Genomic DNA, 57,671 nt, shown 5'->3' with positions numbered 1-57,671 from the left:
CCACGGTACGAAGGTCTCGATCGAGGACACGTACGACGCCGCCTTCCTGGGCGGCGGCCCGCTGCGGGCCGTGGACGCCGCACTCGCCTCGATGAGCGCCGACGGCAGGATCCTGATCACCGAGCCCGGCATCGTCACCGTCGAGCGGGCCGAGGCCGTCGACGCGGTGGAGCGCGCGGTCCTGGACGCCGCCGAGAACGTGCCCGACGGCGCGTTGAACACCCTCCGTCACACCGCGGCGCGCTACCCCGCGGTCCAGCGGATCGGCCACGGTCTCGCGGAAAAGGGGCTGATGCTGGCACCGGCTCCGGACCGCCGGCTGATCCACCGGTGGGGTTCGTTCCAGGCTCAGCTGTTCTTCGCGGGCATCCTCGTCTCGATCGCGGTCACCGCGGCCGGCTACCTGGGGGAGTGGAAGGACGTCGACGGCCCGTTCGTCCTCTACACGGGGCCCGGGTTGCTGGTGGGCCTGATCGTGTCCGCCCTGGTGGCGGACAAGGCGAGCGACCGGCTGACCGGCGCCGGGGCGGTGGCGCTCGCCGTCCACCGGAGGAACTTCAAGCACGCGTCGACACCCTCCGGACGGGTCGCCGTCCTGGGGCTCAAAGGCGTCGAGGACACCACGGTACGGAAGTTGATGGCCGCAGCCGCGGGGGTCGCGGTCGTCGGGCTGGTCGCGGTACCGGCCGTCGCCGCCGACCAACAGGCGGCGTCCTGGTGCGGCGCGAACGGCGACGACGGCAAGAGCTGCGGCGGAAGCGTGGACAACCGCGGCGGCGCGAGCTGCGGCGGAGGCGGCAGTGGAGCCGACGGAGGCGGTGACGGCGGCGGTGGTGACGGCGGAGGCTGCGGTGGGTGCGGCGGCTGCGGCTGCGGCTGATGGCACCGTGACCCGATCCGGCCTTCGTGTACCCATCACGTGAACCGGCCCGCCTGAACTGACCTGCGCGGAGGCGGCCCGGAGGGCGATCCCGCCCTCCGGTGGCCCCGCGCACCCGTAGCACCGTACGACCCCGCTCGAACGGCCCCACACCGCCACGCCCCGGCCACCCCACCACCCCCGGGCGCCACCGGCATACCCGGTGACGGCATCACAGCCGACCGAATGAACCTTTTCATCGCATATATCCAGTCAGGAGGTGCCCGTTGTGAGCACCGTGACCGAAGCCCTCCTCATCGACGCGTTCATCCTCACCGCGACGGTGTCGCTGATCGTCGCCGCCTGTGTCGTCCGGCGGCGGGCCACCGATCCGCTGCGGAGCGACCCCGAGCTCTACGAAGTCGCCTTTCTGACCGGTGGTCCGGCCCGGGTCGTGGACACGGCCGTGGCGGAGATGATCGGTGCCGGACAGCTGCGGATCGCCGCCACCGGTTTCGTCACCGCCACGGGGGTCGCCCCGGCCGACCCGATACAGCAGGCCGTCCTCACGGCCCTGCGGAACGCGGAGAGCGGGGCGCTCTCCGAGGTGCGGCGGGAGGTGGCGCTCTCGCCGGTGGTCCAGGAGATCGGTGACCGGCTGGCCCGCGCCGGACTGCTCGTCGGACCCGTCCGGACGCGGCGGAACGTCCGCCGCTGGGCGATCACCCAGATGATCCTGCTCCTGGCGGCGATCCCGGCCGTCGTCCTGAGGACGGTCTTCGGCTACGACGGGGGCATACCGCTGGCGGCCATGGTCGTACCGCTGATCATTCCGAGCGTGCTGGTCACGGCCGTCGTGATGGCCGCGCTCCACCGGCATACGACCACCAAGGGCCGTCAGGCGGTGAACAGTTACATCCGGAACTGCTACCCCTCGCACCACCCCGGCAGCGATGTGGCGCTCGAAGGCCCGCGCAGCGCCTCCGACAACCAGACCCGTGCCGTGCTGCTCGCGGCCGCCGCCGTACCGATCGTCGCGCCCGTGTACTCCGACGGCGGCGTCACGGTCACCGGTGTGTGGTGCGGCAGCTCCGCCGGAGGCGACTCCTCGTACGGCGGGGGCAGCGGCTCCTCCTCCTGCGGAGGCGGAGGCGGAGGCGGCGGGGGCGGGTCGTCCTGCGGAGGCGGCGGGGGTTCGTCGTGCGGCGGAGGGGGTTCGTCGTGCGGGGGCGGCGGGGGCTCCTCCTGCGGGGGCGGGGGCGGCTGCTGACCTCCCCGACCACCTCCCCGTACCGGCGTCATCCCACCTCGCACGGTGCTCCGGCGGGCCCGGACCGGGCCGGCCGGAGTCTTCGGAATCGGTCGACAGGAGACATCCATGGATATCGCCACCCCGGCGGCCATCGCCGCCGCCGTACTCGTCGCCGCCTTCACCGCGGCCCTGCTCATCGCCGCCTCGGTCACCAGCAAGCGGCCCGACCGGGGCCGACGGGCCCCGCTGGACGACCTCTACGAAGCGGCCTTCCTCAGCGGCGGTCCCGGGCGGGTCGCCGACACCGCGATCATCCGGCTCCACACCGACGGGATGATCACCGTCGCCCGACCCGGTGTGATCACCCCGGGCCGCGGCGACAGCACCGTCTCGGGTGAGATCCCGCGTACCGTGCTCGACACCGTCCGGGCCGCCGACAGCGGCGCGCTCGGTGCGCTCCGGAAGGAGATCGCCACCTCCCCCACCGTCCAGCGGCTCGGCGACGACCTCGCCGACCGCGGGCTGTTGATCCGCCCGAGCCCGGCCCGGGACAGGGTGGTCCGCTGGGCCAGGACCCAGCAGCTCATCTTCGCCCTCGGAATCCCGGTCGGCTTCGGTCTCGTCGCCTTCTTCTACGACTCGGCCGCCGCCCTGCCCCTGATCGCCCTCCCCCCGCTGCTCATCATCGGATATCTGCTGGCCAAGCACTCCGGCGTCCGGGCGCGGATGCGGCTGTCCCCGGAGGGGAGCTCCGCGTTGCGGCTGTACCGGGGCCGTCACCACCGAACGGTGAACCCGGTGGTCCTGGTCGCGCTCAAGGGTCCGGCGGTGGTCGAGGACCGTGATGTCAGACGGATCATGATGGGCGCGGCAGGGGTGACGGTATTCACGTCGCCCGGTCCGAGCAGCTACACCGGCTGCAACACCGGTTCGAACACCACCATCGCCTGGTGCGCTTCCGGCTCGGGCGACGGTGGCGGCTGCGGCTCCTCCTCCTGCGGGGGCGGCGGCGGGGGCGGGAGCGGGAGCGGCGGGGGGTGCGGCGGAGGCGGCGGTGGCGGTGGCTGCGGTGGCGGCTGCGGGGGTGGTGTCTGACACCGCGGTGTCCGCGCCCCCCGCCGCCCGAATCCGTCCGTCCACCGCACCCCGGGAGCACTCGTGGTCAGCTTTGTCGTCGGCGCCTACCAGGACGCCCCCTTCGCCGTCCCGGTCGTCCTCACCGTCGCCGCCCTCACCGTGTCGCTGGCGATCGCGTTCGCCGTCACCGGCCGGCTCGGCGTGCGCCGCTACCGGGGCACGGAACGCCGCGTCCGCGACGTCTACGAGGCGGCCTTCCTCAGCGGCGGACCCACCCGCGTCGCGGACACCGCCATCGAAGCCCTGCACAGGAAAGGTGCGATCGCCGTCCGGGGCCCGGGGCTCGTCGAGGTACGGAAGAGGCGGCCGTACGACGCCGTGACGCGGACCGTCGTCGAACTGGCCGAGGAAGACGGGAACTCCGCCCTCGCCGCCCTGCGCGGTGCCGTGGCGGCCTCCCCGAGCGTCCAGGAGATCGGTGACGGCCTCGCCGCCCGGGGCCTGCTGGGCCGGCCGTCCACCGCCCGCCGCGCGGTACACCGATGGGCTTGGATCCAGGGCGGCGTACTGCTGGGATGTCTCCCCGTCTCCTTCGTCCTGACCTTCGTCATCGCGTTCGGGATGGAGAGCATGTCCTTCCCGTTCCTCTTCCTGATGCTGCCCGTCATCGTCCCGGCGGCGATGGTCGCCTTCGGATGCGCCACGACGACCCGCGGCAACGTCTCGCCCGCCGGACGGCGCGCCCTGCGGCGGTACACCCGCCGGCACGGCGACCGCGGGCGGAACCGGGTGGCCCTGGGCGGCCCGGCCCGGGCCGCCTCGGACATCCGGAGTTCGATGATGGCGGCGGCCGCCGTCCCCTTCGCCTCGGTCCCGGCCTTCTCCGGTGACGGTGGCTGCGACGGAAGCGGTGCCACCTGGTGCGGCGGGGGCGGTTCGTCCTGCGGAGGAGGCGGCGGGGGCTCCTCCTGCGGAGGCGGCGGGGGCGGTTCGTCGTGCGGCGGCGGAGGTGGGGGTTCCTCCTGCGGCGGCGGTTCGTCCTGCGGGGGCGGCGGAGGCGGGTCGTCCTGCGGCGGGGGCGGGGGCGCGATCTGAGCCGCGCCCCGGGAGCCCCGTCCTCCCCGACCGCACCGCCCCGGCGAAAACCCCTGGCGGCCCGGGCCCCTCCTCGCGTACAACACGGCAATGCTCCGCATCCTTCTGCTGGTCGCCGCCTGGGCCGTCGCGGGTACCGCCTGCGCGCGGCTGTGCGCCGCCGCCGTGGCCGCCGCCGGTCCGGCGGCCCGCCGCGCCCGCCGTCCGCTCCGCCGCCCCGAACTCACCCTCCACGAGGCCGCCTTCCTCTCCGGCGGCCCCGGCCGGGTCATGGACGTCACCCTGGTCGGCATGCACCGGCGCCGCGCGCTGCTGCTCGCGCACACCGGCTGGGCCACCGTCGTCGACGCCGACACCGACGACGTGCTGGAGCGTTCGGTGATCCGGGCGATAGGGCCCGCGGGCCACCAGGCCCGTACCGACGCCGTCCGCCGGGCCGCCGGATCCGCCGACGCCGTACGGGCCATCGCCGACCGGCTGACCGGCGCCGGACTCGCCGTGCCCGACGCCGCCCGGATCCGTTCGGCCGCCGCGGTACGCGGGGTCCGCGCCGCCGCCGTCGCCGTACCGGCCCTCACGGTGGCCGCCCTGGCGCTGCCGGGCGGTGAAGGACCGGCCGGATCCGCGATCCTGCCGTGGTTCGGCCTGCCGCTGCTGCTCACCCTCAGCGCCCTGCTGATCGGCAGGATCGAGGTGCGGCCGTATCTCGACTGGGCGTCCCCCGAGGGCCGCCTCGCCCTGTCGGGGCCGATCACCGCCCCGGACGACGCCGAACGGGGGCGGCTCACGGCGCTCGCGGTCGGCGGCCCCGACACCCTCGACGATCCCCTGCTCCGCCGGGCTCTCGACGGCGGACGGCAGGGGCGCGCGATCTACCGCACGGCGCATCGGGGGCATTGACCACGACACTCGACAAAGGTGCTTTACAGCTCGACACATACCCCGAAAAATCCCTTGACCGTATGTCATATACCGTCTGCGGAGAGGGATGCGGAACGTGAGGAATCGAGGGGTGGGATACGGGCTGGCGGCCGCCTTGGGGTCGCTGGTCCTGTCGGCACTGACGGTACCGGCCGCGAACGGTACCGCGATCCGGGGACACGACGAGCCGCCGGACCCGGAGATCCGGGGCACCGCGGTCGCCGCCGCCCGGGCCGCCGCCGAGGGCATCGCGTACGGCCCCTGCCCGGACTCCGAGGGGCTGCCGGAGACCGTCTCCTGCGGATCGGTCGAGGTGCCCCTCGACTACGCGGACCCGGACGGCGCGCGGATCGCCCTGACCGTCAGCCGGATCGCGGCGACCGGCGAACCCTCCGAGCACCAGGGCGCGCTGGTCTACAACCCGGGCGGCCCCGGCGCGTCGGGCATGTTCTTCCCGCTCGTCGGCGGGCTGGACGCCTTCCGGCGCATCGCCGGCGCCTACGACCTCGTCGGCTACGCCCCGCGGGGCGTCGGCCGCTCGGCACCGCTGTCCTGCGAGGAGCCGGAGCGGCACATCAAGGCGCCGTCGGCGTCGGAGACGTACCCCTCCCCCGCGTTCAAGCGCGAACGGGTGGCGGAGGCCCGCGCGTACGCCGACGGCTGCGCCCGGCGCTCGGGCGCGAAGCTGCGCCACTACACGTCCCTGAACAACGCCCGCGACCTCGATGTGCTGCGCGCCGCGCTCGGCCAGGAGAAGCTGACGTTCATGGGCGCCTCCTACGGCACGTACTTCGGCGCCCTGTACGCCACGATGTTCCCCTCGCATGTGCGCCGGATGGTGTTCGACTCGGCGGTGCATCCGGCCCGGGAGAAGATCTGGTACCGCAACAACCTCGACCAGTCCTTCGCGTTCGAACGCCGCTGGGCGGACTTCCGGGCCTGGGTCGCCCGTCACGACGGCGTCTTCGGCCTGGGGACGACACCGGGCGCGGTGGCCCGCCGCTACGACGAGGTGAAGGCCCGGCTGGCGGTGGAGCCCGCGGGCGGCAAGGTCGGCCCGGCGCAGCTCCAGTCGGCCTTCCTGGGCGCCGGTTACTACGACGGCTACTGGCCGGTCCTGGCGAAGGCCCTGTCGGCGTATCTGCGGGGCGATGAGAAACCGCTGGTCCGGCAGGCGTCGCCGCGCGAGGCGTGGGCGGCGGAGTCCGAGAACTCCCGTGCCGTCTACACGGCGATCCTCTGCAACGACGCGCCCTGGCCCACCGAGTGGGCGGTCTGGGACCGCGACAACAGCGCCCTGGCCCGTAAGGCACCGTTCGAGACCTGGGACAACGCCTGGATGAATCTGCCGTGCGCGTTCTGGTCGCCGCCCCGGCAGCGGCCGTTGGAGGTGAGGACCCGCTGGGGCGCGCTGCCGCCGGTGCTGATCCTGGCGGCCGAACGGGACGCGGCGACACCGTACGAGGGGCAGAAGGAGCTGGCACGGCGGCTGAAGGGCGCGGTGCTGATCACCGAGGAGGACGCGGGCACGCACGGCGTCGGCGGCGGTTCGAACGACTGCGTGAACGCCTATATGGAGGAGTATCTGCTGCGCGGCGAGGCGCCGGTGCGGCGCGCGTCGTGCGCGCCGCACCCGGAACCCGACCCGGTGTCGCTGGAGCGGGGGATGCCGCAGCCTGGGCTGCCGCGTCCCGCCGTCTGATCTTCCGGGCCACGGAGGCGGGCCCGCGCGGCCTCGCCTCCGGTTTCCCTGCCGGGGGCGACGCGGCCCCCGGACCTCCTCCGCGGAGAATCTTCTCAGAGAGAAGGCGGTCACCGTGACGGCGACCGCCTTCCCGGACGAAAATCGTCAGGCGAGGTCCGCCACCAGGTCCGCCACGGACTTGAGCCGGCCGGTGTAGAACGGGACTTCCTCACGGACGTGCATCCGCGCCTCGGATGCGCGCAGATGGCGCATCAGGTCGACGATCCGGTGCAGCTCGTCGGCCTCGAAGGCGAGCAGCCACTCGTAGTCGCCGAGGGAGAAGGAGGCGACCGTGTTGGCCCGGACGTCGGGGTAGCCGCGGGCCATCTTGCCGTGGTCGGCGAGCATCCGGCGACGGTCCTCGTCGGGGAGCAGATACCAGTCGTACGACCGTACGAACGGGTAGACGCTGACGTACTCGCGGGCCCGCTCGTCGGCCAGGAAAGCGGGGATGTGCGACTTGTTGAACTCCGCGGGGCGGTGCAGCGCCATGTTGGACCACACCGGCTCCAGCGTCCGGCCGAACCGGGTCCGGCGGAAGAGGTTGTACGCGCTCTGCAGCTCGTCCGCGGTCTCCGCGTGCCACCAGATCATCAGATCGGCGTCGGCGCGGAGGCCGGAGAGGTCGTACGTACCGCGGATCGTGACGTCCTCGGACGCGAGCTTGTCGAACAGCTCCTGGACCTCGTCGGCCCAGCCGGAGCGGTCCTCGGGCAGCACGTCGCGCAGCTTGAAGACCGACCACAGCGTGTAGCGGATGACCTCGTTGAGGTCCTTGGCCTTCTTGCCCGCGTTCGGGATCTTTTCTGGCGCACTCATGAGGCTATTGTCCCGCGCCCTCTCCGCCGCCCGTCGCCCGGGTCGGCATCGCGATGATCACATCCGCGGCGCGTCGGCCGTCGGCGATACAGGCGGGGATGCCGACGCCGTCGTACGCGGCCCCGCAGACCTCGAGGCCGGGCAGTTTCGCGACCTCGGCGCGGATCCGGGCGGTGCGGGCGAGATGGCCGACCGGGTACTGCGGCAGACCGCCGATCCAGCGGGTCACGGTGCTCGCCACGGGCCGGGCGGCGAGTCCGGTGGCGGCCCCGAGGTCGCGCAGCGACACCTCGACCAGTTCGCCGTCCTCGCGGTGGATGTGGTCCTCGTCGCCGTAGCGGCCCACGGAGGTCCGGAGCAGGAAGAGGCCCTCGTCGGCGGATGCCTCGTCGGCCCAGCGCCATTTGCGGCCGGAGAAGGTGGACGCCTTGATCGTCCGGCCGTCGGCGGCGGGGACCAGGAAGCCGCTGCCGTCGGGGAGAACGCCTTCGAGGTCGGTACGGCGGAACGCGAGGGTGACCAGGGCCATCGAGGCGTACTCGATCCGGCCGATCTCGGCCGCGGCGGCCGGGCACTCGGCGGCCAGCAGTTCGGCGGTCGACCAGGCGGGGGTGGCGATCACCACGGCGTCGGCCGCGAGGACCTCGTCACGGTCGGTACGGACACGCCAGCCGCCGTCGGCTCGGGCCAGGCCGAGGGCGCGGGTGCCGGTCCGCAGCTCGCCGCCGCCCGCGCGTACCGCGTCGGCGACGGCGAGCGGCAGGGTGCCCACACCGCCCGCGATCCCGAGGAAGACGGGTCCGTCCTGCGGCTGGGCCCGGGACTCCTCCAAGGCGGCGCGGACGGCGTCCAGGAGGGACGTGTGGCGGCGGGCGGCCTCGAACAGCCGGGGGACGGCGGCGCGCATCGAGATGCGGTACGCGTCACCGGCGTACACCCCGCCGAGGAGCGGCTCCACCAGCCGGTCGACGACCTCCCGGCCGAGGCGGTCGGCGACGTAGCGCCCGACGGCGACGTCCTCGCCGAGGTCGGCGGGCGGCAGCTCGCGGTCCCGGTCGATCCGGGCCAGACCCTCGGGGGAGAGCAGTCCGGCGAGGGACTCGGCGTCGGCGGGGACGCCCATGACATGGCCCTTGGGCATCGGCCGCAGGGCGCCGCGGGTCCAGACGGCGGCCGATGCGGTGGCGGGCGGCTGGAGGCGGTCGCCGAGGCCCACGGCGCGGGCCAGGTCGGCGGCCTCGGGGCGGCGGGCGAGCAGGGACTCGGCGCCCAGGTCGACGGGGACGCCCGCGATCTCCCCCGCCCGGAGCTTGCCGCCGACCCTGGCGGCGGCCTCCAGCAGGGTCACCCGCCAGCCCGCGGTCGTCAGCCGTTGCGCGGCGGCGAGCCCGGAGATACCGCCGCCGACGACGACGGCGTGGCCCGGGGGCCCCGCCGGGGCGGTGCCGGATGCGGTGCCGGATGCGGCGGCGGAACGTGGGTCGGGGTCGGCGACGGCGCCGGCGTGCGCGGAATCCATGTCCCCACTCTCTCAAACCGTTCCTCATCAGTGAGCAGGAGTGGGTCTTGGACCCGAACCTGGTTGACTGGCGCATCCCGAACGGTTGTGGATGCACTGGTCACCCGCGTTCGCGCCGCGTCCGGTGACACGGATTGTGTCCGTGGTCCGGGGATGCGGGGGCGGGTTTCCTCACGCCCGCGGGTGCCGTGTCCGGCCTGGGCGGTCCGATGCCCCACACGATCGCTCTGGTCGTGTGGGGGCGGTGCCGTCCGTCGCCGGACGCGGTGTCCGAGAGCGCGTCGCCCGATCGCGACGCCGGCGGCGTCGTGGCGGGTGGTCTTGCGGTTCTTGCTGCTGAGGGGCTTCTGCCAGTGCTCGGCGCCCCAGCGGGAGGTGTAGGCGGGGTCGACGACAACGATGGTAATGCCGAGTTCGGCGGCCATGGACACGAGCCGTGCCCGCAGTTTGGCGACGGGCATGCCGGAGATCAGCTTGCGGAACCGCTTCCTGCCGCCGTGCTTCTCCCGCGTCTTCTCCGCGCCGAAGTCCAGGTCCTCGATCGCGATGGAGACGCCTTCGCGCCGTGCCCAGCGAAGGAGGCGGGTGAGGGCGTGCCTCACCTGGGCGTCCCGGTAGGTGGCCGGCCCGTCGAGGTCGTAGAAGAATCGGCGGGGCTCACCCATCGGGTTGCCGTGCTCATCCAGACGCCACGCTGCGAAGTGGTCGGCGTTGGTGTCCACACCGATGAGCCCGTTCGCCCTGGCTACGGTCAGGGGAACGGTCCGGACCGGCGGGATCGTCCACGACGCGGTGAGGTACCAGCGGCCCCGGTCCACGTCCAGGTGGATGCGGTAGGCGACAGCACGGTTCGCCGATACGCGGTCGGCCCACTCTTCGCCGCGGTGCCGGAAGTTGATCCGGCCGTCGAGCACGTACCGGCCGCGCGGGGCGTTGGCCAGGTGCGCCAGCGGAGCCGGGAGCTTGATGCTGACCTCGCCGCCCGAGCTGACGCGGATGGTTTCGTTCCCGAAACGCTTCCCCGACTCCCCGTCCGCCTGGAGGAACCAGCGTTCGGCATGCCAGCGTTGCCGCCACTCGTACTCGGTGAGCTGGGCAGCTTCCAGATTGTGCCGGTTGCGAGCCAGTCGCTTCCCGCCCCGCGCCACGTGCACGACGCCGGCCTCACGGTCGGACCGCTCGCGCTCCAGCCGGTCTTCCAGCACATGCAGGCGCCGGGCCTTCTGGAACCACTCCCCCTTCGTGCGGTAGCCGCCCGGCGCCCGCTTCGTGCCCTTCTCCCCGACCGGCTGGGACAGGCGGTGCGCGATCGTGCGCACCCCGGCCTCAAGGTTGTGGATGTGGGCGAGTTGGGCACGGCGCGAGAGGCCCCACTGGTCGTGGGTGGCCTTCGTCATGCTCCCGGCCCAGCGCGAGGACGACTCCTCGGTCAGGGCACGCTTACGCTCCGCCCACTGGTTGCTGTCGTGATCGGTACCCGCCCGGCAACGTGCCTTGAGGTCGGCGGAAGCCAGCGAACCCAGGTGTGCGCCCACCAGGGGCAGCACCTCACGGTCCCACTGGGACATACCCTTGATGCCGGTGCGGATCGCAATCCCGGACGGGCCCAGCGCAACGAACGGCGCCTCGATCGTGCGCAGTGTGGAGTCAGCCATGTTCGGCGGCCTCCAAAGCCTTGCGGGCCCGGTTCTTCGCCGACCGGCGACCGTACAGGCGAGCGCAGAACGAGGTCAGCACCTCCACCATGTCGCGCACCAGATCGTCTTCGGCCTCGCCGTCATCAAGGACCACGAGGCGGCGCCCGTGTGCGGACAAGGCGGCTTCGACAAGTTCGGTGTTCATCCGGCCCAGCCGGTCCTTGTGCTCGACCACCACCGTGGTCACGTCCGGATCGGCCAGCAGCCGCTTGACTTTGGGGCGGGCACCGTTCATACCTGATGCGATCTCCGCCTCCACCCGCACCACCCGGTGGCCGGCCTGCGCCGCCCACCGGGACAGCCGGGCGACCTGCCGTTCCAGGTCGGTCTTCTGGTCATGGGAGGAGACACGGGCATACAGGCCCAGCCCTCCGATCGCCTCAAGCGCGGCATTGACCCCCACGTTCACGAGGATCGTGCGCGGGCCAACCCGCTGAGCCGGTACCGGCAGCGTCCCCTCACGGAACCAGCGATACGCGGTCTGCGGATGCACGCCCTGCGTCTTCGCCCATTCCGTGAGATTCATGCTCTGACAACGACACTCACTCACACATGGTTACGCTCACTCACCCGACCTTGAAGACCAGCAGTTGAAAACCCCGTTCCGAGTCCCGAACGTGACCGGTTCGGAACCCCTGCGGGCAAACGGCCCCGGCCCCCGCTCCGTCCAAGAGACGACGGACAACCGAAGACGCGGGCGCGGCACCCGAGGACGGGCCGCGCCGATGGGGGTGACGGATATGCGTGCTCGAAGGGCTTGGGTGGCGCTGGCGCTGGCCGGCGGACTGGCGTTGGCGGGGTGCAGCGCGGGCGACGGCGACAAGGCGGATACGGCGGCGCACAAGGGCGCGGCCGCGGAGGACCGGGGCACGGGCGCCGGGCGGGCGGCGGCCGACCAGCAGGGCACCGAGGAGAACGCGCAGAGCGAGCAGGACGGGAAGGCGGCCGGGAAGACGGACGGCCCCGCCGTGAAACCGGGCTCGGGGAGCACCTCCGACGGCGGCCGGAGCAAGCCGCCGCCGCTGAGGCTCCATGTGATCAGAACCGCCGAACTCCAGGTCGAGGTCGCCGATGTGGAGAAGGCGATCGCCCAGGCCCGCCGGATCGCGGAGGCGCGGGGCGGTTTCGTGAGTGAGGAGAACTCGGGCTTCGCCGCCGGTGCCACCGAGGACGACGACGGCGACGGCGATATCGACGCCTCCGTCGCGTCGTCGTCCCTGATCGTGATCCGCGTCCCGCAGGAGCAGTACGACGCGACGCTCACGGCGCTGGCGCGCGGCGGCAAGGTGGTGTCACGCGAGACCGACGCCAAGGACGTCACCGACGAGGTCGTGGACGTGGAGAGCCGGATCGCCAGCCAGCGGGCGAGCGTGGCCCGGGTACGGGCGCTGATGGAGCGGGCAGAGCGGCTGACGGACGTGGTCGCGCTGGAGGGCGAACTGGGCCGCAGGCAGGCCGATCTGGAGTCGCTGCTTGCCCAGCAGTCGTCGCTGAAGAACCGGACCGCCCTGTCGACGATCACCCTCGACTACCGGGAGCCGCGGTCGAACCAGGTGACGGAGAAGAAGGACGACGACCCGAGTGTCGGGGACGCCGTGGCGGGCGGCTGGGACGCGCTGGTCGCGACGGTCCGCTGGACCGCGATCGTGATCGGCGCCGTACTGCCGTTCCTGCTGCCGCTGGCGCTCGGCGGCGCGGTGTGGTGGTCGCTGCGGCGCCGGGCCCTGCGCCGCGGATCCGCACCGGAGGCCGGTACGGGCACGGATACGGGCACGGACGCGGACACGGACACGGATACGGACACCGACGCGGCTTCGGCCGGTCGGGGGGCCGCTCGGGGGCCCGCGTAGCGTGTGGCGCATGACAACGGAGCGACTGGTGGTCATCGGGGGCGACGCGGCGGGGATGTCCGCCGCGTCGCAGGCACGCAGGTTCCGCACGCCGGAGGAGTTGGAGATCGTCGCCTTCGAGCGCGGCCGCTTCGCCTCCTACTCGGCGTGCGGGGTCCCGTACTGGATCGGGGGCCGGGTCGCGAACCGGGACGACCTGATCGCCCGGACACCGGAGGAGCACCGGGCCCGCGCGATCGATCTGCGGATGCGGACCGAGGTCACGGAGATCGACACCGACCGGGGCCGGGTGCGGACCCGGGACCTGGAGAGCGGCGCCGAGTCCTGGACGGGCTGGGACCGGCTGGTGATCGCCACCGGCGCCCGGCCGATCCGGCCGCCGATCCCCGGGATCGGGGCGCCGGGCGTCCACGGGGTGCAGAACCTCGGTGACGGCCAGGCCCTCCTCGACACCCTGCGCGCCCTCGGGCCCGGGGAGGGCGGCAGGTCGCGCCGCGCGGTCGTGGTGGGCGCGGGCTATATCGGGGTCGAGATGGCGGAGGCGATGCTGCTGCGCGGCTTCGACGTCACCGTCCTCAACCGGGGCGAGCAGCCGATGGCCACCCTCGACCCGGACATGGGGCGGCTGGTGCACACCGCCATGGACGGTCTCGGCATCACGACGGTGAACGGGGCCGAGGTGACCGCGGTCCTGACCGGCGCCGACGGCCGGGTGCGGGCGGTGACGACGGCGGACGCCGAGTATCCGGCGGATGTGGTGGTCCTCGGGATCGGGGTGGAGCCGGAGACGGCACTGGCGGCCGCGGCGGGGCTGCCGACGGGGGTGTACGGCGGTCTGCTGACCGATCTGTCGATGCGGGTCCGCGGCCAGGACGCGATCTGGGCGGGCGGCGACTGCGTGGAGGTCCTCGACCTGGTCTCGGGCCGGGAGCGGCACGTCCCCCTCGGCACCCACGCCAACAAGCACGGCCAGATCATCGGCGCCAACGTCGGCGGCGGCTACGGCACGTTCCCGGGCGTCGTGGGCACCGCCGTCAGCAAGGTCTGCGATCTGGAGATCGCCAGGACCGGGCTGCGGGAGAAGGACGCGACGGCGGTCGGACTCCAGTACGTCACCGCGACCGTGGAGTCCACCAGCCGTGCCGGGTACTACCCGGACGCCGCCCCGATGACCGTGAAGATCCTCGCGGAACGCGGTACGGGACGGCTGCTCGGGCTTCAGATCGTCGGCCGCGAGGGCGCGGCGAAACGGGTCGACGTGGCGGCCGTGGCGCTGACCGCCGGGATGACGGTCGAGCGGATGACCCAGCTCGACCTGGGCTACGCCCCGCCCTTCTCCCCCGTCTGGGACCCGGTCCTCGTCGCCGCCCGCAAGGCGGTCGGGGCGCTGACGGCGAAGTAGCCGGTACGGGGGCGTCCGGCGGGCGCCCCCGTGGGGCTCAGCGGGCGGTCTCGGTGTGGACGAACTCGACCAGCCGGGTCAGCGCGTCCGGGTCCATCGTGGGCAGCACTCCGTGGCCCAGGTTGAAGACATGCCCTTCGAGGCCCTTCGCGGCGGAGAGCACCTCCCGGGTCTTCGTCTCGACGGCCTCGCGGGGGGCGAACAGGACGGCGGGGTCCAGATTGCCCTGGAGGGCCTTGCCGGGGCCGACCCGGCGGGCGGCCTCGTCGAGCGGGACGCGCCAGTCGACGCCGACGACATCGGCCCCGGCCTCGCCGAGGAGGCCGAGCAGTTCGCCCGTACCGACGCCGAAGTGGATCCGGGGGACGCCGTATCCGGCGACCGCGTCGAAGACCTTCGTGGAGGCCGGCATGACCGAGCGGCGGTAGTCGGCGGGGGCCAGCGCGCCGACCCAGGAGTCGAAGAGCTGGACGGCGCTCGCGCCCGCCTCGATCTGGACCTTCAGGAACGCGGAGGTGATCTCCGCGAGCCGGTCCAGCAGATCCGCCCACAGCTGCGGGTCGCCGTACATCAGCGCCTTGGTGTGCTCGTGGTTGCGGGAGGGGCCGCCCTCCACGAGATAGCTGGCGAGGGTGAACGGGGCGCCCGCGAAGCCGATCAGCGGGGTGGCGCCGAGTTCGGCGGTGAGCAGACCGATGGCCTCGGTGACGTACCAGACGTCCTCGGGGGTCAGATCGCGCAGCCGGTCGAGATCGGCGCGGGTACGGATCGGCTCGGCGACGACGGGGCCCACACCGGGCTTGATGTCGAGATCGATCCCGATGGCCTTGAGGGGGACGACGATGTCGCTGAAGTAGATCGCCGCGTCGACGCCGTGCCGCCGTACCGGCTGGAGGGTGATCTCCTTGACCAGCTCGGGCCGCATGCACGACTCCAGCATCGGAATGCCCTCGCGCACCTTCAGATACTCGGGCAGCGACCGCCCCGCCTGCCGCATGAACCAGACGGGGGTGTGCTGCACCGGTTCGCGGCGGCAGGTCCTCAGAAAGGTCGAATCGTACGTCTTCGGCGGCTGGCCCGAGGGGCGGTCGTTGGCGCTCACGCCCCAAATCTTCGCACGGCCCGGAAAACCGGCGGCCCCGCCGGGTGTCCTTGCCCCCGAGGAGCCCCGTTCCGCCTAGTCTTCCCCGCATGGCTGCGGCTCAGGGACGTTTTTCCGATCATTCTGAACATTCACAACCGGACGGCACAGGCCCGGGGGACGACGCGGAGGGCGATACCGTCCCGCGGGCCTTCAGGCTGGCCGTCGAGGCACTGAGGGCGGCCCGGCCGCGCCCGGAGATCGAGGTGGACCCCGCCCGGCCCCCGCAGCGGCTGGCCCCGCACGCCTACGCCCTGGAGGCGGCGGTCGTCGACGACGACGAGGACCTGGCGGACGGGCGTCTGGTGCTGCTGCACGATCCGGCCGGGCACGACGCCTGGCAGGGTACGTTCCGCCTGGTGACCCTGGTCAGGGCCGAACTGGAGCCGGAGATGGCGGCGGATCCGCTGCTCCCGGAGGTGTGCTGGTCGTGGCTGACGGGCGCGCTGGAGGCCCGAGGGCTGGCGTACGGGGAGCCGAGCGGGACCGTCACCCGGGCCGGGTCCCACTACTTCGGCGGGCTCTCGCCCCGCCGCCCGGCGACCCAGATCGAGATCCGGGCCTCCTGGACCCCGGAGGAGGGCGCGGGCGGGGTGCCGGACACCCGGGCGCACCTGGCGGCCTGGTGCGATCTGCTCTGCCAGATCGCGGGGCTGCCACCGGTGCCGGTGGGCGGGGCGGAGACGGTGACGGGGGTGGTGACCCTGCCGCAGCGGCGGGGTCCGCAGCACCGCTGACACCGCCGGGCGCCGGGCGCTGGGCGCTGTGCCGTGCGCCGGGCCCATGAGGACGACGGCCGTACGGCCCGGGAGCGGATTCCCGGGCCGCACGGCCGTTTCCGTACGCCCGTCTCCGTACGCCCGTTTCCGCGCGGCGGCTTCCGTTTCCGTACCGCCGCTCCCGTTTCCGTACCTCTGCTTCCGGTTCCGGGTCCGGTTCCGGTTGTGTACGCCGACACCGGTCCCGGACCCGTACAGCCGCCGCTTCCGGATACGGCCCTTTCCCCAGGGGTGTCACGCTCGATCGCCTGTCCGAATTGCGCCTATTTATCACTGGATCGTGATCATTTCCTAAAGGACACCGGACGGCCTGCCGAATAGGTCAATGACCCTAACTTCACGGAACGCCCCGGCTTTATCCCCGAGCCGGCCCCGTCCCCGCACCTTCCCCCCAGGAGGAGCCCGGTGTCCGTCCTTCTCGAGCAGCCCGCCAGCCTGGTCGCCTACCGTCCGAACAAGCCGACCGCCATGGTCGTGGTGGCCGACCCGCGCGTCCGCTCCACCGTCACCCGCCACCTCTGGGCGCTCGGCGTACGGGACGTGATCGAGGCGTCGTCCATCGCGGAGGCCCGTCCCCGCATCGGCAACCCGCGCGACATCTGCGTCGCCGACGTCCACCTCCCCGACGGCTCGGGGCTCACCCTGCTCTCCGAGACCCGCGCCGCCGGCTGGCCCAACGGCCTCGCGCTCTCCGCCGCCGACGACATCGGCGCCGTGCGCAACGCCCTCGCGGGCGGTGTGAAGGGCTATGTCGTCACCGGCACCCGGACCAATATCGGCCACCCCACCCGGCCGGGTGCCGCGCCCATCGGCGCGGCGGCGGCCAGGCTCGGCCACCGCCGCCCGCCGGGCGCCCCCAGCCACCCGGGTGGCTACCGCGAGCTGTCCGGCCGTGAGGTCGAAGTGCTTCGGCTGGTTGCGGAGGGCCAGTCGAACAAGGCCATCGGCGTCTCCATGGGCCTGTCCGCCCTCACCGTGAAGAGCCATCTGGCCCGGATCGCGCGCAAGCTCGGCACCGGCGACCGGGCGGGAATGGTGGCGGTCGCCCTGCGCACGGGCATCATCCACTGACCCCTTCGCTCCCACGCGCGCCTGCCGACGGATCGTTTCCGTCGACAGGCGCGCCGGGTTCACGGATACCCTTGACACGTGACCGACGCCCATAACCCCGCAGCAGAGACCGCACTGCGAACCGCCGGGGGCGCTCCCCCGGACGCCGGCGTCGCAGCCGGGAAGGGGCCCGAAGAGGCCCCCACCCCCCTCTTGGAGCCCCGTGAGGGCATCCCCCCGGTCGTCGCCGACGCCGAAGGGCTCGCGGCCGTCGTGGCCGCGTTCTCGGCCGGCAGCGGCCCGGTGGCCGTCGACGCCGAGCGCGCGTCCGGCTACCGCTACGGCCAGCGCGCCTACCTCGTCCAGCTGCGGCGCGAGGGCGCGGGCAGCGCCCTGATCGACCCCGTGGGCTGCCCCGATCTCTCCGTACTCGGCTCGGCGCTCTCCGGAACCGAGTGGATCCTGCACGCCGCCACCCAGGACCTGCCCTGTCTGCGCGAGATAGGTATGGTCCCCACCCGGCTCTTCGACACCGAGCTGGCCGGGCGGCTGGCCGGATTCCCCCGGGTCGGACTGGGCGCGATGGTCGAGTCCGTCCTCGGGTACGCGCTGGAGAAGGGCCACTCGGCCGTCGACTGGTCGACCCGGCCGCTGCCCGAGCCCTGGCTGCGGTACGCGGCCCTCGACGTCGAGCTGCTGATCGATCTCCGCGACGCGCTGGAGAAGGAGCTGGACCGGCAGGGGAAGCTGGACTGGGCGCACCAGGAGTTCGACGCGATCGCGACGGCACCGCCGCCGCCGCCGCGCAAGGACCCCTGGCGCCGTACGTCCGGTATGCACAAGGTGCGGCGGCGCCGCCAGATGGCGGTGGTCCGGGAGCTGTGGAACACCCGTGACCGGATCGCCCAGCGGCGCGACGTCTCCCCCGGCAAGGTGCTGAGCGACGCGGCGATCGTCGAGGCCGCGCTCGCCCTGCCGCCGAACGCGCACGCGCTGGCGGGGGTCGCGGGCTTCGGCAACCGGATGAGCCGGCGCCAGCTCGAACAGTGGCAGGCGTCCGTGGACCGGGCCCGGGGACTCCCGGACATCGAGCTGCCGCAGCCCGGCCAGCAACTGGCGGGCCCCCCTCCGCCGAGGGCCTGGGCCGACAAGGACCCGGCCGCGGCGGCACGGCTCTCCGCGGCGCGGACGGCGATCACGGCCCTGGCGGAGGAGCTGAACCTCCCCCAGGAGAACCTGATCTCCCCCGACACGGTCCGCCGGGTCTGCTGGGAGCCGCCGCGCGAGATCTCCCCGGAGTCGGTCACGGCGGCGCTCGCGTCCCTCGGCGCCCGCGCCTGGCAGCGGGAGCTGGTGGCCCCGCCCCTCACGGAGGCTCTGACGCGGCGCTAACCCGACGGGGTTCGGTGCGCGCCTCTACAGGTCGTCGGCCGACCGCGGGCCGTCTGTGGTTGTTCGCGCAGTTCCGCGCGCCCTTGAAACCTCCGGCTGCCCCGGTGCGGGGCAGCCGGAGGTTTCAGGGCTGCCGGGGTCGCCCCACACCGCCAGGCGCAGGCGGCGGAACCGCGCGATCGGCCACCGGCCGGGGGAATGTGACGCCGCTCGCAGGGCAGGGGCTGGGCACGTGAGTTACCCGCAAGTAGCATGGGGCCAAGCGCGCGCTCAGCCATCGCGCCCCGCAGCAGTGCCATCCCGCACCTGGAGGAGAGCCATCGTGCCTCGTACCCTCAGGGACGTCGTCTTCGTCGACGGCGTCCGCACCCCGTTCGGCAAGGCGGGCCCGAAGGGCATTTACCACGAGACCCGCGCCGACGACCTGGTCGTGAAGGCGATCCGGGAGCTGCTGCGCCGCAACCCGGCCCTCGACCCGGCGAAGATCGACGAGGTCGCCGTCGCAGCCACCACGCAGATCGGCGACCAGGGCCTGACGATCGGCCGGACCGCCGGGATCCTGGCGGGGCTGCCCTCGTCCGTACCGGGCTACTCGGTGGACCGGATGTGCGCGGGCGCCCTGACCGCCGTGACGACGACCGCCGGGTCGATCGCCTTCGGCGCGTACGACGCCGTGATCGCGGGCGGTGTCGAGCACATGGGCCGCCACCCGATGGGCGAGGGCGTCGACCCGAACCCCCGATTCGTCTCCGAGAAGCTCGTCGACGAGTCCGCCCTGTTCATGGGCATGACGGCGGAGAACCTGCACGACCGCTTCCCCTCCATCACCAAGCGGCGCGCCGACGAGTACGCCGTACGGTCCCAGGAGAAGGCGGCCAAGGCGTACGCCGACGGAAAGATCCAGCAGGATCTGGTGCCGATCGCGATCCGACGCACCAGCCCCGAGGCCGGGGAGACCGGCTGGGGGCTCGCCACCCGGGACGAGCCGATGCGCCCGGGGACCACCCTGGAGAACCTGGCCGGTCTGAAGACCCCGTTCCGCACCCATGGCCGGGTCACCGCGGGCAACGCAGCCGGGCTCAACGACGGCGCCACCGCCGCGATCGTCACCTCCGAGGAGTTCGCCCGTGAGCACGGGCTGCCGGTGCGGATGCGGCTGGTGTCGTACTCCTTCGCCGGGGTGGAGCCCGAGGTGATGGGCTACGGCCCGATCCCCGCCACCGAGAAGGCGCTCGCCCAGGCGGGCCTGACGATCGACGACATCGGTCTGTTCGAGATCAACGAGGCGTTCGCGGTCCAGGTGCTGGCGTTCCTGGAGCACTACGGCATCGCCGACGACGACCCGAGGGTCAACCAGTACGGCGGCGCGATCGCGTTCGGCCACCCGCTGGCCTCCTCCGGCATCCGGCTGATGACCCAGCTGGCCCGGCAGTTCGAGGACCGGCCCGAGGTCCGCTACGGCCTCACCACCATGTGCGTCGGCTTCGGCATGGGCGCCACCGTCGTCTGGGAGAACCCGCACTTCGAGGGGGACAAGTGAGCACCACCACCGCACTGCTCGAAGGGGCGGCCGAGCTGTTCCCCGACGAGGTCGTCACCAGCGCGCACGTACGCCATCTGGATCTGCCGTACGGCGCCGGGCGCTTCGCCCTGATCACGCTGGACAACGGCCTCGACCACACCAAGCCGACCACCTTCGGCCCCCGGTCGCTGGCGAATCTGAACGCGGCGATCGACCAGGTCGAGGCCGAGGCCGCGGCGGGCTCGATCACCGGCGCCGGGCTGACCGGCAAGCCGTTCATCTTCGCCGTGGGCGCCGACCTCAAGGGCGTCGAACTGCTCCGCCGCCACGAGGACGCGCTCGCCATCGGCAGGAGCGGCCACGACGTCTTCAAGCGCCTCTCGGGGCTCGCCGTCCCCACCTTCGCCTACTACAACGGCGCGGCGATGGGCGGCGGCGTCGAGATCGGCCTGCACTGCTCGTACCGTACGGTCTCCCGGGCGATCCCGGCCTTCTCGCTGCCCGAGGTCTTCCTCGGTCTCGTCCCGGGCTGGGGCGGCTGCGCCCTGCTGCCGAACCTGATCGGCGCCGACCGCGCCGTGACGGTGATCATCGAGAACGCCCTCAACCAGAACCGTCAGCTGAAGGGTCCGCAGGTCCTCGATCTGGGCATCGCCGACGCGATCTTCGACGGCGCGGACTTCCTGGAGCAGTCGCTGCTGTGGACCGCCGCGGTCCTCAACGGCGACACCGTGGTGGAGCGCGCCCCGGTCGACCGCGGCGCGGCCTGGGACGCGGCCGTCGCCCGCGGCCGGGCGATCGCCGACGCCAAGGTGCACGGCGCCGCCCCCGCCGCCTACCGCGCGCTCGACATCCTCGCCGCCGCGAAGGACGGCGACGCGCAGGCCGGGTTCGACGCCGAGGACCAGGCGCTGGCCGACCTGATCATGGGCGGTGAGCTGCGCAGCGGTCTCTACGCCTTCAACCTGGTGCAGAAGCGGGGCAAGCGCCCGGTCGGCGCGCCGGACAAGAACCTGGCCCGCCCGGTCACCAAGGTCGGTGTCGTGGGCGCCGGTCTGATGGCCTCGCAGCTCGCGCTGCTGTTCCTGCGCCGTCTGGAGGTGCCGGTCGTGCTGACCGACATCGACCAGGAGCGGATCGACAAGGGTGTCGGATACGTCCACGCCGAGATCGAGAAGCTGCTCGCCAAGGGCCGGATCGACCAGGACCGGGCGAACCGGCTCAAGGCCCTGGTGACGGGTGTCCTGGACAAGGCGGAGGGCTTCGCCGACGCCGACTTCGTGATCGAGGCCGTCTTCGAGGAGATGGGCGTCAAGCAGCAGGTCTTCGCGGAGGTCGAGGCGGTCGCCCCGGCCCACGCGATCCTGGCGACCAACACCTCCTCCCTCTCGGTCTCCGAGATGGCGTCCAAGCTGAAGCACCCGGAGCGGGTCGTCGGCTTCCACTTCTTCAACCCGGTGGCGATCCTGCCGCTGCTGGAGATCGTCCGCGGTGAGCGGACGGACGAGGCGTCCCTGGCGACCGCCTTCGCCGTGGCGAAGAAGCTGAAGAAGACCGCCGTCCTGGTCAAGGACGCCCCGGCGTTCGTGGTGAACCGGATCCTGACCCGCTTCATGGGCGAGATCCAGAACGTGATCGACGAGGGGACACCGGTCGCCGTCGCCGAGAAGGCGGTGGAACCGCTCGGCCTGCCGATGTCACCGCTGGTCCTGCTGGAGCTGGTCGGCCCGGCGATCGGGCTGCATGTCTCCGAGACCCTCAACCGCTCGTTCCCGGACCGCTTCACGGTCTCCCCCAACCTGGCCGCCGTGGTCGCGGCAGGCAAGCGGGGCTTCTATGTCTACGACTCCGGGAAGCCGGAGCTGGACCCGGAGGTCGCGGCGCTGCTGAAGCAGGGCGACACGGTCCTCACCGAGGAGCGGGTACGGGCCCGGGTGCTGGAGGCCGTCGCGCAGGAGATCGGCCTGATGCTCGCCGACGGTGTCGTGGCCGAGGCCCAGGACATCGACCTGTGCCTGATCACGGGCGCCGGCTGGCCGTTCCACCTGGGCGGTATCACCCCGTATCTGGACCGTGAGGGCGTCTCCGAGCGGGTCAACGGCAAGCCGTTCCTCGCCCCGGGGGTGGCCAGCGTCCCCGTGTGACGTGGTGGAGTATCGAGGGGCCGTACGGAACTGTTCCGTACGGCCCCTCCCCCTTTTCCCGTCTCCCCGTCCGATGGGACCCGCATGGTGACTCTGCTGATCGTCGACGGCGCCAATGTCGTGGGCTCGGTGCCCGACGGCTGGTGGCGCGACCGCCGCGCCGCCGCCGAACGCCTGCGGGACCGGCTGGTCCGGTACGCCGCCGACGGCGTACCGGGCCACCCGGGCCCGCTGGAGGTCGTCCTGGTCGTGGAGGGCGCGGCCCGCGGCGTCACCCCGGTACCGGACGTGCGGGTGGCCGACGCGCCCGGCAGCGGTGACGACCTGATCGCCGGTCTGGTGGCCGACGAGTCCGCCCGACGCCCCTGTGTGGTCGTCACGGCCGACCGCGGCCTTCGGGACCGGGTCACCCGCGCGGGCGGCGTCTGCGTGGGCCCACGCACCGTCTACGGGCCTGCCTAGGACTTCTCCGGAGCCCCGGCCTTCTCCTGCTTGCCGAGGCGGCTGTGGCGGCGGCCGTAGGCGTAGTAGACGATCACGCCGAGCAGCATCCAACCGCCGAACCGCAGCCAGGTCTCCGTGGGCAGATTGAGCATCAGCCACACGGACGCGGCCACGGAGGCGATCGGCAGCCAGGGCACCAGCGGGGTGCGGAAGGCGCGGGGCAGGTCGGGCCGGGTGCGGCGGAGGATCAGCACGCCCAGGGCGACGACGACGAAGGCGAAGAGGGTGCCGATGTTCACCAGGACCGCCAGCTCCTCGATATTGGTGAAACCCGCGATGATCGCGATGGCGACACCGAGGAGGATCGTGGCGCGGTAGGGGGTGCGGAAGGTGGGGTGGGTGACGGAGAAGAAGCGCGGCAGCAACCCGTCCCGGCTCATCGCGAAGAACACCCGGGTCTGGCCCAGCAGCAGGATCAGACAGACCGACATCAGGCCGATGACGGCACCGAAGCTGATGACGCCCGCGTACCAGGGGTGCCCGGTGGACTTGAAGGCGTCGGCGAGCGGGGCGTCGACGGAGAGTTCGGAGTAGTGCTGCATACCGGTGACGACGATCGACACGGCGACGTACAGCACGGTGCAGATGACCAGGGAGCCGAGGATCCCGCGCGGCATGTCGCGCTGTGGCAGCCGGGTCTCCTCGGCGGCCGTGGCGACCACGTCGAAGCCGATGAAGGCGAAGAAGACGATGGAGGCGGCGGTGAAGATGCCCATCACGCCGAAGTTGGTCGGGGCATATCCGAACAGCAGCTGGACCAGGGGTTCCTGGAGCCCGGAGCCGCCGGTCTGCGGCTCGGCCGGGGGGATGAACGGGTCGTAGTTGGACGCCTTGACGAAGAACGAGCCCGCGATGATGACGATGAGGACCACCGCGAGCTTGATCGCCACAATCAGTCCGGTGACCCGGGCCGAGAGCTTCATCCCGATGACCAGGACCACCGTCAACGCCAGGACCAGCAGAAAAGCCAGCAGATCGAAGCCGAAGCCGGTGTCGTGATTGGTGCCGGCGAGGGCGTCCGGCAGCTGCCAGCCGACGTTGTCCATCAGGGACCGCAGATAGCCGGACCAGCCGACGGCGACCACCGCCGTACCGAGGGCGAATTCGAGGACGAGGTCCCAGCCGATGATCCAGGCGGGCAGCTCGCCGAGGGACGCGTACGCGAAGGTGTACGCGGAACCGGCGACGGGCACGGTGGACGCGAACTCGGCGTAGCAGAGGGCGGCCAGCGCGCAGACGATCCCGGCGGCGACGAAGGCGAGCGCCGTGGCGGGGCCCGCGTTCTCCTTGGCCACGGCACCGGTCAGGACGAAGATGCCGGTTCCGATGATGACCCCGACGCCGAAGACCGTGAGATCGAGCGCGGAGAGGGACTTCCTGAGGGCGTGCTCCGGCTCCTCGGTGTCCCGGATGGACTGCTCGACGGTCTTCGTACGGAAGGCGCCCGCCCTGGGCGCGGGGCCGGTCTGAGAACTCACCGTGGACCTCCACATCTGTCGTCCCGACATGATCGGGACGACCCGTGGTCCACCGGGGTCCGTACGGGTGGGTTTCACGCGAATGGGCCGGTAGGACCACCCGTCAGGGGTGGTCCTACCGGCCCGGGGTCCGGTCCGGTCCAGTCCGGTCCGGTCCGGGTCAGTCCGGTCCGGGTCAGTCCCGGACGTGCTCCACCGCGGCGGCGGCCTCGGAGTCCGCCGTGTCGGCCGTCTCGGTCCCGCCGTCGACGAACCTGCCGTCGAGCCGGGAGACCAGGCCGGTGACCTGGCGGGCGATATCCGGCGCGGTCAGCCCGATCTCGGTGAGCAGTTCGGCGCGCGACGCGTGGTCGAGGAAGCGCGGCGGGATGCCGAAGTCGCGCAGCGGTACGTCGATCTGCGCGTCCCGCAGGGCCTGGGCGACCGCGGCGCCCACCCCGCCGGTACGGACGCCGTCCTCGACGGTGACGACGACCCGGTGCCGGTCGGCGAGCGGGACGAGCGCCTCGTCGACGGGCTTGACCCAGCGGGGGTCGACGACCGTGGTCGAGATGCCCTGCTGGTCGAGGAGTGCGGCGATCTCCAGACACATCGGGGCGAGGGCGCCGACGGAGACCAGGAGGACGTCCGGGGTGTCCGTACCGGGCTCGCGCAGGACGTCCATCCCGCCGACCCGGCCGACGGCCTTGACCGAGGGCCCGACGGCGCCCTTGGAGAAGCGGACGACGGTGGGCGCGTCGTCGACGGCGACGGCCTCGCGGAGCTGGGCGCGCACCTGGTCGGCGTCGCGCGGCGCGGCGATCCGCAGGCCGGGCACGACCTGGAGGATCGACATGTCCCACATGCCGTTGTGGGAGGGGCCGTCGGTGCCGGTGATCCCGGCCCGGTCGAGCACGAAGGTCACCCCGCAGCGGTGCAGGGCGACATCCATCAGCACCTGGTCGAAGGCCCGGTTCAGGAACGTCGCGTAGACGGCGAAGACGGGGTGCACGCCACCGGTGGCGAGTCCGGCGGCGGACGCGGCGCCGTGCTGCTCGGCGATGCCGACGTCGTAGACCCGGTCGGGGAACGCCTTGGCGAACTTGTCGAGGCCGACGGGCTGGAGCATGGCCGCGGTGATCGCCACCACGTCGGGGCGCTCCTCGCCCAGCTTGACCATCTCCTCGCCGAAGACGGAGGTCCAGTCGAGACCGGAGGAGGCGATGGGCAGCCCGGTGTCGGGGTGGATCTTGCCGACGGCGTGGAAGCGGTCGGCCTCGTCCTGGAGGGCGGGCTGGTAGCCGCGGCCCTTCTCGGTGAGGCAGTGGATGATGACCGGGCCCTTGAAGCGCTTGGCGCGGGCCAGCGCGGACTCCAGCGCCTCGATGTCGTGGCCGTCGATGGGGCCGACGTACTTCAGGCCGAGGTCCTCGAACATGCCCTGCGGGGCGATGAAGTCCTTCAGGCCCTTCTTGGCGCCGTGGAGGGTCTCGTACAGCGGCTTCCCGACGACCGGGGTACGGCCGAGGATGTCCTTGCCGCGGGCGAGGAACCGCTCGTAGCCGTCGGTGGTACGGAGGGTCGCCAGGTGGTTGGCGAGGCCGCCGATCGTCGGCGCGTAGGAGCGCTCGTTGTCGTTGACCACGATCACCAGGGGGCGGTCCTTGGCGGCGGCGATGTTGTTCAGCGCCTCCCAGGCCATACCGCCGGTGAGGGCGCCGTCGCCGATGACGGCCACGACGTGGTCGTCCTTCTTCAGGACCTCGTTCGCCTTGGCCAGACCATCGGCCCAGCCGAGGACGGTGGAGGCGTGCGAGTTCTCGATGACGTCGTGGTCGGACTCGGCCTGGGAGGGGTAGCCGGAGAGGCCGCCCTTCATCTTCAGCCGGGAGAAGTCGTGGCGGCCGGTGAGCAGCTTGTGTACGTAGCTCTGGTGGCCGGTGTCCCACAGGATCCGGTCCCTCGGGGATTCGAAGACCCGGTGCAGGGCGATGGTCAGCTCGACCACGCCCAGATTGGGCCCCAGGTGGCCGCCGGTCTTGGCGACCGCGTCCACGAGGAAGGTGCGGATCTCCGCGGCCAGCTGAACCAGCTGCTCCGGGCTGAGCGAGTCCAGATCGCGCGGTCCCCTGATACGGGTAAGCAGCGTCACCCGTGCCTCCTTGCGTGTTGAGCTGGGCGTATGAGCTGGTCGTTTCGTCGCCGTCGAGCCGGTGATCTGACCGAGTCTAGTGTTTGGGCCGTGCGGCGCGACCGAAGGGGCGGGCTGTCACCGCACGAACAACTGAACGCCCCTGCGGGTGAACGGTGCCACCGGGCCGTTCACCGGATGGTGTGAGGGACGTCTCACGCCCGCCCGGGCGTGGCGGATCCCCCGGGGCGCCCGGTCCCGGGGGATCCGCCGGGAGGACCGGCGGCGTCAGGCCCGGCCCGCCGCCTTCTGCGTACGGCGGGAGACCGAGTCGATCACCACGGCGGCCAGCAGCACCCCGCCGGTGATCATGTATTTGACGGGTTCGTCGATGCTCTCCAGCTGGAGCCCCTTCTGGATGGAGACGATCACCAGTACTCCGAGCAGGGCGGACCAGGTCCGGCCCCGGCCGCCGAAGAGGCTGGTGCCGCCGATCACCGCGGCGGCGATGGAGCTCATCAGCAGATCGCCGGAGCCCGCGCCCTGGTTCGCCGCGTTGATCTTGGAGGCGAGCATCAGTCCGCCCATCGCGGCCAGGGTCCCGGCGACGGCGAAGACCGTGATCCGGACGGCGGCCACGTCGATCCCGGCGCGCCGGGACGCCTCGATGCTGCCGCCCAGCGCGAAGACCTTGCGGCCGAAGCCGGTCCGCCGCAGCACGAAGTCGCTCACGACGACCGCGGTCAGAAAGATCACCAGGGCCAGCGGCAGGCCCTTGTACTGGTTGAGGAGGTAGGCGACCGGATAGCAGACCGCGGCCAGCAGCGCCGTCCGCAGCAGCAGCTCGCTCGCCGGCCGGGACGGCACCCCGGCCGCCTCCCGCCGGCGGGCGCCGAGGAACGCGGCGGCGGCGTATCCGGCGACGGCGGCGGTGGCGAGCCCGTAGGCCGCGGCGATGTCGGAGAAGTAGTAGGTGGTGAGCTTGGCCACCAGACCGGAGTCGTCGAGGTTGATGGTGCCGTTGGCGCCGAGGATCTGGAGCATCAGCCCGTTCCACGCCAGCAGCCCGGCCATGGTGACGACGAAGGCGGGTACCCCGATCCGGGCGAAGAAGACGCCGTGCACCACCCCGGCCGCGGTCCCGGAGAGCACCGCCAGGATCAGCGCGAGCCACTCGGGCACCCCGTGGGTGATGTTCAGTACGCCGAAGGCCGCGCCCGCGAGCCCGCTGACCGAGCCCACGGAGAGGTCGATCTCGCCGAGGAGGAGGACGAAGACCACACCGACCGCGATCAGCCCGGTGCCCGCGATGTCGACGGAGATGTTGGAGACGTTCTGCGCCGACATGAACGCCGGGTTGAGCGTCTGGAAGGTGGCCCAGATGACGATCAGGCCGACCACGACCGGTACGGAGCCCAGCTCACCGGAGCGCATCCGGCGCCGGAACTCGGCGGCGTATCCGGCGAACCCCTCCTCGCGGACGAGCAGCCGGGGGTCGATGGCGGTGATCGCGTCCGGCGCGGCGGCCGGGGCGCCGACCACGGGCGGTTTCCGGCCGGTCCCCTTGTCCGGGGACGTCCGCCCCTTCTCCTTCTCCGTCCCCTTCTCCTGCTCCGGGGATGTCCTTCCCGCGGACCCCTCCGCGGGGGTCTTCGGTCCCGTGCTCATCGGACCGCCTCCTCACCGCGTGCGGCCCGCCGGGTGACCGCGTTGTCCGTGGCGCCGGTGATCGCGGCGACGATGTCCTCCCGGGAGGCGGCGCCGATCTCGAAGACGCCGTTGTTCCGGCCGAGCCGCAGCACCGCGACCCGGTCGGCGACCGCCTGGACGTCCGCCATGTTGTGGCTGATGAGAATGATCGCGAGGCCGCGTTCCCGCAGCCGTTCCACCAGGTCGAGCACCTGGGCGGTCTGCTCGACGCCCAAGGCCGCGGTGGGCTCGTCCAGGATCACCAGACGCGGCTCGCCGAGCAGGGAGCGGGCGATGGCCACGGTCTGGCGCTGACCGCCGGAGAGCGATGCCACCGGGATCCGTACGCTCGGGATCCGGATGGCCAGGGTGGTCAGCAGCTCATGGGAGCGGCGCTCCATCTCTATCTCGTCGAGGACGCCGGAGCGTCTCAGCTCCCGGCCGAGGAAGAGATTGCCGACGACATCGAGGTTGTCGCAGAGCGCGAGGTCCTGGTAGACGGTGGCGATCCCCAGGTCCTGGGCGTCGTGGGGCTTCTCGATCCGTACCGGCCTTCCCCGCCACTCCACGGTCCCGTCGTCGACGGCGTGGACCCCGGCGATCGTTTTGACCAGGGTGGACTTCCCGGCTCCGTTGTCGCCGACGAGGGCGACCACCTCACCGGCGTGGACCTCCAGATCCACCTCGGTCAGGGCCTGTACGGCGCCGAAGCGCTTCGAGACCCCGCGCAACGCCAGTACCGGCGCAGCGGACACATCAACCAACTCCTTCGCCGCCTGACCGGCGGGGGTACGCGTCCGGGCCCGTCCGTTCGAGCGGGAGGGAGGAGGCCGCGGCACGGGTTCTACGGGGGCCGCGGCGCCCCGTGCGGGGGCGCCGCGGGGCGCCGGCTACTTCAGTCCGAGCGCGTCACAGGCGGTGCGGTACTTGTCGGTGCAGATCTCGGCGGCGGTGTAGATGCCGTCCTTGAGGACGGTGTCCCGGACGTTGTCCTTGGTGAGGGAGACGACGTCGACGAGGACGGACGGGACGCCCTTGGTGGTGGGGCTGTCGACCGAGTCCTTCGCCACGGCGCCCGGCTTCTCGCCCCGGGCCAGGGCGACGGCCATCTCGGCGGCGGCGTTCGCCTCGCCCGCGTAGGGCTTGTAGACGCTCTGGTACTGCTCACCGGCGACGATCCGCTGGACGGCGGCGAGTTCCGCGTCCTGTCCCGTGACCGGGGGCAGCTTGTCGTACCCGGCGGCCTTGAGGGCGGTGATGATGCCGCCCGCCATACCGTCGTTGGCGGAGTAGACCCCGATGATCTCGTCCTTGCCGAGGGCGGTGATCGCGCTCTCCATATTGGAGTTGGCGTTCTCCGGCTTCCACTCCTTGGTGTCGTACTCCCTGCCGATGTTCACCTTGCCGTCGAGGACGGCGTGGGAGCCCTTCTTGTACAGGGCGGCGTTGGGGTCGGTGACGGAGCCGTTCATCATCACGATCCGGCCCGACTTGGCCTTGTCCCCGAGGGCGGCGAGCAGCGCCTCGCCCTGGACCCGGCCGACCGCCTCGTTGTCGAACGAGGTGTAGGCGTCGATGGGGCCCTCGGCCAGCCGGTCGTAGGCGACCACCGGGATGCCCGCCTCCTTCGCCTTGCGCACCCCGCCCGCGACGGCCTTGGAGTCCACCGCGTCCAGCACCAGGACGTCCACCTTCTGGGTGATCATCGTGTCGATCTGCTGGGTCTGCAGGCTCGCGTCCTGTTTGGCGTTGGCGTAGACGACCTTGCCCTTGCCCCGGGTCAGCTCGCTGATCCGCTTCTCGATCAGTGGCTTGTCGAACTTCTCGTAGCGCGCGGTCTGGTTCTCCGGGAGGAGCAGGCCGACGGTGATGTCGTCGCCCTTGACGGCCTTCGTCTTCGTGGCGCCGTCGCCGCCCTTGTCCCCGGACTCCTTCGCACTGCCGCAGGCGCTGAGGGTCACGGCCGTCGCGGCGGTGACGGCGGCGACCACGGCACGGCGCAGCTGAGCGTTCATCGTTACCTCCCTGACGGGGCCGCGTCATTGCGGCCGAGGTGACAGGCAGTCAACTCGGCCGTCACAACGAGGTCAAGGAGTAAATCATTAACGAGATGACAACGGTGCCATCCGTTCTCTAAGTGAAGGCTTCTCACGGTTTGGGGGTGCTTCGCCCGACCAGGGCGGAGTCCCCCATCTCGCTCAGGACCAGCGCCAGGGCGCCGAGCACCTCGGCGCGGGCGCCGAGGGCGCCCTTGACCACGGTCAGCCGCTGGACGGCGCTCGGGATGGCGTACCTGGTCAGCGCGGAGCGCAGCGGGGCGAGCAGCACCTCGCCCGCCTCGGCGATCTCCCCGCCCACCACCACGACCCGGGGGTTGAGCAGATTGCAGAGCGCCCCCACCCCGACCGCCAGATGCCGTCCGGTGTCGGCGATCACCCGGGCGCAGCCGGGGTCGCCGCTCCTGGCGAGCCGTACCACCCGGTCCATGGTCAGCCCGGGGCCGTGGGCGGCGTGCAGCAGCGGGAGTACGTACCGTACGGCGGCGAAGGTCTCCAGACAGCCGCGGTTGCCGCAGCGGCAGACCGGGCCCGACTCGTCGAGCGTGAGATGGCCGATCTCGCCCGCGGTGCCGCCGGGCCCCCGGTAGATCCGCCCGCCCATCACCAGACCGGCTCCGACGCCGCCGGCGACCTTGATGTAGGCGAGGTCGCCGACGCCGCGGGCGGCGCCCCAGACCAGCTCCCCCAGGGCCCCCAGATTGGCGTCGTTGTCCACGTGGACCGGGACGCCGAGCCGCTCCGACATCTCCTTGCCGGGGTTGGAGCCCACCCAGCCCGGCAGCATGGAGGTGGGGCCGATGACCCCGGACTCGCCGTCGATGGGCCCCGGCACCCCGAGCCCGACCCCGAGGACCTTGGCCGGGTCGGTGCCGGTCCCGGCGATCAGCCCGGTGACCATCCGTTCGGCCAGGTCGAAGCCGGTCCCGGCGGAGGAGTCCACATCGAGCGGGGCGGAGTCTTCGGCGAGCACCTGGTGGGCGAGGTCGGCGACGGCGACCCGCAGATGGGTATGGCCGAAATCGACTCCGACGACGACCCCGGCGTCCCCGCTGAGGGAGATCGACCGGGCCCTCCGGCCACCGGCCGACGTGGGCGTCACCTCGACGGTGCCGCTCTCCTTCAGCTCCCGGACGATATTGGAGACGGTGGCGGCGGAGAGGCCGGTGCTCCGGGCGATCTCGGCCTGGGTCAGCGAGCCCGCCATCCGGACGGCCCGGACGACCCGCTCCAGATTGGCCCGGTGCAGGGACGTCTGCGAACCCGGAGTCTCCACGACCCACCACTCCCACCGGATGCGTACAACATGTGAACTCCAAGCTGACCCTTCCGGGGGAATCGCGTCAAGAGGTCGAGGGCATACGTCGACGCCCCCGGCGGGACATCAGCCGGGGGCGTCGGGCCTTGAGGCGCCCCCGGGAGGGCGCGGGCGGGCTATTTGAGGGCGCCCGCCGTCAGACCGGCCACCACCTGTCGCTGGAAGACGATGTACGCGGCGAGTACGGGCAGCATCGCCATCACCAGTCCGGCGAAGAGGCCCGAGTAGTCACCCTTGTATCCCTGGCTGACCGCGAGCTGGACCAGCCCCTGGGAGAGCACCTTCCGGTCCGGATCGGTGTTGAGCACCGTGGGCAGCAGATACTGGTTCCATTGCCCGAGGAAGTTGAAGATCCCTACACTGATCAGTCCGGGCTTGGCCATCGGCAGCATGACCTGGAAGAACGTCCGGGTGTGCGAGGCGCCGTCCATGAACGCCGCTTCCGCCACCGAGGTCGGCAGCGTCCGGAAGAACGCCGTCAGGAAGAAGACGGTGAACGGCAGCGAGTAGGCGATGTACACCAGGATCAGTCCGTGCAGGGTGTTCAGCATGGACATGTTCTGGAGGACGTAGAACAGCGGCACCAGCGCCAGGATGACCGGGAAGCTCATTCCTCCGATGAAGAGGAAGTAGATGAACCGGTTCCCGGGGAACTCGAACCGGGCCAGGACGTAGGCGGCCATCGAGCCCAGCAGCAGGGTCCCGATCAGGGAGCCGCCCACCACCAGGATCGTATTGAGGAAGTAGTCGTTCATATGCGCCTCGTTCCAGGCGCGCGACCAGTTCTCGAAGTGGAGCTTGTCCGGCAGCGACCACGGCGTGGTGAAGATCGCCTTGTCGGTCTTGACGGAGGACATCACCGCCCAGAGCAGCGGCAGCACCACCAGGATCGCCCAGATGATCAGCACTCCGTGGGAGAAGACGTTGAGGACGCCGCCCTCGGACTTCTCCTTCGCCGCCCCGGAACCGGAGCCGGTCCGCCGGGGCGCTCCGGCCGTCTTCGTCTCCTCGGGGCCGCCGTCGCCGGCCAGGTCCTCGGCCGTGGTGTCAGTCGTCTTCATCTCAGTACTCCAGCCGCTCGCGCCGACCCAGTCGCATCACCACTGCCGCGAACAACAGGGTGACGAAGAGGAGGGCGACACCGATGGTCGTCGCGTAGGCGGCCTGGCCGTCGCGGAATGCCTTCTGGTACACGTACAGCGGCATGACGATGGTCGAGTAGTCGGGGCCACCACCGCTGGGGCCGACCGTCATGATCTGGACCACCGCGAAGGACTCGGCGCCCAGCGCGAGGATGCCCATATAGATCCACCCGGACTGCACGGTGTCCCAGAGCAGCGGCAGGGTGATCTTGAAAAAGGTGGTGAAGCGGCTGGCGCCGTCCAGCAGGGCGGCCTCGTAGAAGTCCCGGGGGATGGACGCCATGCCCGCGGAGAAGAGGACCACGAAGAAGCCCACGGTCGACCAGACGAGGACGACCATCACACAGAGCAGCGCGAGATCGGGATCCCCCAGCCACTCGGGCTGGACGCTGCCCAGGCCGAAGGCCTTCAGCGCCGAGTTGATGGCTCCGTCCGCGGGGTTGTACGCGAACTTGAAGAGCAGCGCCACGATCGCGATCGACAGGACCTGCGGGAAGAAGTAGACGATCTTGTAGAAGCCCGAGCCCCGGACTCCCGCGATCGCCGCGCCCTTGCGCCGCCGCCCGCCGACATTGATCATGAACGCGAAGAAGAGCGCAAGACCGATCGTCACCAGCGGCAGCGCCACCGCGAAGGTCAGGCTGTGCTGGAGCGACTTCCAGAAGACGTCGTCCTCGAACATCCTGGTGTAGTTGTCGAAGCCGACCATCGTGAACTCGGGACTGAGTCCCGTCCAGTCCGTGAACGAGTAGTAGATGGACTGGATGAACGGCCAGATGACGAAGAGCGCGTAGAGCGCCAGGGGGACCACCAGGAACCCCGCGATGAAACGGTACTTACCGTGCTGCATTTCCTACCGACCCCGATCTTCCCTCGGAAAGCACCGCTGGTGCCGTGTGGAGAGCCGGGGCCCCGTTCCCGGTCGGCCGGACGGGGCCCCGGCAGGGTTCACTGGCGCTTGAACTTCTTGATGGAGGAGTCCTTGGCGGTCTCGTCGGCGTAACCCTGGGCCTTCTTGATGGCCTCGGCCGGGGTGATCCGGCCCGCCATCAGCTCGCCCAGGGCGGCACCGATCTTCTCCTTCTGAAGCGCCGCGTACCAGTCTCCGAGCCGCGGGTTGACCACATTCGTACCCGCCGTCTTGAGCGCGGCGACGACGGACTTCATGCCCGGGGTCAGCTCGATGCCGTCGGTGCCGCCGTCCAGCGCGCTCAGCGACTTCACGGACTGCGTGAAGTTCTTGGATGAGGCCTCGGAGAGCATGATCCGCAGCTGCTCCATACCGCCCTGCGGGTTCTTCGCCTTGGAGGGGACGATGAACGGCTCGCCGCCGGAGGCCCAGAGGGTACCGAAGGGCATCTTGTCGCTGGAGTCGATGCCCGTGGGGGCGCTGACGGCCAGGTTGAAGTCCTTCGGCATCGTGTTGGCGGCCTCGTTCTCCACCCACGAGCCGTTGGGGATGAAGAGCGCCTTGCCCTCGGTCCACTTGGTCTGCGACTGGATGTGGTCCAGGCCCGGGGTGCCGTCGAGGACGTAACCCTTCTTCTTCAGCTCGTAGTACGCCTCGAAACAGTCCTTGACCGCGGCGTGCTTCCAGGCGTTCGGCTCCAGGTTGTCGATCGCCTTGATCACGTCGGGGCCGCCGCGCTTGGCGATCATCGGGTAGAGCGTGAACGGGATGTAGTACGGGTGGACACCCGCGTACGTCCAGGCCGCGATGCCCTTGGCCTTGGCCTTCTTGCAGACCTCCAGCATCTGGTCCCAGGTCTGCGGGTACTCGACCTCGAGCGAGTCGAGGAGCTTCTGCGAGTACCAGACGCCGTAGACGGTGTAGGCGTAGTAGAGCATCCACACCGGGTCGCCCTCGAACTGGCCCATCTCGACGATGCCGGGCCGCAGGGTGTCGCGAACCTTCTTCTTCGGGTCGTCGTAGGACGGGGCGTCGAGCAGCGTCGTGAGGTCGGTGAGCTGCTTCTGGGCGACGAGGACGCCCATGTCCATCTGCTCTTTGCCGGAGTTGTCGATCAGGTCCGGCGGGGTGCCGCCGTTGAAGCGCGGCTGGAGCTCGGTCTGGATCGCCTGGGTGGCGTGGAACTTCACCGTGGCCTTGGGGAAGTTCGTCTCGTAGATCTTGACGGCGTCCCGGGCGTACTTGTCGCCGAAACCGCCGTTGAAGAGCACGAAGTCGAGCTGTGCCGACTCGTTGACCGCGAGGGGGTTCTTCGCGGACTTGGTGCCCTGCTTGGGCTTGTCCTTGTCGCTGTCGCCGCTGGCACAGGAGGACAGAAAGCCCACCGTGGGAACAGTCATCAGGCCGAGCGCCGCGGAACGCTTCATCAGCTTGCGACGGCCGAGACCGCCGTTCTCGTGGACGGAGGTGGATCCCATGCTCAAGTCCTCGCCTTCATCAGGACTCAGGCGGTGAACAAGTCGCCCCGTCCGTCTCGCCTCCCGGCGAAGGGCCCCGCCACCGCGGTGAATTGCTGTGATTTCCCGCAGGGGGAAAACCAGTAAAGCTTGGGTAGTGCACCTTTCTTCGGGAGCCCCGGCGGTGGTCATCGCGTTTTACGGCACACGGCGTCCCACCCGCCCGTTCCCCCTGGCCCGGGCGGTGTCATCGGACACCCGCTCGGACGCCGACAGGTATAGTCCACTTCCCTCAGGGGGAGCAAGATCAAGAGCAAGGTTCGCCTTCAGTCTTTCCCTAGTTGAGACCGTACGGATATCTCCCCCGCCCCATCGGCGGGGTGCCCCGCCGCCCCTCTCCTGACATGCGGCGAAGCGGCGACAGCACGTATGACCTGATCGTTCTTCGCGGAATGGCCGATTCCAAGCACATCGCGCCATGATCGCGCCCGCCACCGCACCGGCCCTCTTGACACATACCGGCAGCCGCCTTCCCGCCGGCGCGCGCCCACTCTTCTGACAACGTTGCCAAGCAGGAGCGGCACCGAGGGAGAGCCCGGTTCCCGGGGGAAGGAGCCCCGTGACGGCCGCACCAGGACACCGGCTCGGGCCGGCCGTCCCCCGCCGCCGCCCCCGCCCCCATCCCGCCGCCGACCCGCCGGTACCGACCGCTTCGACCACCGCGCGGCCGGCCGCCACCGACCTCGAATTCACTCCGCCGCCCCGCGCCGACCGCCCCATCCGGAACTCCTTCGAAACGGCTGAACACCCTCCGGAATGGAGCAATACCGTGGAAGCCGGGGCGGATCGAAAGAAGCGGTCATCGGGCGTCAACGGTGGATTCGCCATCGGAATACCGGGCAATGCCACCGACCGGGTGACCGAGGCCGCGCCGGCGGCGAGTAACGCGAGCGCGGGTGACATGAAGGAGAATCCGGTCGATCTCCGACCCTCTGCGAAATGGCTGGAATTCGCCGCCATCACTTGGAACGAATTCCCCCCGGAAACCCTCACGAAGATCGTCCGGTACGCCTTGCCCCGGGTAGACGGCGACCGCGGAAACGCCCCCGGGAGCGGGCCCGAAGGGCTCGGCGGACGGCCGCCGACGGCGGGTCCCGACCGCCCGGGAGGGCCGTGCCTTCCCTCGGGGACCCGGCCGACGCGGGACCGCGTCCCGTCTCGCCGTCCGCCGCGACACCGGGCTGCCGTGCGGGCTTCCCGTCGATACCGGAGACGGTCCTGCGCTATCCGGCCACGCGCACCGCCGGGTCGGCCGCGCCTTCACCACCGGGACGTATCAGCACGATCCGGGCGCCGCCGACGCCTGCGGCGGGACCCTCGCACCCGGGCCGGGATCGGGCTGTTCCGGCAGCGCGAAGGGCCGCACCCCGCGCGGGGTGCGGCCCTGGGGCCTTCTGGTGAAGACCTCGTCGTGCCGGTGCGTCAGCCGCGGATCAGGTTCCGCAGGACGTACTGCATGATGCCGCCGTTGCGGTAGTAGTCCGCCTCACCGGGGGTGTCGATGCGGACGACCGCGTCGAACTCCACACCGGTGTCGGTGGTGACCTTGACCGTCCGCGGCGTGGTGCCCTCGTTCAGCTCGGTCACACCGGTGAAGGAGAAGGTCTCCTCGCCGGTCAGGCCCAGGGCCGCGGCGCTCGCGCCCTCCGGGAACTGGAGCGGGAGGACGCCCATGCCGATCAGGTTCGAGCGGTGGATGCGCTCGTACGACTCGGCGATGACGGCCTTCACACCGAGCAGCGCGGTGCCCTTGGCGGCCCAGTCGCGGGAGGAGCCGGAGCCGTACTCCTTGCCCGCGAGGATCACCAGCGGGATGCCCTGCTCGATGTAGTTGCGGGAGGCGTCGTAGATGAACGACACCGGCGCGTCGGCCTGGGTGAAATCGCGGGTGAAGCCGCCCTCGGTACCCGGTGCGATCTGGTTCCGCAGCCGGATGTTGGCGAAGGTGCCCCGGATCATGACCTCGTGGTTGCCACGGCGCGAGCCGTAGGAGTTGAAGTCGCGGCGCTCGACGCCGTGCTCCGTGAGGTACTTGCCGGCCGGGGTGTCGGCCTTGATGGCACCGGCCGGGGAGATGTGGTCGGTGGTGACCGAGTCGCCCAGCTTGGCCAGCACCCGGGCGCCGGCGATGTCGTTCACCGGCGAGGGCTCCATCTGCATGCCCTCGAAGTACGGGGGCTTGCGGACGTAGGTGGACTCGGGGTCCCACTCGAAGGTGTTGCCGGTCGGGATCGGCAGCGCCTGCCACTGGGCGTCGCCCGCGAAGACGTCCTGGTAGGACTTGTTGAACATGTCCTCGCCGATGGCGTTGGCGACGACGTCGTTGACCTCGGCCTCGGACGGCCAGATGTCCTGGAGGTAGACCGGCTTGCCGTCCTGGTCGATGCCCAGGGCGTCCCGGGTGATGTCGACCTTCATCGAACCGGCGAGGGCGTAGGCGACGACCAGCGGCGGGGACGCCAGGTAGTTCATCTTGACGTCGGGGTTGATCCGGCCCTCGAAGTTGCGGTTGCCGGAGAGCACCGAGGTGACGGCCAGGTCGTGCTCGTTGACGGCCTTGGAGACCTCCTCCGGCAGCGGGCCGGAGTTGCCGATGCAGGTGGTGCAGCCGTAGCCGACGAGGTTGAAGCCGACCTTGTCGAGGTAGGGGGTCAGACCCGCCTTGTCGAAGTAGTCGGTCACGACCTTCGAACCCGGGGCGAGGGTCGTCTTCACCCACGGCTTGCGGGTGAGGCCCTTCTCGACCGCCTTCTTGGCCACCAGGGCGGCGGCGACCATGACATACGGGTTGGAGGTGTTGGTGCAGGAGGTGATCGCGGCGACGGTGACGGCGCCGTGGTCGATCTCGTACGTCGAGCCGTCGGGGGCCGTGACCAGCGTCGGGCGCGACGGCACACCGTTGGCGGCGGCGGGGGCGTCCGAGGCCGGGAAGGACTCCTTGCCCGCCTCCTCGTCGTCCTCGACGTAGTTGCGGACGTCCAGGGCGAACTGCTCGGCGGCGTTCGCGAGGACGATCCGGTCCTGCGGGCGCTTCGGTCCGGCGATGGAGGGGACGACGGTGGAGAGGTCCAGCTCCAGCTTCTCGGAGAAGTCGGGCTCGGCGGCCGGGTCCAGCCAGAGACCCTGCTCCTTGGCGTACGCCTCGACCAGCGCGACCTGCTGCTCGGAGCGGCCGGTCAGCCGCAGGTACTTCAGCGTCTCGTCGTCGATCGGGAACATCGCGGCGGTGGAGCCGAACTCCGGCGACATGTTGCCGATGGTGGCGCGGTTGGCCAGCGACGTGGCGGCCACGCCCTCGCCGTAGAACTCGACGAACTTGCCGACGACGCCGTGCTTGCGCAGCATCTCGGTGATGGTGAGCACCAGGTCGGTGGCGGTGGTGCCGGGAGTCAGCTCACCGGTCAGCTTGAAGCCGACGACGCGCGGGATGAGCATGGAGACCGGCTGGCCGAGCATCGCGGCCTCGGCCTCGATGCCGCCGACGCCCCAGCCCAGCACACCGAGGCCGTTGACCATGGTGGTGTGGGAGTCGGTGCCGACGAGGGTGTCGGGGTACGCCTGACCGCCTCGGACCATCACGGTACGGGCCAGGTGCTCGATGTTCACCTGGTGGACGATGCCGGTGCCGGGCGGGACGACCTTGAACTCGTCGAACGCGGTCTGGCCCCAGCGCAGGAACTGGTAGCGCTCCTTGTTGCGGCCGTACTCCAGCTCGACGTTCTGGGCGAAGGAGTCGCGGGTGCCGAACTTGTCGGCGATGACGGAGTGGTCGATGACCAGCTCGGCCGGGGCCAGCGGGTTGATCTTCGCCGGGTCGCCGCCCAGCTCCTTGACGGCCTCGCGCATGGTGGCGAGGTCGACGACGCAGGGGACACCCGTGAAGTCCTGCATGATGACGCGGGCCGGCGTGAACTGGATCTCCTGGCTCGGCTGGGCCTGGGAGTCCCAGCCACCGAGCGCCCGGATGTGGTCGGCGGTGATGTTCGCGCCGTCCTCGGTGCGGAGGAGGTTCTCCAGCAGCACCTTCAGGCTGTAGGGCAGCCGCGCGGAGCCCTCGACCTGGTCCAGCCGGAAGATTTCGTACGACTCGTCGCCCACGCGCAGCGTGCTGCGGGCGTCGAAGCTGTTCGCCGACACGACAGTCTCCTTCATCAAAGTGCGCGTACTACGTCATGCTGCCGCCATGGCCCCTCATCGATCCACTAAGGTAGGGCTTAGTTAGGTAACCCTTACCGGGATGGCGACTGCGGTACGCCCGGGCAGTTATCTCGATGTCGAGATAACTCTAGTACATCGCCGCGTCGCGGTCATGCGCGGGCACCTCCGTGGCGCCTCACGGAGGCGCCCGCGCGTACCCGTTCGCCCAGGGCGCCGGGCGGGCGCCACCGGCCCGGCCGCACCCCGCCCGCACGCCGGGCGGCACCCCTGCCCACCTGCGCCGAAACCTCACACCCCGACCGGCGTCCGGGCGGGGACGGCACCGTGCCGGGGGTAGTCGGTATAGCCCCGGGCGCCATGGGTGTAGAGGTGGGTGTGGTCGATCTCATTCAGCGGCGCACCGGCGGCGAATCGTTCCGGCAGGTCCGGGTTGGCGATGAAGGAGCGGCCGTACGAGACGAGGTCGGCGATGCCGCGCTCCAGGACGGCCTCACCGCCCCGCCGGGTGGTCGGCTCGCGGTTCTCGCCGATGTTGGCGATCACCGGGCCGTCCCAGAGCGGCAGCAGCTCGTCGAGGGCCGGGTAGCGGTCGTCGTCGACGAGATGGAGATAGGCGAGGCCGAGCCGGTTCACCTCGGTGACGAGGGGGCGGTAGACGGGGCCCGGGTCCCGCTCGACCATGCCCTCCTGCGGATTCCCCGGCGACAGCCGCAGCGCCGTACGCCCGGCCCCGACGGCGTCCGCGACCGCGGTGACGACCTCCAGCGGGAAGCGGATCCGGTCGGCGACGCTCCCCCGGCCGTAGGCGTCGTCGCGCAGATTGGTGTTGTCGCCCAGGAACTGGTGGATGAGGTAGCTGTTGGCGCCGTGCAGTTCGACGCCGTCGAAGCCGGCCTCGATCGCGTTGCGGGCGGCGGCGACATGATCGCGTACCGCCTGCCGTACCTCCTCGGTGGTCATGGCCCGCGGCAGCGGCGGCGCGGCCTTGCCGCCGTCCCGGATGTGGACCGGGTCGGGCAGCGGTACGGCGGACGGCCCCGCGGGCACGTCGCCGTCGATCCGGGACAGCGGGTGCCCGTGCCGCCCGCCGTGCATCAGCTGGGCGTAGATCCGGCCCCCGACCGTGTGGACGGCGTCGGTGACGGCGCGCCAGCCGCGGATGTGCGCCGCGGTCTCCAGACCGGGCATCCGCCACCCCGCCTGACCGGCGCTGCTGGGCCAGATCCCCTCGGTGATCAGCAGTCCGGCGCCGGCGCGCTGGGCGTAGTAGTCGGCGACAACGGGCAGCGGGGTCCCGTCGTCGGCGGCCCGGTAGCGGGTCATGGGGGCCATCACGATCCGGTTCGGGAGGTGGAGGGAGCCGAGGGCGAAGGGCGTGAGGAGAGGGGAGTTCGTCATGCCCGTACCGTAGAATCTGACATCCGTGTCAGGTTCAAGTCGGCGACGGCCGACGGCGACGACGACGGCCGATGACAGCCGATGACACGGACGGACTGCGGATACGGGGGCGTGGCATGCGGATCGGTGAACTGGCCCGGCGCACCGGGGTGAGTGAGCGGTCCCTGCGCTATTACGAGAAGCGGGGGCTGCTGGTCTCCGACCGTACCCCCGGCGGGCACCGGGAGTACGCCGAGCGTGCGGTGGACCGGGTGGTCCATATCCAGGAGCTGTTCGCGGCCGGGCTGAACAGCGAGATGGTCGGCCGGGTCCTGCCGTGCATGCGGGACACGGACGGGGGTCCCGCGGAGACGGCGACACCCCAGTTGGCGGTCTGGCTGACCGCGGAGCGGGACCGGATCAACGGGATGATCGCCGAGCTGAAGCGCTCCCGGGACGTACTGGACGACGTCATCGACGCCGCGTCCGGTACGTGACGTCCGACACGGAACGCCGCTCGCACCATCAGGGATATTCCCGACACGCCCTCCCATACGCGGACACTCCCCTGCGTCATTCCCCCGAACGGACCGCACCACTTCGGACGGCCGCCCCCGCCCGACGCGCCCCCCGCATGGCGGGATTCGCCCCACGGCAACGGCCGGGAATAGCCTGGTGATACGGGGGCAGGTGAGCGTGTATCGCCCGAACGGCTCCCCTCCGCTTGCCGTCGCGGCCTCGCCGACGGAGCGTCAGAAGCACGGCGGTCGCGGCGCGTACGGCTCACCCGGTTGACACCCCCAACGCGCGCCTCATCTCATATCTGAGATAACCTCTACCGCATGGCAGACGACTACCTCGTACGCATCGGCAGGCTCATCCGTGACGCCCGGCAGCATCGTGGCTGGACACAGAGTCAGCTCGCCGAGGCGCTCGGCACCAGCCAGAGCGCGGTCAATCGCATCGAGCGCGGTAACCAGAACATCAGCCTTGAGATGATCGCGCGCATCGGGGAAGCGCTCGACAGTGAGATCGTCTCCCTCGGATACGCGGGCCCCATGCATCTGCGCGTGGTCGGCGGACGGCGTCTCTCCGGGGCGATCGACGTCAAGACGAGCAAGAACGCCTGTGTCGCCCTGCTCTGCGGCTCCCTGCTCAACAAGGGCCGGACCGTACTGCGCCGGGTCGCCCGGATCGAGGAGGTCTACCGGCTCCTCGAAGTCCTCAACTCGATCGGCGTCCGGACCCGCTGGATCAACGAGGGCATGGACCTGGAGATCGTGCCCCCGGCCAAGCTGGACCTGGACGCCATCGACGCGGACGCGGCCCGCCGTACCCGCTCGATCATCATGTTCCTCGGCCCCCTGCTGCACCGCGTGGACAACTTCCGTCTGCCGTACGCGGGCGGCTGCGACCTGGGCACCCGGACCATCGAGCCGCATATGATCGCGCTCCGCCGCTTCGGCCTCGACGTCACCGCGACGGAGGGCCTCTACCACGCCAGGGTCGAGCGCCCGGCCACCGCGGAACGCCCCATCGTCCTGACCGAACGCGGCGACACCGTGACCGAGAACGCGCTGCTGGCCGCGGCCCGGCACGACGGTGTCACGGTCATCCGCAACGCCTCCTCCAACTACATGGTCCAGGACCTCTGCTTCTTCCTGGAGGCGCTCGGCGTCGAGGTCGAGGGCATCGGCACCACGACCCTGACCGTCCACGGCGTCCCCACCATCGACGTGGACGTCGACTACTCCCCCTCCGAGGACCCGGTCGAGGCGATGAGCCTGCTGGCCGCCGCGGTGGTGACGGAGTCCGAGCTGACGATCCGCCGGGTGCCGATCGAGTTCCTGGAGATCGAGCTGGCGGTCCTGGAGGAGATGGGTCTCGACCACGACCGCTCCACCGAGTACACGGCGGACAACGGCCGCACCCGGCTGGTGGACCTGACGGTACGCCCCTCCAAACTGGAGGCGCCGATCGACAAGATCCACCCCATGCCGTTCCCGGGACTGAACATCGACAACGTCCCGTTCTTCGCCGCGATCGCGGCCTCGGCCCAGGGCCAGACCCTGATCCACGACTGGGTCTACGACAACCGGGCCATCTACCTCACCGACCTCAACCGCCTCGGCGGCCGCCTCCAGCTCCTCGACCCCCACCGCGTCCTGGTCGAGGGCCCCACCCGCTGGCGCGCCGCCGAAATGATGTGCCCGCCCGCCCTGCGCCCCGCGGTCGTGGTCCTCCTGGCGATGATGGCCGCCGAGGGCACCTCCGTCCTGCGCAACGTCTATGTCATCAACCGCGGCTACGAGGAGTTGGCCGAGCGCCTGAACTCGGTGGGCGCGCAGATCGAGATCTTCCGCGACATCTAAAAGCCGAACACCCTCCAGACGCCGCCGCACCCCGCGCCGACCCGATGCACCACGGGTCGAGAGGGGTGCGGCGGCGTCTTTTTTCCTTGAGGGCTTGTGCTCATGCAAGTTGCTCCTGGAGTCCCTCCTGGTCACCGGAGTGCTCACGGTGGCACGCCTCCTGAGCCTTCACCTACGGCCCTCTCCCCCACCGTCACGGCAGTTCATTTCGGCCACTCGCGGCACACCCTGCTCTTGACGACTCTCCTGCCGTGCGTAAGCCTCGCGCAGTGCCATTTATGACATACACAGAAGGTCGGGGCCAAAGGAACACACTGGCCGCCCCGCAGGTGTGTCCGCCTGCGGGTTCCCCCTCGCATCGGGCTTGCGCTGATGCACGCTCATCAAGGCAGAACGCCACGAGAGGAATTGAGAACGAAGCGTGATAGTCAGATCATTAGTAGCGAGTTTCAGGCAATGTCAGCCGTTGTCTCTTCGACGCTGGGCGAGCGCAGCCACGGCGAGCGCGCTGGTGCTGGTCCTCGGCTCGTCGCCCGTCTCCCCGGCGGCGGCGCTGACCACTGCGGGGACGTGCGCGGGTGCGGAGTCGGACTTCAATGGTGACGGTATCCGCGATACGGCGGTCTCAGATCCCGAGGCCACCGTATCGGGCCTGGCCGGAGCCGGGAGGGTTACCGTCGTCTACGGCGGCGGCAAGGGTGCGGTTCAACTCTCCCAGGGCTCAGCCGGGATCCCCGGGGCTCCCGAGTCCCGTGACCAGTACGGTCACGCTCTGGCCGTCTACGACGCCAACCTCGACGGCTGCTCCGACCTCGTCATCGGCACCCCCTATGAGGACCTCGACACTATCGTCGACACCGGCCTGGTCCATATCGTCTACGGTTCAACGGCAGGCATCAACGGCGGTGCGCCTGTCAAGGAACACCTCCAAGGAGCCGGCAGATCTCTCGGCGGAGCGCCTGAACGGGGCGACTGGACCGGCTACGCCCTGACCGCGGGCAAGACCGCGGGCGGTGTCCCGTTCCTGGTCCTCGGCGCCCCTGGCGAGTCCATCGGCACCGCGGAGGACGCCGGGCACTTCTTCTATATCCATGGCACCGCGCAGACCACTGTCGTCATCAGTCAGGACACCGGCAATGGTGGTGAGGTGCCCGGTGTGGCCGAGCGCGGAGACCGGTACGCCGCCTCCCTGAGTTCCACTGCCCACCATTTCGCGGTGAGTGCCCCCGGCGAGTCGCTGGGTCCGGTGACTTTCGCGGGCGTCATCGCCGTGTTCAGTCACACGCTGGTCGCGGGGTATCCCAAGCCCCTGCTCGGCCTCGGCCAGGACGCCGCCAGTGTCACCGGTGCCGAGGAGCGTGGTGACGGTTTCGGGACGGCGCTCGCGATGATTCCGTACCGGGCCAGTGTGGCCAGTCCCGCCAACGAATCTCTGATCGTGGTCGGAGTACCGGGCGAGGACCTGTCCACCACCGTGGACGCGGGTGCCGCGCAGACATTCCGTGTGACCACCGCCGGCGGCTTCGTCGAGGACGCATGGATCGATCAGAACATGCCCGACGTCGGCGGCGAAGCCGAGGCGGGTGACTTCTTCGGGCAGCGGCTCGCCGCGGTCAACACCTCATCCGGTGTCGCCACCACCACGACCGCCCGTCTGGCTGTCGGGGTCCCCGGTGAGGAATCCACCGAGGAGCATCGCGACAAGGGCGGGATCCAGATCTTCCCGCTGATCGGACCGATCGGGGTCTCCGATCAGTGGATCGAGCCGGGCGACGGTATCCCCGCGCAGCCCGCACCCCGTCAACTCGCGGGGATGAGTGTCGGGGCGACGCCCGAAGGACTGCTCGTCGGTATGCCCTACGGCCCCGTCGAGGGACGGGCCGTGCACACCTTTGATTGGAACGTCGCTTCGGGCGGCGCTCCGACTCGGACACTCCGTCCCGGCGAGGGTGGCATTCCCGCAGACGGCACGGCCATGGGCGCGGTGGTCCGCTGATGAGGAATCGAAGGATCGATCACTCCGCCGAAGACGGGCGGACCCGAAGACGCCGGGTGACACATGGCAGAGGTGGAGACACGGTGAGAAGACGGATCAAGCTGGGCAGCGTGTCACGTGGCGTGCTGGTGGCCGTCGTCACAGCCTCTGCCGTGGCCGGTGGTCTTGCCGTCCTGCCGAAGGAACCGAACCGGGCGGACCGGGCGAGACCTGCGGCTACGACGACACGGTCCGCACTGACGGCTCTGCAGGAGGAACAGGCACAAGCCACTGCCCGCAGGACCGGTCAGCAGGTCGAGGTTCTCCGTCTGCGTGGAGAGCGTACGGAGACCTTCGCCGAGCCCGACGGTGCCTTCACGACCCGCCACTATACGGAGCCGGTCAACGCCGTCCGTGACGGCCGTTGGGTGGACGTCGACACAACCCTGCAACGAGCTGCGGACGGGATCTGGCGGCCCAAAGCCGCGACGGTCGACCTGGAGCTGTCGTCCGGTGACGCCGACAAGCCCTTTGTCTCCATGGAGCGCACCGGCCGGGTCATGTCGGTGACGTGGCCGTACGGCAGACTGCCGACCCCGGTCGTCCAGGGTGACACCGCCACCTACCCCGACGCCCTGCCGGGGGTGGACCTCCGGGTGCAGGCCGAGGCCGACGGTTTCGGGCATCTGCTGGTGGTCAAGACGCCCGAGGCAGCTGCCGACCCCCGGCTGGCCCGGATCAACTTCGGTTTGGACACGCGCGGGTTACGGTTCGCCAAGAGCGCCTCGGGCGCCTTGAAGGCGGAGGACTCGGCTGCGGGCGGTACGGTCTTCGAGGCTGGCAAGCCGGTCATGTGGGACTCCGCATCCGTCCGTGAACCAGCGCCTGCGGCCCGTGTCTCCGGTAGAGCGGGTTCAGCCGCTCGTACGGCCCACGTTCTGGAGAGCCCCGGTGGTGGCGGCCGGAGCACCGAGGTCGGCTTGGAGCTGGGGAACGGCACCATGACCCTCGTGCCGGATCAAACGCTTCTCCGCGGGGCGGGCACGGTGTTCCCGGTGGTCATCGACCCCATCACCAAGACCAGTCACCGCACGGCGTGGACCGGTGTGATGTCCGGGATGCCGACCGAACAGGACTGGAAGTACACGGACAGCGCGGGCGTCGGCCAATGTCCCACCGACTACAACCCCGTGTCCTGCAACGGCGTCGACGTCCGCCGGCTCCTGTTCACCATGCCGGTCTCCTCCTATCAGGGCAAGCAGATCCTGGGAGCCACGTTCTCCGCACGGGTGGCGCACATCTACAGCGCCACACCGCGGGCCGAACCCATCCGGCTGTACCGGGTCGGCGGCAGAAACTACTCGGTCACCTCGTCCAGCAACTGGTCCAACACCAGGGACGATTGGGTGGACCACGTGGAGACCGTCGACAAGGCCATCTCGCCGACGTCCTGCTCCAGCCAGGCCAATCTGCACTTCGAGAGCGGCCCCACCGGTGGGCTCACCGGACAGGTCCGCAAGGCGGCCGACGAAGGCTGGTCGTCCATGACCCTGGGGCTGCGCGCGGCTGACGAGAGCCGATTCGCCGAGTGGAAGCGGATTTGCGGAAATGCCTATCTCTCGGTCCGGTACAACACTCTGCCCCGGCAGATCAAGACCGACGACATGTCCACCGACCGCGGAGCGTGCGTTTGGGGCGCGGCCGACCGTCTCTACACCGAGAAGCCCCCGGTGCTCCAAGTCCAGGCCGTCGACCCCGACCACGGCAAGGCGCAGACCGACAAGGTCAAAGTGCAGTTCAAGGTCGACTGGACCCAAGGCGGGCAGCCACGGTCCTACACCTACGACACCGGCTACCTGGCACCCATCCCAGGCACCAGATTCACCCACACCGTAAGAAAGAGCATTCCCCAGAACACCGTCGTCTACTGGAGCGCCCGTGCCTTCGACGGGGACGGCTGGGGCCCGTGGAGCTATGAGGGAAGTGCTCAGCGGTGCGAGTTCATCTACGACTCGACGCTCCCCGGAGCACCGAACGTCCTGTCCAAGCAGTATCCGTCGGACACCGTCTACCACGACGGGGTGGGTACCACCGGTACCTTCACCTTCGCGCCCAACCCCAATGACTCCCATCCCGACAACGACGTGGTCAAGTACCACTACGCTTTCGGCAACAAGGTCTCCACAGCCTCGCCCGCGCTGACACCGACCGGTGCCGGCGGTGCCGTATCGGTCTCCTGGACGCCCACCAGGTCCGGACGCCACTGGGTGGAGGTGCTGGCGGTCGACCGGGCCGGGAACACCGGCGCCCGAGCACTGCACTCCTTCCTGGTGAGTGAGGGAAGGCCGGTCGTCAGCCAGTGGAATCTGGCCGACGAGGCGGGCAGTGCCTCAGCTCATGACGAAACGGGCAAGTTCTCCGCCGACGCGGGCTCCGGCATCACCTTCGGGGTGGAGGGCCCCGGTGGGAGAGCCGACGCGGCGGCACGCTTCGACGGAACCTCTGGTGGGTACCTCGACTCCGGTGAGACCGTCCTCGGCAGCGACAAGAGCTTCAGTGTCAGTGCCTGGGTACGCCCCACCGATCTGACCCGCGATGCCGTCGTCGTCAGCCAGGACGGGACCGGGGAACCGGGTTTCACCCTGGGCTACGACGCCGTCGCGGCAACATGGGCGTTCTCGCTCCCGGTCGCCGACGTGGACGCCCTGGGAGACTGGCAGGCCGTCGCTACCGGAGTCGCACCGGTCAAGGACCAGTGGGTTCTGCTCACCGGCGTCTACGACGCCCAGACGTCCGACGTGCGGCTCTATGTCAACAAGGACCTGAAGGGCAGTGCCAAGAGGGACTCCGTTTGGCGGTCCTACGGATCGCTTCAGATCGGCCGTGCCACGGCGAAGAGCGGTTACGGTGACCACTTCACCGGGGACATCGCCGAGGTGCGGGCCTTCGACCGGATTCTTCCGCCGGGTGAGGTGGCGGAGCTGATGACTCTCAAGCCCGAGCGGAAGGGGTACTGGCAGCTCGACGTATCGGGGTCGGCATCCCCCGAGACCGGTGGTGGTCAGCCGTTGAACCTCGCCGGAGGTGCACAGATCTACCGTCCGGCCGATCCCCTCTGGGACCCGGCGGCCCTGGTGGGTGACGGGCACCTCACACTCGACGGCCTTGACGACTACGCCGCGACCACGGTTGCCCCGGTCACCGGCGCGGCAAGTTTCACCTTGACGGCCCGGGCGCGGATCGCCGCAATCGACTCGCCCAAGGCGCAAACGGTGCTGTCTCTTCCGGGGACGTCGGCGAACCGCCTCGTGGTGCGCTACCGTCCGCCCTCCGGTACCGAGCCCTCCAAGTGGGAGTTGGCGGTCGCGGACTCCGACGCGGCGACGGCCACCGTGAAGACGTTCGCCGACGACGTGGAACTCCCCGACACTGGGGGGTCCGGTCAGCATCTCGCGGCCGTCTACGACGCCGTCGCCAATGAGGTCAGGCTCTACGTCAACGGCCAGCTCGCGAGCAGCGCGCACGGAGTCGACAACACCCTGTGGCCTGCCAAGGGCGGTCTTCAGGTCGGCCGTTCGGCTCTGGGAGGCGGCAGCGAGTACTTCGCCGGGGCCCTGGACGAGATCCGCGCCTACAACGGCGCGGCCGACCCCGTCGCTATCCGTCAGATGTCCGGTCTGACGGCCCTCCCTCACATGTGACCCGCCTCCCCGTTCCACCGGTGTGCCCGGACCATCAGGTCCGGGCACACCGGCCGCGAAGCCCCCCCGGACGACGCACTTTCTCCCGGCGGCAAGCCCGGACCGACGGGCCGGTTCGGGCTGCCCGCGGTCCGACATGGATCCATGTTCCCGAATCCCGTTCCCACACCATCGACGGAGTTCCATGAGACATCAGCAAGGCCGACTACTCAGCCGGCGCATACCCAGACACGTCAGGACCCTGATCGTCACGGGTCTCTCGCTGGTCCTGGCGGGCACTACGGTCCAAGGCGTGTCCTTCGCGGCCGAAACCCTCGGAAGGACGGACAGACCAGGGGTCCAGAACGTGGCCGACCCGGTGCGAGTGAAGGACGCCAAGAGCCTGCCGCGGCCCGTGGACCGGACCTCCAAAGCCGCCTTACGCCGACTCGATTCGGCCGTATGGCCCAAGGGCGGCACCGGCGAGCTGCAGGTTTCCACCCAAGGAGCGAAGCTCGCACCGGTCACTGTCGGCGGACTGCCCATTGCGGTCGACGCCCCGAAGCCCCGGAACCCTGAGAACTCCTCGGCTCGATCGACCCCCACGGAGAGCGTTCCGTCCAAGGTCAGGGTCGAGGTCCTGCCCACGGCGCGTGCCGCCGCTCTCGGAGCGGGTGCCGTTCTGCGCGTACAGCGTACGGACGGCTCACGGACGGCGGCCAAGGTCCGGCTGACGGTCGACTACTCTGCCTTCGCCGAAGGGTTCGGCGGCTCCTACGGATCCCGTCTGCGCCTCGTGCGACTTCCTTCGTGCAGCGCCATCGCGAACCCAGGAAGCGCAGCCTGCCCCGCGCTTCCCGAGGCTCTCGCCACTGTCAACGACTCGACTGAGCGAACCGTCAGCGCGGAGGTACCAGCGAGCCCCTCGGCTCCGGGCGGAGCCTTTGGCGGTACGGACCGGACCGCATCCCTGTTCGCCGTCGTCTCGAGCCCCTCCTCCTCTCAGGGCGACTACGGAGCGACCGGTCTGTCGCCCTCCGCGACCTGGAGTGTCGCCGAGTCGACCGGTGGATTCTCCTGGTCCTATCCGATGCGTACGGTCCCGGTCCCGGGCGGCCTCGCGCCGACGGTCGGCCTGTCGTACTCTTCGCAGTCGACCGACGGCCGCACCTCGGCCACCAATAACCAGGGCTCCTGGGTCGGTGAAGGCTTCAGCTACGAACCCGGCTATATCGAGCGTAGTTACAAGCCCTGCGCGGAGGACGGCCACGACACCTCGGCCGAACAGTGCTGGGCCTTCGACAACGCCACGATGATGCTCAACGGGAGCGCGACCCAGGTCATCCTGGACGACACCACTGACAAATGGCGGCTCGCCGACCCCGACGGCTCGACGATCGAGAAGGTCGGCGGGGTCTCCGGAGGGCACTGGAAGGTGACCACGCCCGACGGTAAGCAGCACTTCTTCGGCCGGAGTCAACTGCCGGGCTGGACCGCGGGCAAGGAGGAGACCCATTCCGCCTGGACCGCACCCGTCTTCGGCGACGACGCCGGTGAACCCTGCTACAACGCCGACTTCAGCAAGGCGAACTGTCAGCAGGTGTGGCGCTGGAACCTCGACTACGTCAAGGACATTCACGGCAATGTGATCTCCTACTACTACGGCAAGGAGACCAATCACTACGCCCTGAACGGCAAGACGGACGTCAACGGAACGCCCTACCACCGCGGGGGCTATCTCAAGCGTATCGACTACGGACAGCGTGACGGTCAGGTTTACACGACCGAGGCGCCCGCCAGAGTCGTGTTCGGGATCGCCGAGCGCTGTCTGTCCGGCGCCCCCTTCAACTGCGGCGAGTCCAACCGCACCAAGGCCAACGCCGCCCACTGGCCGGATGTTCCGGTGGACCGGGAGTGCAAGCCCGACGTCAAATGCTCCGCCGACCAGCGGTCGCTGACGTTCTTCACGACCAAGCTCCTCACATCCGTGGTGACCCAGATGCGCAAGGGCACCACGGGCTACCAGGACGTGGACGCCTGGAAGTTCCGCCATACCTTCCTCGACAACGGTGACGCGTCCCAGGCCCTGTGGCTGTCGAGTATCGAACACGAGGGCCGGGCCGGCACCGTCGTGAAGATGCCCCTGCTCGAGCTGTTCGGTACCCAGCTCGACAACCGGGTCGATGTCGACGGCGACAACATCTCCCCGTTCCGTCGTTTCCGTCTCACCACGGTCCTCAACGACACCGGCGGACAGCTGGACATCAACTACAAGCCCGCCGAGTGCACCGTTCCCACGCTCCCCCAGCCGGGCAAGTCCACCAAGCGCTGCTACCCCGTCATGTGGGCGGCCCCGGGCAATGTGGAGCCCATCGAGGACTGGTTCCACAAGTACGTCGTCGGTGAGGTGGTCCAGACCGACCGCACCGGCGGGGGCGAGAAGATGGTCACTCGCTACGACTACCTCGGCCCGGCCGGATGGCGGCACTCCAAGCCGGACGGCATCACCCCCGAGAAGATGCTGACCTGGGGCGACTGGCAGGGATACGGAAAGGTCAGCGTCACCTCCGGCCCGGAGAGCGGCAGGCGCAGCCGAATCGACTACACCTACTTCCAGGGTCTGCACGGTGACAAGCTCCCCGGCGGAGGCACTCGGGTCGCCCAGGTCACCGACTCCGGCGGTACCGCCCACACCGACGACGAAGACTACCTCGGCTTCGAGCTGGAATCGGCCGTCTACGACGACGGCAAGATCACCAGCAAGGTCATCAAACACCCCTGGAAGCACCACACCGCGACCCAGACCAAGCCCTGGGCCACCACCCGGGCCACCCTCGTCCAGCCCCGGCTCACCCGCGGCTTCACCGCCCTCGCCTCCGGCGGATGGCGCGAGACGAAGTCCACGGTCACCTACGACACCGCGGTTCCCACCGGTCGCATCATCGAGGCAGAGGACCTCGGCCATGTGGTGCCCGCCACCGCGACTCCCCAGGAGAAGACGGCAGCGGCCAAGGACGACACCTGCGTCAGAACCTGGTACGCCGACAACACGGGTGAACCCAACCTGCTCGACAGCGTCAAACGGATCGAGAAGGTCGCGGCGGCCTGTGACGCCGCCGTGGACCGCTCGAAGCAGGTCATCTCCGATACCCGCAACTTCTACGACGGCCAGACGGCCCACGGTGCCGTGCCCACCCGCGCTCTGGTGACCAAAACGGAGCGTCTGGCGTCGCACAACGGCACCACAGCGACCTATCAGACCACCGCCGAGAACCGCTACGACGCCTACGGCCGCGCCGAGTACGCCACGAGCCCCGCCACGGGCGCCTCGACCACGGTCTTCACCATGGTGAACGGGCTCACCACCCAGACCAAGGTCACCAACGCCAAGAACCATGTCACCACCACGGACTTCGACCCCGCGTGGGGCCAGACCCGTGGTCACACCGACCCCAACGGCAAGCGCCAGGACGTTACCCACGACGCCCTCGGCAGGGTCACCGACATCTGGTTGGAGGACCGCCGCAAGGCCGTCGAGACACCCAGCACCAAGTTCACCTACCTGGTCCGCCGCGACCACCCCGTAGCGATCAAACGGGAGATCATCGAGCGCGACGGGACCTACGCCGAGGACTACACCCTCTACGACAGCCTGCTCCGGCCCCGCCAGCGGCAGTCCGAGGGCCCCGGCACCACGCGCCTGGTCGCCGACACCCTCTACGACGGCCACGGCCACGTCACCACCTCCTACGACACCTACCAGGCAACAGGCGCACCGGCCGACGCCCTCGCGACACCACGTCAGGGTGACATACCCACGATGTACCGCCACGAGTTCGACGACACGGGCCGCCCCACGGCCACCGCCTTCGCCTCCGGCGGAGTGGAACAGTGGCGCAGCACCACCAAGCACGAAGGCGACCGGATCCATATCGTCCCGCCCCAGGGGGGCGTGGCCACGACCTCGTTGACGGACACCGCCGGGCGCGTCACCGAGCTACGGCGCTACCAGAGCGGTACGCCCGGCGCCCCCGGTCCGGCAACCTACACCTCGACGCGCTACGCCTACACCCCCGCCGGCCAACTGGCGACGGTCACCGACTCCGCGAACAACACCTGGTCATTCACCTACGACCAGCGGGGCCGCAAGACCCGGTCCGTCGACCCGGACTCCGGAACGACGGAGTCGACGTACGACGACGCGGACCGTGTCACAGCCACCAGGCATGTGGAACGTGACAAGACCGTCAGCACCACCTATGACGTGATCGGCCGCCCACTGCTCACCTACGACGGCCCCGTATCCGCGAACAAGAGACTCACGGAGACCAGGTACGACAGCGCAGGCATGCTCGGCCATGCGTTCGCCTCACTGAGCTACGTCCCCGGCACCACCGAGTTCTTCGGCTCCGTCGTGCAGAGCACCGACAATTTCTACCGACCGCTGCGCACCGCGTACAGCGTCCCGGCTTCCCAGGGCACGGGACTCGCGGGCACCTACACCTTCACCAGCACCTACAACACCGACGGCACGCAGAGCTCCGCGGGGCTCCCGGCCGCGGGTGCGCTGCCCGCCGAGGGCCTGACCTATGGGTACGACACGCTCCAGCGCCCGGTCAGCCTCACGGGCGCGGCCAACTACGCCACCAACACCATCTGGTCGCCCACCAGCAAGCCTCTCCAGTACGAGCAGAGCGCGGGAACCAAGAAGGTGTGGAACACCTTCGAGTACGAGACGGGCACCCAACGTCTGACCCGCGCTCTGGTGGATGTCTACGGGAGCACCGGCGGCGCGGCCAAGAAGACCGCCTACTCCTACGACCAGGCCGGCAATGTCCTGTCCATGGCGGACACCGGGTCGGGCAGCGGTACACCGGATCTCCAGTGCTTCGCCTACGACCAGAACAAGCTGCTGTCCGAGGCCTGGACCCCCGCGACGGACGTCACCGGCGCCCAGGGGTCGGGCACGGTCGGCACCACCAATCCTCTCCAGGGCTCGCGCCCTCCGGCCTGCGCCACCGACCCGGGCACCGCGACCCTGGGCGGCCCCGCCGCGTACTGGAAGTCCTACCGGACCGACGCCATCGGGAACCGCACCCAGGACACCATTCGCGATGTCACCGGCGACCGGTCGAAGGACATCACCCGCACGTTCGCCTACGGCGAGAACGGCGCCGGCCCGCACGCCGTCACCAAGGTGACCGAGCAGACCCCCACCGGTCCGGCGATGTCCCGCTACACCTACGACGCCGCGGGCAACATGACCACCCGCACCATCGGAGGCGACACCGACACCCTCACCTGGGGCTCCACAGGCAAGGTGGACAGGATCTCCCGCCCCGACGACGTCACCACCCCCGACAAGAACGAGGCGTCCGAGACAACCTTCCTCTACGACGCGGGCGGCAACCGGATCCAGCGCAAGGACCCCACCGGCACCACCGTCTACCTCCCCAGCACGGAAATCCACCTCCCCACCGGCACCAGCACCGCCAAGGCGACCCGCTACTACCAGCACCTCGGCCAGACCGTCGCCGTACGCGGCGACGACGGCAAGGTCACCTTCATCGCCTCCGACCACCACGGCACCGGCGACCTCGCCGTCGACTCCACGACCGGAGCAACCACCTACCGCCGCTCCGACCCCTACGGCAACCCCCGCGACACCGCCCCGGGCAACGCCTGGCCCGGCTCCAAGGGCTATGTCGGCGGCACCATCGACAAGTCCACCGGTCTCACGAACCTGGGCGCCCGTCAGTACGACTCTGCCCTCGGCAAGTTCATCTCCGTCGACCCGATCATCGACTACGCCGACGCGCAGCAGATGAACGGCTACGCATACGCCAACAACTCACCGGTCACCCACTCCGACCCCACCGGACTGCTGACGGAAGTGTGCCGGGAGGGCATCGCGCTCTGCTCCCACTACGGCGGGAAGACCACCCACAGAAAGAACCCTGATAAGAAGAGCGCCCCGCAGGAGAGCGAGGCGGAAGTCAACAACTGGCGCGCCAAGAACAACCAGGCCGAGGCCAAGAGGGATGTCAAGAAGACGATCGACAAAATGGTCGATCAGATCACCGAAATCGCCGGGATTGATGCGGTAAAGGACTGTCTCGCCAACCCGGCGGTCGGCACCTGCCTCCAGGCAGCTGCCGAGATCGCAGCCCTCTTCGTAGGTTCAGCCGGGAAGTTCATACTCAAGGGCGACAGGGTTCTGAAGGTCCTCGACCTTCTTCCCGACCTTCACGACAACATCGGCAAGGCCAGAAAGGCCGACAAAAGAGCCAAGGAAGCAAAGAAGAAACTCGACGAAGAACGCGAAGCGCCCGGCAACTGCCTCAACAAGAAGCACAGCTTCCTGCCGGACACCATGATCCTCATGGCCGACGGCAGCCGAAAAAAGATCAAGGACATCCAACTCGGCGACAAGATCCTCACAACGGACCCCAAAACCGGCAAAAACGTCGCCCGCGAGGTCGTCCGCACCATCACGACGAAGCACGACAAGGACTTCGTCACCCTGCAACTCAGCACACCCAAGGGCAAGCAGAAGCTGATCTCTACGGTCAACCACCCCTTCTGGGTCCCCGCCCAACGTAAGTGGCTCGAGGCAGGCCAACTGACACCCGGCACGACACTGCACACGGCGCAGGGGGAGAGCGTCCGCCTGGAGTCCTCGCACTACTATGAGAAGCAGCAGCAGACACACGACCTGACGGTCAACGACGTCCACGCGTACTATGTACTCGCAGGCGAGACGCCGGTCCTCGTTCATAATTCAGATCCTTGCGAATTCCCATGGTCGAGCGGTCGAGTATCGGCCAGTGTTCGAGCAATTGATCAGGGTCGCACTAGCATCACGGTTGGCTCGCGCTCCGAAGCGGAGGAAATTCTCCTAGGAAAATTCCAGGGGAGCGGATACCGCAATGCGGCCGGGTTTGACGGCAAGGGGACGCGGCAGTACTTCGGATCCAAGAGTGGAACGTATCACTGGGATGATCAGCTCGGCGCAGACGGTCGAGTGCTAGGACATGGTGCCGGCAACAGGGACGGCGACCTTCCCCATCTCCAGATTCACACATTCGAGGATTCGAAATATGGTGGATCCATTATTCGCATCTTCTGGAAAGGGTAGGTTGAATGCGTACCGAGGTTGCAAACCGCCTCGTGATGACAAGGACTCCAGTGTCGGCACGCCGCCAGCCCAGCACCCCGGACTGCTACGCCTGGGTGTGGGCTTTCCCCCTGAGGGATGGAAAGTTTAGGGTCTCAACGGTCGAAATCCCGAAGCCCTTCGTAGACGAAGACGCTTGCTTTGGAGAAGACGACATTGAGCGCGTCCACGTGGCTACCGTAGAGACTGTCGAGGAAATCGACACAGTGGTGCGGGAACTCGGCGTCGATCCAGAAACTCTCGACGCCCCCTGGAAGAACGATTTCCCACTTTAGGCAAACTCTCGCATGAAAGGTGGTCGACATACTTCGCCGCAGAAATGCATGTATTGCATTCCGGGTGGGTCGATCACTTTTCGAGAGGGAATAGATGGCGATCACGGAGGCCCCGCTGGAGAATTTCTGCGGGGCCTCCGCGATCGTTCGACGGCAACGGTGACGGCAACGTCAGCGGACAGATGCTGCGGCAGGCTGGCAGTCAGGGCGGTTGCTGGTCGGGCAGAGGGCGCCGCCCAGAGTGCCGGGGGTTTGACGTTGGACGCACAGTCGGACGTGGGCGTGAACGCCAGCGGTGACGCCGATGTGGGCGTGGCCGAGGAACTCCTTGATGATGGCGAAGGCCAATGCCCTGTTCCAGGAGCAGGGTCGCCGTCGAGTGGCGTAGGTCGTGGAGACACCGCCGAATCCTCTCCGGAACCGCGCAGACGGTCCGACCTAGGGTGCGGTGGCGTCTGTCCGGAGTGCCGGTTCATGGCTGGTGATGCGCTGCTCCCGGCGCGGAGCAGCGGCCTGTGGGGCAGGGGCAGCCGCGGCAAATCACGGGGCGGACGGCGTTCGGAGCAGCATGAGGATGCTGTCCATCACCCTCTTGTGCGCGGCAGCCGGATCCAGGGTGTTGGAGGCCGGGGTGAGGCTACTCCACGCGAAGGACAGGGGCTCGGGCGGGAGACCCGTGCGCAAGGCGCCGTGGTGTTGGCCGCGCTCGGTCAGCGCGGTGATCCGCGCCTTGAGCAGGCCAGGGGCTTCGCCATGGTCCGAAATGACTCCGAGCGGAGCGTAGCGGCCCGCCCGCCAGTCGGCGGCCTCCTTGATCTAGGCATGGGTGGCTCGTTCCTCTGGGCGGGTCGTGTGGGAGGTAGGCCCATTGGCAGCCGGTCCGCCCCTGGTAGAGGATCGCGTTCACGATCTCCCGCATGCCGTAGGCGCCTTGGTGGCCGCTGACCGAGCGGTGCCGGTCTTTCCACGCGGTGATCACCGGCTCGATCAACGACCACTGCTCGTCCGATAAGTCTCTCGGGTACGGCTTGCGTTCACTCGCCCGGCCACATCACCAGATCACCAACCGCGGACCGGAAGATTCCGCTCTGCCGCCACACCATCAGGCGACACAAGATCAGCTCAAAGGACCCACGGGTCGCACGGCCGCATTCGGGAGGAGTCCGTCCCCACCGCGTGGGGGTGTTCCGTTCCCCCGTCGCTCTCCCGACCACATACGGACACCGACCAGGCCACGCCGCACTCCCGCGCTCTGCACAGAGCCGAAAGAACGACTGCGAGCGGTGGGGTTCTCTGGGACTTTTCTGGGACTTTCAACTGCATCAACGGGCATGACCGTGAAACGGCCGAAAGGTCATTTACGCAGGTCAGCAGCTCAGTTACAACAAGCGCCGCAGGTCACGGGGCCTCCTGGTCTGTTCCGCGACAGCTGATCGGCGAATGCCACCACCCCCCTGCTCGACCCGCTGAGCAGCGGGTCGGGCAGGGGGGTGGCGACATCTCCGGGACTTATCTGGGCCTTTGCGCCCCATGGGCTACGGAGCACGCTCCACAGGCCCTCCTGCGTCGGGGGGGGGGGGGCCCCCGGGGGGGGGCGCCCCCCCCGACCCCCGGGGGGGGGGGCGCGCGGGGGGGGGGGGGGGGGGTGTGGGGGTTTGTGGGGGGGGGC

At 70.0% G+C, this 57,671-nt stretch carries 36 protein-coding genes and 1 pseudogene (1 of these 37 running past the window's edge); 20 read left to right on the top strand and 17 right to left on the bottom strand.

The features are described 5' to 3' along the window. The 6 genes from ACFXG1_RS10355 to ACFXG1_RS10330 form a co-directional block, all read left to right on the top strand. Nucleotides 1-880, top strand: the 3' portion of a protein-coding gene (locus ACFXG1_RS10355) for a TIGR04222 domain-containing membrane protein (protein WP_384717634.1). The gene continues 104 nt to the left of window position 1, outside the view; only the last 880 of its 984 coding nucleotides appear in the window; its start codon lies beyond the left edge, outside the window; its stop codon occupies nt 878-880. A gap of 268 nt (nt 881-1,148) precedes the next feature. Then, complete coding sequence (locus ACFXG1_RS10350) at nt 1,149-2,129, top strand: TIGR04222 domain-containing membrane protein (RefSeq protein WP_384742014.1); 981 nt, start codon at nt 1,149-1,151, stop codon at nt 2,127-2,129. A 108-nt stretch (nt 2,130-2,237) separates the two neighbouring features. Continuing rightward, nucleotides 2,238-3,206, top strand: a complete 969-nt coding sequence (locus ACFXG1_RS10345; protein WP_384742012.1) for a TIGR04222 domain-containing membrane protein — start codon at nt 2,238-2,240, stop codon at nt 3,204-3,206. Nucleotides 3,207-3,269: 63 nt separating this feature from the next. Continuing rightward, nucleotides 3,270-4,283, top strand: coding sequence for a TIGR04222 domain-containing membrane protein (locus ACFXG1_RS10340; RefSeq protein ID WP_384742011.1), 1,014 nt, complete (start codon nt 3,270-3,272; stop codon nt 4,281-4,283). A 90-nt stretch (nt 4,284-4,373) separates the two neighbouring features. Further along, nucleotides 4,374-5,183, top strand: coding sequence for a TIGR04222 domain-containing membrane protein (locus ACFXG1_RS10335; RefSeq protein ID WP_384717625.1), 810 nt, complete (start codon nt 4,374-4,376; stop codon nt 5,181-5,183). A 97-nt stretch (nt 5,184-5,280) separates the two neighbouring features. After that, on the top strand, nt 5,281-6,906 hold the full coding sequence (locus ACFXG1_RS10330) for an alpha/beta hydrolase (protein ID WP_384742008.1): 1,626 nt from the start codon (nt 5,281-5,283) through the stop codon (nt 6,904-6,906). A 147-nt stretch (nt 6,907-7,053) separates the two neighbouring features. On the opposite strand, the gene hemQ is transcribed toward ACFXG1_RS10330, so the two are convergent. Genes hemQ through ACFXG1_RS10310 form a run of 4 tightly spaced genes read right to left on the bottom strand, consistent with a single transcriptional unit; the run spans nt 7,054 to nt 11,509 of the window. After that, nucleotides 7,054-7,767 (bottom strand): hydrogen peroxide-dependent heme synthase, encoded by a 714-nt coding sequence (gene hemQ / locus ACFXG1_RS10325; protein WP_384722928.1) that lies wholly within the window; start codon nt 7,765-7,767, stop codon nt 7,054-7,056. A 4-nt stretch (nt 7,768-7,771) separates the two neighbouring features. Then, the gene (hemG, locus tag ACFXG1_RS10320; protein ID WP_384742052.1) at nt 7,772-9,136 is read right to left on the bottom strand and encodes a protoporphyrinogen oxidase; all 1,365 of its coding nucleotides are present in this window, start codon (nt 9,134-9,136) and stop codon (nt 7,772-7,774) included. Next, nucleotides 9,133-10,941 carry an IS200/IS605 family accessory protein TnpB-related protein gene (locus tag ACFXG1_RS10315; protein ID WP_384720338.1) on the bottom strand — a complete coding sequence of 603 codons (1,809 nt, stop codon included), beginning with the start codon at nt 10,939-10,941 and terminating at the stop codon, nt 9,133-9,135. Before ACFXG1_RS10315 ends, hemG begins: the two co-directional genes overlap by 4 nt. After that, a complete protein-coding gene (locus ACFXG1_RS10310) occupies nt 10,934-11,509 on the bottom strand; it encodes an IS607 family transposase (RefSeq protein ID WP_384720341.1) in 576 nt (191 codons plus the stop codon). Before ACFXG1_RS10310 ends, ACFXG1_RS10315 begins: the two co-directional genes overlap by 8 nt. Before the next feature lie 214 nt (nt 11,510-11,723). Here ACFXG1_RS10310 and ACFXG1_RS10305 point away from each other — a divergent pair, with 214 nt between their 5' ends. Both ACFXG1_RS10305 and ACFXG1_RS10300 read left to right on the top strand, forming a co-directional pair. Continuing rightward, a complete protein-coding gene (locus ACFXG1_RS10305) occupies nt 11,724-12,833 on the top strand; it encodes a DUF4349 domain-containing protein (RefSeq protein WP_384720344.1) in 1,110 nt (369 codons plus the stop codon). A gap of 10 nt (nt 12,834-12,843) precedes the next feature. Further along, the gene (locus ACFXG1_RS10300; protein ID WP_384742005.1) at nt 12,844-14,235 is read left to right on the top strand and encodes an FAD-dependent oxidoreductase; all 1,392 of its coding nucleotides are present in this window, start codon (nt 12,844-12,846) and stop codon (nt 14,233-14,235) included. A 37-nt stretch (nt 14,236-14,272) separates the two neighbouring features. On the opposite strand, the gene hemE is transcribed toward ACFXG1_RS10300, so the two are convergent. Next, nucleotides 14,273-15,337, bottom strand: coding sequence for a uroporphyrinogen decarboxylase (gene hemE, locus ACFXG1_RS10295; protein ID WP_384722889.1), 1,065 nt, complete (start codon nt 15,335-15,337; stop codon nt 14,273-14,275). Between the two features lie 89 nt (nt 15,338-15,426). Here hemE and ACFXG1_RS10290 point away from each other — a divergent pair, with 89 nt between their 5' ends. From ACFXG1_RS10290 to ACFXG1_RS10265, 6 genes are all read left to right on the top strand, one after another. Continuing rightward, nucleotides 15,427-16,113: a DUF3000 domain-containing protein gene (locus tag ACFXG1_RS10290; RefSeq protein ID WP_384742003.1), complete on the top strand. Its 687-nt coding sequence runs from the start codon at nt 15,427-15,429 to the stop codon at nt 16,111-16,113. A gap of 447 nt (nt 16,114-16,560) precedes the next feature. Next, complete coding sequence (locus ACFXG1_RS10285) at nt 16,561-17,226, top strand: response regulator transcription factor (protein WP_006345827.1); 666 nt, start codon at nt 16,561-16,563, stop codon at nt 17,224-17,226. 78 nt (nt 17,227-17,304) lie between these two features. Further along, a complete protein-coding gene (locus ACFXG1_RS10280) occupies nt 17,305-18,597 on the top strand; it encodes an HRDC domain-containing protein (protein WP_384723990.1) in 1,293 nt (430 codons plus the stop codon). A 322-nt stretch (nt 18,598-18,919) separates the two neighbouring features. Continuing rightward, a complete protein-coding gene (locus ACFXG1_RS10275) occupies nt 18,920-20,137 on the top strand; it encodes a thiolase family protein (RefSeq protein ID WP_384742001.1) in 1,218 nt (405 codons plus the stop codon). Then, on the top strand, nt 20,134-22,263 hold the full coding sequence (locus ACFXG1_RS10270) for a 3-hydroxyacyl-CoA dehydrogenase NAD-binding domain-containing protein (RefSeq protein WP_384721219.1): 2,130 nt from the start codon (nt 20,134-20,136) through the stop codon (nt 22,261-22,263). The genes ACFXG1_RS10275 and ACFXG1_RS10270 overlap by 4 nt, the downstream gene beginning before the upstream one ends. An 84-nt stretch (nt 22,264-22,347) precedes the next feature. Next, on the top strand, nt 22,348-22,725 hold the full coding sequence (locus ACFXG1_RS10265) for an NTP pyrophosphohydrolase (protein ID WP_384741999.1): 378 nt from the start codon (nt 22,348-22,350) through the stop codon (nt 22,723-22,725). Here the strand turns inward: ACFXG1_RS10265 and ACFXG1_RS10260 are convergent. The 11 genes from ACFXG1_RS10260 to ACFXG1_RS10210 form a co-directional block, all read right to left on the bottom strand. Then, the gene (locus tag ACFXG1_RS10260; protein WP_384723100.1) at nt 22,722-24,260 is read right to left on the bottom strand and encodes an amino acid permease; all 1,539 of its coding nucleotides are present in this window, start codon (nt 24,258-24,260) and stop codon (nt 22,722-22,724) included. The genes ACFXG1_RS10265 and ACFXG1_RS10260 overlap by 4 nt on opposite strands. A 160-nt stretch (nt 24,261-24,420) precedes the next feature. Further along, nucleotides 24,421-26,376, bottom strand: coding sequence for a 1-deoxy-D-xylulose-5-phosphate synthase (gene dxs, locus ACFXG1_RS10255; protein WP_384722844.1), 1,956 nt, complete (start codon nt 26,374-26,376; stop codon nt 24,421-24,423). 267 nt (nt 26,377-26,643) lie between these two features. Then, nucleotides 26,644-28,023: a sugar ABC transporter permease gene (locus tag ACFXG1_RS10250; protein ID WP_384741997.1), complete on the bottom strand. Its 1,380-nt coding sequence runs from the start codon at nt 28,021-28,023 to the stop codon at nt 26,644-26,646. Then, nucleotides 28,020-28,808 carry an ATP-binding cassette domain-containing protein gene (locus ACFXG1_RS10245; protein WP_384720834.1) on the bottom strand — a complete coding sequence of 263 codons (789 nt, stop codon included), beginning with the start codon at nt 28,806-28,808 and terminating at the stop codon, nt 28,020-28,022. Before ACFXG1_RS10245 ends, ACFXG1_RS10250 begins: the two co-directional genes overlap by 4 nt. 126 nt (nt 28,809-28,934) lie before the next feature. Continuing rightward, on the bottom strand, nt 28,935-30,059 hold the full coding sequence (locus tag ACFXG1_RS10240) for a substrate-binding domain-containing protein (protein WP_384720831.1): 1,125 nt from the start codon (nt 30,057-30,059) through the stop codon (nt 28,935-28,937). A gap of 133 nt (nt 30,060-30,192) precedes the next feature. Continuing rightward, nucleotides 30,193-31,377 (bottom strand): ROK family protein, encoded by a 1,185-nt coding sequence (locus ACFXG1_RS10235; RefSeq protein ID WP_384741995.1) that lies wholly within the window; start codon nt 31,375-31,377, stop codon nt 30,193-30,195. A 158-nt stretch (nt 31,378-31,535) separates the two neighbouring features. Further along, nucleotides 31,536-32,480 carry a carbohydrate ABC transporter permease gene (locus ACFXG1_RS10230; protein ID WP_384715003.1) on the bottom strand — a complete coding sequence of 315 codons (945 nt, stop codon included), beginning with the start codon at nt 32,478-32,480 and terminating at the stop codon, nt 31,536-31,538. Between the two features lies 1 nt (nt 32,481). Then, nucleotides 32,482-33,411 (bottom strand): carbohydrate ABC transporter permease, encoded by a 930-nt coding sequence (locus ACFXG1_RS10225; protein WP_384715000.1) that lies wholly within the window; start codon nt 33,409-33,411, stop codon nt 32,482-32,484. Between the two features lie 98 nt (nt 33,412-33,509). Then, nucleotides 33,510-34,949, bottom strand: a complete 1,440-nt coding sequence (ngcE, locus tag ACFXG1_RS10220; RefSeq protein ID WP_384714997.1) for an N-acetylglucosamine/diacetylchitobiose ABC transporter substrate-binding protein — start codon at nt 34,947-34,949, stop codon at nt 33,510-33,512. 1,461 nt (nt 34,950-36,410) lie between these two features. After that, nucleotides 36,411-39,125 carry an aconitate hydratase AcnA gene (acnA, locus tag ACFXG1_RS10215; protein ID WP_384741992.1) on the bottom strand — a complete coding sequence of 905 codons (2,715 nt, stop codon included), beginning with the start codon at nt 39,123-39,125 and terminating at the stop codon, nt 36,411-36,413. Between the two features lie 309 nt (nt 39,126-39,434). Continuing rightward, the gene (locus ACFXG1_RS10210; RefSeq protein ID WP_384721087.1) at nt 39,435-40,544 is read right to left on the bottom strand and encodes an alkene reductase; all 1,110 of its coding nucleotides are present in this window, start codon (nt 40,542-40,544) and stop codon (nt 39,435-39,437) included. A 116-nt stretch (nt 40,545-40,660) separates the two neighbouring features. Between ACFXG1_RS10210 and ACFXG1_RS10205 the strand changes: the two genes are divergently transcribed. The 6 genes from ACFXG1_RS10205 to ACFXG1_RS10180 all read left to right on the top strand — a co-directional run bounded on the left by ACFXG1_RS10205 (nt 40,661) and on the right by ACFXG1_RS10180 (nt 56,002). Next, entirely contained in the window at nt 40,661-41,020 is a 360-nt protein-coding gene (locus ACFXG1_RS10205; RefSeq protein WP_384721090.1) for a MerR family transcriptional regulator, read from the top strand. A 345-nt stretch (nt 41,021-41,365) separates the two neighbouring features. After that, nucleotides 41,366-42,895, top strand: coding sequence for a helix-turn-helix domain-containing protein (locus ACFXG1_RS10200; RefSeq protein ID WP_384741990.1), 1,530 nt, complete (start codon nt 41,366-41,368; stop codon nt 42,893-42,895). A gap of 466 nt (nt 42,896-43,361) precedes the next feature. Next, nucleotides 43,362-44,891 carry a VCBS repeat-containing protein gene (locus ACFXG1_RS10195; RefSeq protein WP_384718450.1) on the top strand — a complete coding sequence of 510 codons (1,530 nt, stop codon included), beginning with the start codon at nt 43,362-43,364 and terminating at the stop codon, nt 44,889-44,891. A 110-nt stretch (nt 44,892-45,001) separates the two neighbouring features. Continuing rightward, nucleotides 45,002-48,571 (top strand): LamG domain-containing protein, encoded by a 3,570-nt coding sequence (locus ACFXG1_RS10190; protein WP_384718448.1) that lies wholly within the window; start codon nt 45,002-45,004, stop codon nt 48,569-48,571. Nucleotides 48,572-49,640: 1,069 nt separating this feature from the next. Beyond that, nucleotides 49,641-55,688, top strand: a complete 6,048-nt coding sequence (locus ACFXG1_RS10185) for a polymorphic toxin-type HINT domain-containing protein (RefSeq protein WP_384714733.1) — start codon at nt 49,641-49,643, stop codon at nt 55,686-55,688. Nucleotides 55,689-55,693: 5 nt separating this feature from the next. Continuing rightward, nucleotides 55,694-56,002 (top strand): hypothetical protein, encoded by a 309-nt coding sequence (locus tag ACFXG1_RS10180; protein WP_384714730.1) that lies wholly within the window; start codon nt 55,694-55,696, stop codon nt 56,000-56,002. An 838-nt stretch (nt 56,003-56,840) separates the two neighbouring features. Here the strand turns inward: ACFXG1_RS10180 and ACFXG1_RS10175 are convergent. Then, nucleotides 56,841-57,041: pseudogene (locus ACFXG1_RS10175) on the bottom strand (transposase); the annotation flags it as partial. Nucleotides 57,042-57,671 lie beyond the last annotated feature (630 nt).

This window comes from Streptomyces sp. NPDC059248, from assembly GCF_042753905.1.
GTDB lineage: Bacteria > Actinomycetota > Actinomycetes > Streptomycetales > Streptomycetaceae > Streptomyces.
This window is presented reverse-complemented; position numbering and strand designations above follow the sequence as displayed.

What these genes read in the sequence shown, in the direction of transcription:
- ACFXG1_RS10345 (WP_384742012.1), top strand. Translation starts at nt 2,238, where the DNA reads ATGGATATCGCCACCCCGGCGGCCATCGCCGCCGCCGTACTCGTCGCC.
- ACFXG1_RS10335 (WP_384717625.1), top strand. Translation starts at nt 4,374, where the DNA reads ATGCTCCGCATCCTTCTGCTGGTCGCCGCCTGGGCCGTCGCGGGTACC.
- hemQ (WP_384722928.1), bottom strand. Translation starts at nt 7,767, where the DNA reads ATGAGTGCGCCAGAAAAGATCCCGAACGCGGGCAAGAAGGCCAAGGAC.
- ACFXG1_RS10315 (WP_384720338.1), bottom strand. Translation starts at nt 10,941, where the DNA reads ATGGCTGACTCCACACTGCGCACGATCGAGGCGCCGTTCGTTGCGCTG.
- ACFXG1_RS10310 (WP_384720341.1), bottom strand. Translation starts at nt 11,509, where the DNA reads ATGAATCTCACGGAATGGGCGAAGACGCAGGGCGTGCATCCGCAGACC.
- ACFXG1_RS10305 (WP_384720344.1), top strand. Translation starts at nt 11,724, where the DNA reads ATGCGTGCTCGAAGGGCTTGGGTGGCGCTGGCGCTGGCCGGCGGACTG.
- ACFXG1_RS10300 (WP_384742005.1), top strand. Translation starts at nt 12,844, where the DNA reads ATGACAACGGAGCGACTGGTGGTCATCGGGGGCGACGCGGCGGGGATG.
- ACFXG1_RS10290 (WP_384742003.1), top strand. Translation starts at nt 15,427, where the DNA reads ATGGCTGCGGCTCAGGGACGTTTTTCCGATCATTCTGAACATTCACAA.
- ACFXG1_RS10265 (WP_384741999.1), top strand. Translation starts at nt 22,348, where the DNA reads ATGGTGACTCTGCTGATCGTCGACGGCGCCAATGTCGTGGGCTCGGTG.
- ACFXG1_RS10260 (WP_384723100.1), bottom strand. Translation starts at nt 24,260, where the DNA reads ATGTGGAGGTCCACGGTGAGTTCTCAGACCGGCCCCGCGCCCAGGGCG.
- ACFXG1_RS10250 (WP_384741997.1), bottom strand. Translation starts at nt 28,023, where the DNA reads ATGAGCACGGGACCGAAGACCCCCGCGGAGGGGTCCGCGGGAAGGACA.
- ACFXG1_RS10240 (WP_384720831.1), bottom strand. Translation starts at nt 30,059, where the DNA reads ATGAACGCTCAGCTGCGCCGTGCCGTGGTCGCCGCCGTCACCGCCGCG.
- ACFXG1_RS10230 (WP_384715003.1), bottom strand. Translation starts at nt 32,480, where the DNA reads ATGAAGACGACTGACACCACGGCCGAGGACCTGGCCGGCGACGGCGGC.
- ACFXG1_RS10225 (WP_384715000.1), bottom strand. Translation starts at nt 33,411, where the DNA reads ATGCAGCACGGTAAGTACCGTTTCATCGCGGGGTTCCTGGTGGTCCCC.
- ngcE (WP_384714997.1), bottom strand. Translation starts at nt 34,949, where the DNA reads ATGGGATCCACCTCCGTCCACGAGAACGGCGGTCTCGGCCGTCGCAAG.
- ACFXG1_RS10210 (WP_384721087.1), bottom strand. Translation starts at nt 40,544, where the DNA reads ATGACGAACTCCCCTCTCCTCACGCCCTTCGCCCTCGGCTCCCTCCAC.
- ACFXG1_RS10205 (WP_384721090.1), top strand. Translation starts at nt 40,661, where the DNA reads ATGCGGATCGGTGAACTGGCCCGGCGCACCGGGGTGAGTGAGCGGTCC.
- ACFXG1_RS10200 (WP_384741990.1), top strand. Translation starts at nt 41,366, where the DNA reads ATGGCAGACGACTACCTCGTACGCATCGGCAGGCTCATCCGTGACGCC.
- ACFXG1_RS10185 (WP_384714733.1), top strand. Translation starts at nt 49,641, where the DNA reads ATGCGTACGGTCCCGGTCCCGGGCGGCCTCGCGCCGACGGTCGGCCTG.
- ACFXG1_RS10180 (WP_384714730.1), top strand. Translation starts at nt 55,694, where the DNA reads ATGCGTACCGAGGTTGCAAACCGCCTCGTGATGACAAGGACTCCAGTG.